Genomic DNA, 55,325 nt, shown 5'->3' with positions numbered 1-55,325 from the left:
CTTTGATCTTCGAAGCGCACCTGATAGCCGACCAGCGAACCGAGCGGTGTGCCGAGTTCTTCGGCGACCCGGCTGGCGACACTGCGCGCAGCGATTCGGCGTGGCTGGGTGTGGCCGATCAAGCCATGCTGGCCGCGACCGATTTCCAGGCATATTTTCGGCAACTGGGTGGTTTTACCCGAACCGGTTTCGCCGGCAATGATCAGCACCTGATGCTTCTCCAGCGCTGCCTTGATTTCGTCGCGCTTGGCGGCAATCGGCAGGCTGTCGTCGTAACGAATCACCGGCAGGCTGGCACGGCGCGCCAGCACCTGATCACAGGACGCCTGCATGCGCGCCACCCACTGGGCCAGTTTGGCCTCGTCGGGTTTCTTGCGCAGCTCAAGCAACTGCCGCCGCAGCCGGTGTCGGTCGGCGAGCATGGCGTGATCGAGGTTTTTCAGCAGTTTGTCGATGGAGGGCGATTCGTCGGTCATCGGGTACGCAATTCGGTCGTCTGTTTATGCAGGGGGCCGATTGTCGCAGATTTGCCCTCGATTGACCTGCTTCCCCTGTAGGAGCTGCCGAAGGCTGCGATCTTTTGATGTTGTTTTTTTAAAAGCAAAATCAAAAGATCGCAGCCTTCGGCAGCTCCTACAGTGGGAATTACTCGTTATCGAGGCCCTTGCGGCGGTAAGGGAATACGTCGATGACTTTCCCGGCGCGAATCGCCTCCTGCAAACCCTTCCAGTAATCGGCGTTGTACAACTCGCCATGCAGTTGATCGAACAGTTTGCGCTGCCCGGCATCGGCAAACAGAAACGGCGGAAACTCTTCCGGGAACACATCCAGCGGCCCGATCGAGTACCACGGTTCGGAAGCCATTTCGTCCTCGGGGGTGCGCGGCGCGGGGATGTGGCGGAAGTTGGCTTCGGTCAGGAAGCAGATCTCGTCGTAGTCGTAGAACACCACGCGCCCGTGACGGGTGACGCCGAAGTTCTTCAACAGCATGTCGCCGGGAAAGATGTTGGCCGCTGCCAGTTGCTTGATCGCCAGCCCGTAATCCTCCAGCGCCTCGCGCACTTGCGCTTCATTGGCGTTTTCCAGGTAGAGGTTGAGCGGGGTCATCCGGCGTTCGGTCCAGCAGTGGCGGATCAGCACCGTATCACCTTCGACCGAAACCGTAGACGGCGCGACTTCCAGCAGTTCTTCCAGGCACGCCGGATCGAACTTGCTCAGCGGAAAACGGAAGTCGGCGAACTCCTGGGTATCGGCCATGCGCCCGACCCGGTCGACACTTTTCACCAGACGATATTTTTCGATCACCGTCGCCCGGTCGACGTTTTTCGACGGTGAGAAACGGTCCTTGATGATCTTGAATACGGTGTTGAAGCCCGGCAGGGTAAACACGCTCATGACCATGCCGCGCACGCCGGGAGCCATGATGAACTGGTCGTCGGTGTTGGCCAGATGATTGATCAGCGCGCGGTAGAACTCGGATTTGCCGTGCTTGTAGAAACCGATCGAGGTGTACAGCTCGGCGATGTGTTTGCCCGGCAGGATGCGCCGCAGGAAACCGATGAACTCCGCCGGCACCGGCACATCGACCATGAAATACGAACGGGTGAAGGAGAAGATGATCGACACATCGGCTTCGTCGGTGATCAACGCGTCGATCTGAATCCCGCGGCCCTCGCGGTGCAGCAATGGAATCACCAGCGGCCACTGCTCGTCGCGGGTATAGATGCGCCCGACCAGATAGGCGCCTTTGTTGCGGTACAGCACCGAGGAAAACAGCTCGACGCTCAGCTCCGGATCCTTACACACCCAGTCCGGCAGGTTCTCGCGCAGTTGCGACTCGAGGCGCTGCAGGTCGCCGGGCAAATCGGCGTAATCCTCGCTGAAGCGGTAGTCGGCAAAGATGCTCGCGAGCATCGATGACAACTGCCCTTGCGGCTTGTAGGTGCGGGTCTGCGCGGCCCGGGCGCGGCGCAGGCTCGGCCGGGTGGTGTGGATGAACATGCAGCCGTCGCTGATCAGGTCGTGACTGAACAGCCCGCAGAAGATCGAGTTGTACCAGGTCTCGGACAGTTCATCGTCGAAGCGCAGGTCGATGACACTGATGTAAGCACTTTTCACCAGCGGCCAACTGCCGACATTCATCAGCGTCTCGTCGTCGAAATGCTCGCGCAGGCGGGCGATGGTTTCGCCGACCTTTTCCTCGTAGAGATTGATCCGTGCCGCCGACGCGGTCTGCGTTTCCTGCCAGCGCGCCTGCTCGAAGCGTTCCCGCGCGCCGTCGGTGATCCGCCGGAAATGCTCGCGGTAATCGTCGAAGCCATCGAGGATCATGCGGGCGATGTCGGTGGCTGGCCATTGCTGCGGCATAGATGAGACCTCGGCGTGCAAGTGGAAATCTGTGCCTGAGCTTAGCCACGGAACCGGGTGCAGGTGAAGTGCAATTTCTGCCAAAACCGGAACGCCAGCGTACGTCGATGGCATTTTTCGCCGGGCAGACCTCTGCAGCGAATTAAATGCCCGATTAGCGGTTGCCATCGTCAGGACGCTCGGCAACACTCTCGTCCCGATCAAGGAAGGAGTGCCATCGTGAGCGCTGTCGATATTTTCCGCATGCTGTCGCTGGCAGCCATCTGGGGCGCGAGCTTCCTGTTCATGCGCATTATTGCGCCGGTGATCGGCACTATTCCGACCGCGTTCTTTCGGGTGTCGATTGCTGCCGTCGGTCTGCTGGTGATTCTCGGGCTGATGCGCATCAGCTGGGATTTCAAGGGCAAGCTGAAAACCGTGATGCTGCTGGGAGTGATCAACTCGGGGATTCCGGCCACGCTGTACTCGGTCGCAGCGCAAGTGTTGCCGGCGGGTTACTCGGCGATCTTCAACGCCACCACACCGCTGATGGGCGTATTGATTGGCGGGCTGTTTTTCAGTGAAAAACTCACTGTCGCGAAACTGACCGGGGTATTTCTCGGCTTGTTCGGTGTCGGTGTGCTGACGCGTGCAGGACCGGTGGCCTTTGATCTGCAGTTGCTGATGGGCGCCCTTGCCTGCCTGCTTGCCACCACTTGCTATGGGTTCGCCGGATTTCTCACGCGACGCTGGCTGGATCACAGCGGCGGGCTCGACAGCCGACTTTCGGCCGTGGGCAGCATGCTCGGCGCCTCGCTGTTTCTCTTGCCGCTGTTCGGCTACAGCGTGATCACTGCGCCTCCGGCAAGCTGGGGTGGATGGAATGTCTGGCTGTCGCTGCTGGGCCTGGGGCTGGGTTGCACCGCGTTCGCCTACATCATCTATTTCCGCCTGCTCAGCTCCATCGGCCCGGTCAAATCGATGACCGTGACCTTCATGATTCCGGCGTTCGGCGTGTTGTGGGGCGCGTTGTTGCTGGATGAGCCGTTGTCGATGGCGCACCTGTATGGCGGGGTGCTGATTGCGCTGGCGTTGTGGCTGGTGTTGAAGCCGGCTGTAGCAACAGCTCGCTGATGTTGCGGCGCTGATAAGTCAGTCTTCGCGAGCAAGCCCGCTCCCACAGGGGAATGCATTCCAATTGTGGGAGCGGGCTTGCTCGCGAAGGCGGCCGAACAGCCGCCATCGGTTTACGGATCAGCCGGTTTTACGGAACACAAACACCAGACCCACAATGATCAACAGCATCCCCAGCACGCTCAACGCCGCCAGGCGATTGCCGAAAATCAGATAGTCCATCACCGCCGTCACCGCCGGCACCAGATAGAACAGACTGGTGACATTCACCAGATTGCCCCGTGCGATCAGGCGATAAAGCAACAACGTTGCCAGCACGGAAACCACCAGCCCCATCCACAGCACCGGCACGATGAAACCGGCGCTGTGTTCAAAGTGAAACGGCTGGAACGGCACAAAGATCCCGCAGAGCAACAGGCCCGCCAGATACTGCACCGGCAACGTTCCGAGGGGATTGTCGGTGATGCGTTTCTGCATGATCGACCCCAGCGTCATACTCGCCAGCGCCAGCAAGCCAAACAACATCCCCGCCCACGACATCCCGGCCAAACCAATGCCTTGGTAAACCACCATGATCAACCCGGCCAACCCCAACGCCAGACCAAACATCCGGCTCGCCGAACGCTGCCGCTCCATCAATACCACCGTGAGAATCGGCTGCACGCCCATGATCGTCGCCATTACCCCCGGTGTGACTTTGGTGTTCAGCGCCAGCAGATAGAAAATCTGATACGCCCCCAACAACACCACGCCCGTAGCAATCGCAAACAGCATCGGCCGACCGCCCTTGGGCAGCTTCAACTTGAGCAGCGGCGTCAACAGCAACAGCCCGCACAGCGCGATCACAAATCGAATCAGCAGAAAGGCAAACGGCGATGCATGGGCCAGCCCCCATTTGGAGAAGATCGCCCCGCTGCTCCACAGCAGAACGAACAGGCTCGTGGACGTCGCCGCGAGCGCGGATTTTTTCGATAGGACAAACATGAATACCACCTGTAGTCAGGCAAATAGCCAATTCAGCCGAGGCTGAAATTCAGTAGGTTTTTCTGGCGGGCGCAGGGGTCAGCAGAGAATGCCGATCAGCCCGAAACGCCAACGCCCGGCGGTGATACGACGGCGCACACCGGCGTGCTACTGACAGGTGGAGGGTAATGACTGATCTGCCCGGGCTGCTGATTCCCGCACGGCACGACGCCAGCGTTGACCGCTGAATCGACTACCGCGTTGATGAGGGATGCAGGCATTGGGGCTGATCTTTTTTGAAGGGTTTGAAGAGTGAATCAGCTGATTCACGAGCGCCGACTATAACCAGCGGGGGACATGGATTGCAATGATTTGGACAAAGGGCCAGTAGCGACGGATGCATGAGAGCTGAATAGGCTGTTGAGCAACGGCTACACCTATCGATGGGGAGACATGGAATGCTCGAAATCATATGCCAAGGGAACGGAGTTATCTGCACTATCAGTTGTATCGGTCGCTGGCCAGGAAGCAGGCAAGCATCGCCACTGCTCTGTTGCAGCTACCAGCGGGACAGGACTTGTCGAAAGTACGCTTTGAACCTATCGATGCCAAAGCACTAGATGCGTTTGAGCGTTGGGATGATCCGCATTTTTGCTGGCGAGAGATTGCCGAATGGAAGTCACGAGAACCCTTGTCCCTGGATATCGCGATATGGTTTGAAGAAAAACTATGCGGACTGTGTTTCGCCAATCCGAACAAAAGCCGCCAGCGGATTCGAGTCGTACGATTGGAGGGGCGACCCGGTGTGCCTCACCCGCTTAAAAAGCGTATTGCGCTTTTGTCGATGATGGCCATCGATGAGTTTGCGCAAATAATCGGCAGTAAGTGCATCGAAGTTCAGGAACCGATACCTGAAGCAATTCCTGTTTATACAAAACTCGGCTTCAAATTTGATTTGGAAGGCCGCCTTGTCCTCGCAGTGGAGAGTAAAGTATCGTGAAAACTGTTCAAGTAATGATCAACGAGGGCGGGAGCATGCGTAAATCCGTGAAAAAATCCCCTACTAAGAAAAGATCAAGCAAAACGGACGAAAAGCTTATCTCCTCCGAGCTATCAGCCAATCAGCAGCGCTTTCTTCAGCTACTGATTACAGGCATCGAAGACGAACCCAACGTTCTCGCTGGGCGGCGCTGAATCGCAGGCAATAAAAAACCGCTCACAAGGAGCGGTTTTTTATTACAACATCCAGCCTTAACCAAACAGCCAATACCCCAACAACGTCAACACCGCCACCGCCAGCACGGGACGCATCACGCGGTAGGCTTTCGGATGACGGCGTTTCCATTGTTTGACCACGCCGCTGAACTTGTCGCTGAAGTTCTTGCTCCAGGCGTAGGCCTGGTTGATCCCGCCGACGCGTTCATCATCAAGGTTCTGCGGTGCGGTGGCGCGTCCCAGCCAGGCGCTGATGGCGCGGTTGATGCGGGTCATCACACGGTTGCTCAGCGGACGCTCGACGTCGCAGAACAGGATCACGCGGGTTTGGTCGGTTTCGTTCTTGACCCAGTGCACGTAGGTCTCGTCGAACATCACGTCTTCGCCGTCGCGCCAGGCGTAGACCTGACCATCAACAAAGATCCGGCAATCGTCGGAGTTCGGCGTCGACAGACCCAAGTGATAACGCAGCGAGCCGGCAAACGGATCACGGTGCGGGTTCAGGTGGCTGCCACCTGGCAACAGGGCGAACATCGCGCCTTTGACGTTAGGGATCGCATTGACCAGCGCCACGGTTTTCGGGCACAGGGTTTCGGCCGACGGCAGCGGTTTGTCGTACCACTTGAGGTAGAAACGCTTCCAGCCCTTCTTGAAGAACGAGCCGAAACCGGCGTCATTGTTCTTCTCGGCGGCGCGGATGTAGCCCTCGTCGAACAGGTGCATGGCTTCGTCGCGAATGGTTTCCCAGTTATCGCGCAGCACATCAAGCTCCGGAAACTTGCTGCGATCCAGATACGGCTTGGACGGAACGCCGGAAAACAGGTACATCAGCGCGTTGTACGGGGCGAACAGCGCCGAGTGGTTGACGAACTGACGCAGAACCGGCAGGCGCGCCTTGCCGCGCAAATGCACATAGAGGATGCTGCCCGCAAACAACAGCAACACCGACACCTTGGCGGCTAACGAAAAGTTCATCAACGACTCCTTGAATAAAGACAACGCTGCGCAATGCCCTTTACCCGGCATGGCAGCCGGCCATGATAAACACTACCGGCCTCGGGAAAAACCCGCTGAACCCAAGATTCAGTGTTAAGAATTGCGCAACAAAGCATTTATTAGCATAACGATGCTGAACGCCGGCTGATCTGAGTCAAATTCGACTACTGCTGATTCTCCTGGTCGGTGAACAGATCACTGAACAACATGCTCGACAGATAGCGCTCGCCGGAGTCCGGCAGAATCACCACGATGGTCTTGCCCTGCATTTCCGGCTTCTCGGCCAGACGCACTGCCACAGCCATTGCCGCGCCGCAGGAGATACCGCACAAGATCCCTTCTTCCTGCATCAGACGCAGCGCCATGGCCTTGGATTCGTCGTCAGTGACCTGCTCCACCCGGTCGACCATCGACAAATCGAGGTTCTTCGGCACGAAACCGGCGCCAATCCCCTGAATCTTGTGCGGGCTCGGCTTGATCTCTTCACCCGCCAACGCCTGGCTGATGACCGGTGAAGACACCGGCTCCACCGCCACCGACAGAATCGGTTTGCCCTGGGTATTCTTGATATACCGCGAAACGCCAGTGATGGTTCCGCCGGTTCCGACGCCGGCCACCAGCACATCGACTGCGCCATCGGTGTCATTCCAGATTTCCGGGCCGGTGGTTTTTTCGTGAATCGCCGGGTTGGCCGGGTTGTCGAACTGCGACGGCATGAAGTATTTGTCGGTGTCGCTGGCAACGATCTCGGCGGCTTTCTCGATTGCGCCTTTCATGCCCTTGGCCGGTTCGGTCAGGACCAGCTCTGCGCCCAGTGCTTTCAAGACCTTGCGACGCTCGATGCTCATCGAAGCCGGCATGGTCAGCATCAACCTGTAACCACGGGCGGCGGCAACGAAGGCCAGACCGATGCCGGTATTGCCCGACGTCGGCTCGACGATAGTCATGCCCGGCTTGAGTTTGCCGCTACTTTCGGCATCCCAGATCATGTTCGCGCCGATCCGGCACTTGACCGAATAACCGGGGTTGCGCCCCTCGATCTTGGCCAGAATGGTCACGCCACGCGGCGCGATGCGGTTGATCTGCACCAGCGGCGTGTTGCCGATGGAGTGGGCGTTGTCAGCAAAAATACGGCTCATGGCTGGGTCCTTATGCAGCGTTGAATTCAGCGTTTCAAGGTATGCCTGTTGCCTGGCGCAGTCCAGTCGGGTCGAACGTCTGCGCCGCGCCACAGTCAATCGCTTACATCGTTCGGGAATTGTTGTCATGAAGCGTCGCTACAGTTGGCCACTAGGGATCTTCACCGTCGTCGTTGTGCTGTTGATCGCCCTGCACATCGCCCTGCCCTACATGGTGCGCGATTACCTGAACGGCAAACTGGCGGATATGGGCGATTACCGCGGCCAGGTCACCGACGTCGATCTGGCGCTGTGGCGTGGCGCCTACCGGATCAATGGCCTGAAAATCGTCAAGGTCGACGGCAAGGTACCGGTGCCGTTCGTCAACGCGCCCGTGATCGATCTGGCGGTCAGCTGGCATTCGCTGTGGTACGACCATGCGGTGGTGGCACAGGTGCAGTTCTTCAATCCCGAGGTCAACTTCGTCGATGGTGGTGCCAACAAGCAGAACTCTCAAACCGGTCAAGGCACCGACTGGCGCGAACAACTGGGCAAATTGCTACCGATCACCCTCGACGAGGTGCAGATTCACGAGGGCAAAATCACTTTTCGCAATTTCAACTCCAAGCCACCGGTCAACATGAATGCCACCAACGTCGAAGCGAGCATCTACAACCTGACCAACGTGGTCGACAAACAGGGCAAACGCGACGCCCGCTTCGAAGGCAAAGCGCTTCTGCTCGGACATGCTCCCTTGGAAACCACTGCCACCTTCGACCCGCTGAGCAACTTCGAGGACTTCCAGTTCCGCCTGCGCGCCCGCGATATCGAGCTCAAGCGCATGAACGACTTCGCCTCGGCCTACGGCAAGTTCGATTTCAACGCCGGCCACGGCGACGTGGTCATCGAATCCCAGGCGAAAAAAGCCCAGGTCAGCGGCTACATCAAACCGCTGTTGCGCGACGTCGAAGTGTTCAACTGGCAGCAGGACGTGGAGAACAAGGACAAGAGCATCTTCCGCTCAGTCTGGGAGGCCATCGTCGGCGGCACGGAAACCGTGCTGAAGAACCAGGCCAAAAACCAGTTCGCCACCAAGGTCGAGCTCAGCGGCAACGTGCATCAGCAAAATATCAGCGCATTCGAAGCTTTTTTGCAGATTCTGCGCAATGGCTTCATTCAGGCCTTCAATGCGCGGTATGAGCGTCCTAAGCCGGATGCGGGCTAGCTCTTGAAAATCCGAGCTGCTTCGCAGCTATCGGGGATGAATCCCCTCACCACAGGGGCGCTGTCTGGCGTCAGGCCGAAACCGAGTCAACATGTGACGCCCCATTCAGAGACTGAATAAGCCGTCTGCGTTCACAGTCGACCGGGCTGCGCGTTATAGTCGGGGCATCCGATTTTTCGCCCCCGCCCTGCCCGTGCAGGTCGGCGTTACCGTTCGAGGATTAGCAGATGAAGTTCGAAGGCACCCAGGCCTACGTCGCCACCGATGACCTGAAGCTGGCGGTCAACGCCGCCATCACCCTGGAGCGGCCGCTGCTGGTCAAGGGCGAACCGGGCACCGGCAAGACCATGCTCGCCGAGCAACTGGCCGAATCGTTCGGCGCCAAGCTGATCACCTGGCACATCAAGTCCACCACCAAGGCCCACCAGGGCCTGTACGAGTACGATGCGGTCAGCCGTCTGCGCGACTCGCAACTGGGCAACGAAAAAGTCCACGATGTGCGCAACTACCTGAAGAAGGGCAAGCTGTGGGAGGCTTTCGAGTCCGAAGAGCGGGTGATTCTGCTGATCGACGAAATCGACAAGGCCGACATCGAGTTCCCTAACGACCTGCTGCAAGAACTCGACAAGATGGAGTTCTACGTTTACGAGATCGACGAGACCATCAAGGCCAAGAAGCGCCCGATCATCATCATTACCTCCAACAACGAGAAAGAGCTGCCGGACGCCTTCCTGCGCCGCTGCTTCTTCCACTACATCGCCTTCCCGGATCGCAGCACCCTGCAGAAAATCGTCGATGTGCACTACCCGGACATCAAGAAGGATCTGGTCAGCGAAGCGCTGGACGTGTTCTTCGACGTGCGCAAGGTGCCGGGCCTGAAGAAGAAGCCGTCGACCTCGGAACTGGTCGACTGGCTGAAGCTGCTGATGGCCGACAACATCGGCGAAGCGGTGCTGCGCGAGCGCGATCCGACCAAGGCCATTCCGCCATTGGCCGGAGCGCTGGTGAAGAACGAACAGGATGTGCAGTTGCTTGAGCGCCTGGCGTTCATGAGCCGTCGCGGTTCTCGCTAAGAGGCTGATGCCATGTTGCTCAACCTGTTCAATGAAATGCGTGCAGCCAAGGTGCCGGTGTCGGTGCGCGAGTTGCTCGACCTGATCAACGCGCTGAAACAGCGCGTCACCTTCGCCGACATGGACGAGTTCTACTACTTGTCGCGGGCGATTCTGGTGAAGGACGAACGGCATTTCGACAAGTTTGACCGTGCGTTCGGCGCCTACTTCAATGGCCTGGAAAAGCTCGACGATCATCTGCAGGCGCTGATTCCCGAAGACTGGTTGCGCAAGGAATTCGAGCGCTCGCTGACCGACGAGGAACGGGCGCAGATCCAGTCCCTCGGTGGCCTGGACAAGCTGATCGAAGAATTCAAGAAACGTCTGGAAGAACAGAAGGAGCGCCACGCCGGCGGCAACAAATGGATCGGCACTGGCGGCACCAGCCCGTTCGGCTCCGGCGGCTTCAACCCGGAAGGCATTCGGGTCGGCGATGCCGGCAAGCGTCAGGGCAAAGCGGTCAAGGTCTGGGATCAGCGCGAGTACAAGAACCTCGACGATTCGGTGGAGCTGGGTACGCGCAACATCAAGGTCGCCCTGCGTCGTCTGCGCAAATTCGCCCGTCAGGGTGCGGCTGAAGAGCTGGACATCGACGGCACCATCGACCACACCGCCAAGGACGCCGGCCTGCTGAATATCCAGATGCGCCCGGAGCGGCGCAACACGGTGAAGCTGCTGTTGCTGTTCGACATCGGCGGCTCGATGGACGCGCACGTGAAGATCTGCGAGGAACTGTTCTCGGCCTGCAAGACCGAGTTCAAGCATCTGGAGTACTTCTACTTCCACAACTTCATTTATGAGTCGGTGTGGAAGAACAACATGCGCCGCACGTCCGAGCGTTTCTCGACCCAGGATCTGCTGCACAAATACGGCGCCGACTACAAAGTGATCTTCATCGGTGACGCCGCCATGGCGCCCTACGAAATCACCCAGGCCGGCGGCAGTGTCGAGCACTGGAACGAAGAGCCGGGCTACCTGTGGATGCAGCGGTTCATGGAGAAGTACAAGAAGCTCATCTGGATCAATCCTTATCCGAAGGACACGTGGGGATACACGTCGTCGACCAATATCGTGCGCGATTTGATCGAGGATCAGATGTATCCGTTGACCCTGCGTGGGCTGGAAGAAGGGATGCGGTTTTTGTCCAAATAAAAAGCCAAAGATCGCAGCCTTCGGCAGCTCCTACAGAAAATTTCGCATTTCCATGTAGGAGCTGCGGCACGCTGCGATCTTTTGATCTTCAACCAAAACGCCGCAAATACTCGACATGCTCGCGGTGCGCCACTTCCTGCACCACCGGCCTCAACCGCACCTGCGCCCCCGGCAGACACTGCGCCAGTCGCGCCAGCGCCAACGGCGTCAACGCTCCCAACCTTGGATAGCCACCAATCGTCTGCCGATCATTGAGCAGCACGATCGGCTGTCCATCCGGCGGAACCTGCACCGCGCCCAGCGGAATACCCTCGGAAATCATCGGCCGGCCCTGATACTGCAAGGCCTTGCCCAACAGTCGAATGCCCATGCGGTCGGCGCGACTGTCGAGCGTCCACGGACTGTTGAACACATCGAACAGACTCTGCCCGCTGAACTGGCCGATCTGTGCGCCGAGCACCAGATCCAGCGGCGTATTCAGGCGCAGATCCGGACGATGCGCCTGCGGCACTTCACGCACCTGCAGAACCGCACCGCGATAACTCAACGTCGCGCCCTTGGCCAACGGCGACCCCATGCCATCAAGCCCACCCAGTTCCTCGCGCACCACCGTGGCACTGCTGCCCAGCACCTGCGGCGCGTCGAATCCACCGGGCGCCGCCAGATAAGCCCGGACGCCGAGCAGCGGTTGGGTGAACTTCAATGTCTGGCCTTTGCCCAGTTTGAAACTGCGCCACGGCGCCAACGCCTGCCCGTCGATCTGCGCGCCAAGATCCGCCCCGGCCAGTGCCAGCAGGCAATCCTCCTGCGCCACCACGGCAAACCCGCCGAGAGTGATTTCGATCACCGGCAGATCCAGCGCATTGCCGAGTAACCAATTGCCCCAACTCATTGAACTCCAATCCGCGGCACCACCCTGGGTCACGCCCAAATGGCGCACGCCAAAGCGCCCGGCGTCCTGCAACAGGCACAGCGGCGTGCTCGCTTCAATCGTCAGTCGGCTCATGCCAGCGCCTCCAGTGGCGTGTCATCGCCGCCCAGGTTGATGAACTCGGCGTGGCTCACCGCTTCGAAACGCACGGTGTCGCCGGGTTGCATCAGGCTGTAGCCGTCGCGATGGCGGTCGAACAGTTTCGCCGGGGTACGGCCGATCAGGTTCCAGCCACCGGGGGAGACCACCGGATAAGCAGCGGTCTGCCGTTCGGCGATACCGACGCTGCCGGCCGCGACTTTCTTGCGTGGGGTGTCCAGGCGTGGCGCCGCGAGGATTTCCTCCACCAGACCCATGAAGGCGAATCCCGGGGCGAAGCCGAGGGCAAACACCTGATATTCACGCGCGCTGTGACGGCGGATCACCTCCTCCACCGCCAACCCGCTGCGCTGCGCCAGCAGGCTCAGTTCGGGGCCGACACTCAGGTCGTACCAGACCGGCAGTACATGGCACTGGCCGCTGGTGCGCGCATTCGGCGACAGGTCGATCAAGGCTTCAGCGATCAGTTCACGGGCCTGGCCCGGATTCAACAAAGTCAGGTCGTAATGCACCATCAGCGTGGTGTAAGACGGCACCAGATCGATCAACTGCGCGCCAAACACCGCGCGCAGACGCTCACTGGCGGCGAGCATCCACGGCATGTTGGTTTCGGCAATTTCATCGAACAGGCGCAGCATCAGGCAGTCCAGGGCCACCACTTCAATCCGTGGGTTCATGGCGCGCTCTGCTGGTTCAAGGCCTCGCGAATGCGCTGCACGGCGGCCACCGAACTGGCGTTATCGCCATGCACGCACAAGGTGTTGGCCTGCAGGTGCAGCGCGCTGCCGTCGCTGGCGACGAGGTCGCCGCCACGGGCGATGGTCAGCGCCTGTTCGATGATTTTTTCTGCTTCGTGATGCACCGCACCCGGCAGTTGCCGCGAGACCAGCCGACCTGCACTGTCGTAGGCGCGGTCGGCGAAGGCTTCGAACCACAGGGTCACGCCGTATTCGTCACCGAGCTGCTGCGCCGCCGAATTGTCACGGGTGGCCATCAGCATCAACGGCAAGCTGCGATCGTAGGCGGCAACGGCCTCAATCACCGCCCGCAATTGCGCCGGGTTGGCCATCATGTCGTTGTACATCGCGCCGTGAGGTTTGACGTAACTGACCCGCCCGCCCTGCGCGCGGCAAATGCCGTCAAGCGCGCCGATCTGGTAATGCAGGATGTCTTGCAGCTCTTGCGCGGAACAGGCCATGGAACGCCGGCCGAAACCGACCAGATCCTGATAGGCCGGGTGCGCGCCGATCTGCACGCCGTGGCTCAGGGCCAGGCTGACGGTCTTGCGCATGATGCTCGGGTCACCAGCATGGAAGCCGCAAGCAACGTTGGCGCAGTCGATGAAGGGCATGACCTCGGCGTCCAGACCCATGGTCCAGCTGCCGAAACTCTCGCCGATGTCACAGTTCAATAGCAGGCGGCTCACGGTGAACACTCCTGTAGCTTCTGGTCTTTTTATCTGTAGGACGCTTGCCCGGCAGGTTATCAGTTACTGCGCATCCAGTTGCTTGCCACGGGTCTCCGGCAGGCTCAATGCGGCGAGAATCACCACGCCGTAGGACACCGCAGCGAACGCCCCGATACCCACGCTCAACGGGACTTTCTGACTCAGCAAACCAATCAGCAGCGGAAACAAAGCCGCCAGCGCCCGACCGATGTTGTAGCAGAAGCCCTGCCCCGAACCGCGAATCCGCGTTGGAAAAAGCTCGGTGAGAAACGCGCCCATGCCGCTGAAAATCCCCGAAGCGAAGAAGCCCAGCGGAAAACCCAGCCACAGCATCACGCCGTTGCTCACCGGCATCTGCGTGTACAGCAGAACGATGGTGAACGAGCCGACCGCGAACAGGATGAAATTCTTTTTCCGTCCCAGCAGATCAGTCAGATAAGCGCTGATCACATAGCCGACGTAGGAGCCGACAATCACCATCGCCAGATACCCGCCAGTGCCGAGCACGCTCAAGCCGCGTTCGTTCTTGAGGAAGGTCGGCAGCCACGAGGTGATCGCGTAGTAACCGCCGAGCGCGCCGGTAGTCAGTAGTGACGCACGGAACGTGGTGAACAGCATGCCGGGGGCGAAGATCTCGTAGAACTTCGCCGGATTCTGCGGAGTTTGCGCCGCCTTGGCTTCGCGATAGATCTCCGGGTCTTTCACCAGCCGCCGCACGAAGATCACGAAAATGGCCGGGACGATGCCGAGAATGAACAGCGCACGCCACGCGTCTTCTGGCGGCATGATCGAGAACAGCAGCGCATACAGAATCGCCGTCAGCCCCCACCCCAGCGCCCAGCCGGATTGCACCATGCCCACCGCTTTGCCGCGATCCTTGGCGCGGATCACTTCACCGATCAACACCGCGCCGGCAGTCCACTCGCCGCCGAAACCGAAGCCCATCAGGGTACGGGCGATCAGCAGCTGTTCGTAGTTCTGCGCGAAACCACAAAGAAACGTGAAGAAAGCGAACCACAGCACCGTCAGTTGCAGAGTGCGCACGCGGCCGATGCGGTCGGAGAGAATCCCCGCGACCCAGCCGCCAATGGCCGAGGCGATCAGGGTGCTGGTGTGAATCAGCCCGGCCTGCCCGGTGGTGATGCCCCACATGGCGATCAGGGTCGGCACCACGAAACTGAGCATTTGCGTGTCCATGCCGTCCAGGCCATAGCCGATCTTGCAGCTCCAGAAGGTACGACGCTCTTGCTGATTGATGTTGCGATACCAGTCGAACGGTCCCGGGCGGGCCGTGCTCTTGGGGAGGTCGAGGGTGTCGGGCGCACTCATGGCAAGTCTCCGCAGGCTTTTATTGGTCTTGTTCGTAGTCCCGACGACGCCTATCGTGGGAACCGGATGCGCCGATTTTTGGGCGCCCCGCCCTGCTGCGTCCAACGAATAAAAACCCGCCTTAGGCATAAGAAAAATTTGTCACCCGAGCCTTGCCCATGAACCTGAAGTTTCTCGAGACCTTTGTCTGGGTCGCCCGGCTGAAGAGTTTTCGCCTGACCGCCGACAAGCTGTTCACCACCCAGGCGTCGATTTCCAGCCGCATCGCGGTGCTCGAAGGCGAGCTGGGGGTGAAGCTGTTTCTGCGCGATTCACGCGGCGTCAGCCTGACGCCCGAAGGCCTGAAGGTGCTGGATTACGCCGAGCAGATGCTCGATACGATGTCGGCGCTGAAGCAATCGATCGAGACCCGTTCAAGCAAGGTCGGCCGGGTGCGCATCGGCGTGATGGACACGGTGATCCACACTTGGCTCAGCCCGTTGGTGGCACAGATGACCGATCTGTATCCACGGGTGGAAATCGAGCTGGTGGCGGATACCTCGCTGAACCTCTGCGATCAGCTGCAAAAAGGCTTTCTCGACATCGTTCTGCAAACCGATCTGATACGTCACGAAAGCGTGCGTAGCCTGGAGCTGGCCAGCCATCCGCTGGGCTGGATCGTTGCGAGCAATTCGATCTACAACCGCGACTACGCCGACCTCGGCGAACTGGCGCAGGAACGGCTCATCACCTATTCAAAAAACTCCCGACCACATCAGGATTTGCTCGCTTTGATGCAGGCCAACGGCGTGCTGGCGCCGCGCCTGAACTGTGTGAATTCGGTGTCGGCGATTACCCGGCTGTTGCGTGATGGTTTTGGCATTGGCGTGCTGCCGCCGGTGCTGGTGGCCGAGGAACTGGCGCGGGGGGAACTGACCTTGCTCGACATCGACCAGCGACCGCCGAATCTGCAGGTGGTGGTGTCGTGGCGAGTTGGCGTGGAGTGGGTCGAGGAGATGGTGACGTTGTGTCAGCAGGTGCTGGCGGGGTATGCGCGCAAGGTCGGTGAGAACTACATTGTCTTGAGTGCCTGACACCCTGTGGCGAGGGAGCTTGCTCCCGCTGGACTGCGAAGCAGGCCCAAAACCAGACATCCCAATCATTCAGGACAATTGAGTTCATAGCTTTACGACTGCTGCGCAGCCGGGCGGGAGCAAGCTCCCTCGCCACAGGAGTTTTGCCAGACTTACAAGCCGCGCACGTCGCGGTCTTCAATCGGCCGGCTCTGGCGCAAGCGCCGGCCGCCCAAGACCACCCAGTCAATCAGACGAATCAGGCACTCGATGCCGAACGACAGCAGCAACGCGCCGCTCATGCCCCAGATCATCGCTTCCGGGGTCAGCAGGATCTGGTAGCTGTAGCCGTTCCAGGTTTCCTTGCGAATGTCCGGGTCGGCGGCCAGCACCACTTGCAGGAAGCGGATGTACCACGGGCCCTGCATCGCCTGGAACTGTTTATCCAGCGCAATCTGGCGGTTGAGCAAGGTGCTCAGGCTGTCGGCATCGCTGCGAAATACCGGGTCATCACTGGCGCGGTAATGCGCGACCAGCGCCTGCAAGTCGCCCTTGAAAAACTGCTCGGCGGTGCCCTGAAAACCGCGCAGACCGGTCTGCGCTTCGATCAGATGGGCTTCGACGCGTTTGGCGTAATCGTTGATGAATCCCGGCACCTGGACACCGATCAACAGGCCCGCCGCAAACAACACCAGCCGTAGATAACTGAGCAACATCGAGGAGAGATCCTTTATTCGGTCGTGCCCTGGCTGACGCATTCGCCGCGTCGCCACAGGCTCCATTGGCCCGGTTGGTAACGGGTCCAGGTTTCGTTTTCGGTCAAAGGCTCGGTGGCGATCACCGTGACCACATCGTTAGGCGTGGTTTCCGCCTGGAAATCGACGATCACATCGACATCCTTGAGCCGCGCCGGGCCGAACGGTGCGCGCCGGGTGATCTGTGCCAGTTTGGTCGAGCAATAGCAGAACAGCCAGTCGCCGTCGCTGAGCAGGCAGTTGAACACGCCTTTGCTGCGGTATTCAGCGCACGCGGCGACCAGATCCGGCAGCAGCACTTCTATATCGACCGGTTCCGGAAATGCTGCACGCACGCGGTTGAGCAAATCGCAGAACGCTGCTTCGCTGTCGGTGTCGCCCACTGGGCGGTAGAAACTTTTGATCGGGGTGAAATCGGCGAGTTGGCCGTTGTGCGCGAAACACCAGTTGCGCCCCCACAGTTCGCGCACGAACGGGTGGGTGTTGGACAGGCAGACCTTGCCGACGTTGGCCTGGCGGATGTGGCCGATCACCACTTCGCTCTTGATCGGATAGCGCTGCACCAGGTTGGCGACTTCCGACTCGCTGCTCGCGGCCGGGTCCTGGAACAGGCGCAGACCGCGCCCTTCATAGAAGGCGATGCCCCAGCCGTCGCGGTGCGGGCCAGTACGCCCGCCGCGCTGCATCAGGCCGGTGAAGCTGAACACGATATCGGTCGGCACGTTGGCACTCATGCCCAGTAATTCACACATGTGCGGACTCTCGGTTTTACAGACGCGGCTCGACGCGCATGCGCTGCGGATTGTTCGGCACCGGCGGGCGACCATAGCGGTCATCACCGGCAGCGCCGAACGGCTGATCGTCGTCGCGATCATCGGCACGCGCCGCAGCCTTGGCGGCTTCGGCCTGCTCGCGGCGGACGCGCGAGGCACGTTCGATCGGGAAGCGGATCAGCACGAAGATCAGGTAAATGCCGAACGCAATCATGCCGTACATGAACAGATCGGAGACCGCTCGCCAGGCGTTGTTGCCGACCTTGAAGGCCAGATCCAGCGCAGTGATGGCGATCGACGGCGCGACCTTGGCTTTCACCGGGTCAATGATGGTCGGGCTGAACAGCAACACCGCCATCAGCACCCGCAGCGGCTCGCGCAACCAGCGCCACATCCAGCGGGTCAGGCGCATCCCTACCAACAGGCAGCCCACAGCGGCAAAGGCGTAGAGGCCCCAGGCGATCAGATAGTCGTTCTCGGTCATGGTGTCCATGGCAAGGCAGGCAAAGAGGCGCTTATAGTAACGACTTTTCGCCCGCCAGGCTTGTCCCAATGCCAGACGGCCAACAGCAAACCCTGTGGGAGCGAGCTTGCTCGCGAAAGCGGTGTGTCAGCCAAATAAGTCTTTACTGACAGAACGCCTTCGCGAGCAAGCCCGCTCCCACAGGGGAGTGCGATGGTTTCAAGAGCTGCGAAAACCCTTATTCCGTAAATGTCCGAGAGCCTTCCATGCCCGAATCCGCCCACGTCATCAGTGCCCCGATCGCCCGCAAGGCAGCCGGTGCCGACCCGTATGCCTGGTTGCAGGAACGCGACACCGACGCGGTGCTCGACTACCTCAAGGCTGAAAACGCCTATCAGGAAGCACAGACCGCCGATCAGGCCGGCCTGCGCGAAAGCCTGTTCGAAGAGATCAAGGGCCGGATCCTCGAAACCGACCTGTCCCTGCCCTCGCCATGGGGCCCGTACCTGTATTACACGCGCACCACGGCGGGTGACGAATACGCCCGCCATTACCGTTGCCCGCGTCCGGCCGACGACAGCCTGACCCTCGACGAAAGCCGTGAGCAACTGCTGCTCGACCCGAACGCGCTGGCCAATGGCGGCTTCTTCTCGCTCGGCGCGTTCAGCATCAGCCCGGATCACCAGCGTCTGGCCTACAGCGTCGACGCCTCGGGCGACGAGATCTACACGCTGTTCGTCAAGGAACTGGCCAATGACAAGGTCAGCGAACTGGAATTCCAGGACTGCGACGGCAGCATGACCTGGGCCAACGACAGCCTGACCCTGTTCTTCGGCGTGCTCGACGACACCCATCGCCCGCACAAACTGTTGCGCTATCGCCTCGATGGCACCGCCGCCGAAGAGGTGTTCCACGAGCCGGACGGGCGTTTCTTCCTGCATTGCTATCGCTCCAGTTCCGAGCAGCAATTGCTGCTGACTCTGGGCAGCAAGACCACCAGCGAAGTCTGGGCACTGGACGCGCATCAGCCGCACCTGCCCTTCACTTGCATGGCGCCAAGGGTCGAGGATCACGAATACGATGTCGACCACGGCGCGCTGGATGGCGTGTGGACCTGGTTCATCCGCACCAACCGTGACGGCATCAACTTCGCCCTGTATCAGGCGCCGGACACCGGTGTGGTGCCGAGCGAGGCCGACTGGCAGAACCTGATCCCGCACAGCGACACGGTAATGCTCGACGGCGTGACGCTGAACACCGCGGCCATGACCCTGAGCCTGCGCGAAGGCGGTTTGCCGATCATCGAAGTTCACCCGCAAGGCCAGACGCCGTATCGCGTGCAATTGCCGGACGCGGCCTACAGCCTCTATGTGCAGAACAGCCTGGAGTTCGAGAGCGACCGAATCCGTTTGCGTTACGAGGCGCTGAATCGTCCGGCGCAGGTGCGCCAGTTGCTGCTGGCCAGCGGCGAGCAAACCGTGCTGAAGGAAACCCCGGTGCTCGGCCCGTTCGACGCCGACGCCTACGTCAGCCAACGGCTGTGGGCCACCGCGCCGGACGGCACACAGGTGCCGATCAGTCTGGTGATGAAACGCGAGATGGTCGGCAAACCGGTGCCGCTGTATCTGTATGGTTATGGCGCTTACGGCTCCAGCCTCGACCCGTGGTTCTCCCATGCCCGCCTGAGCCTGCTGGATCGCGGCATGGCCTTTGCCATCGCCCACGTGCGTGGCGGCGGTGAGCTGGGCGAAGCCTGGTATCGCGCCGGCAAGCAGGAACACAAGCACAACACCTTCAGCGACTTCATTGCCTGCGCCGAATTTCTGATCCTCAACGGCATCACCACCGCCGAGAAACTGGCGATCAGCGGCGGCAGTGCTGGCGGCTTGTTGATTGGTGCGGTGCTCAATCAGCGTCCGGATCTGTTCGGTGTGGCGATTGCCGAGGTGCCGTTCGTCGACGTGCTCAACACCATGCTCGACCCGGACTTGCCGCTGACCGTCACCGAATACGACGAGTGGGGCAACCCGGAAGAGCCGGAGGTCTACGAGCGGATCAAGGCGTACGCGCCGTACGAAAACGTCACTGCGCAGAATTATCCGGCAACCCTGGTCATCGCCGGCTATAACGACAGCCGCGTGCAGTACTGGGAAGCGGCCAAGTGGGTGGCGAAACTGCGTGCGACCAAGACCGACGACAACTTGCTGCTACTCAAGACCGAACTCGGCGCCGGGCATGGTGGAATGAGCGGGCGTTATCAGGGATTACGTGACGTAGCGCTCGAATATGCATTTGTGTTCAAGGTTCTGGGCCTGGCCTGAGGAACTCCGTCGGTCACTCGGGTCTTAACTCCAGACCTAAGGGGCCGATACACCACAGTTCCCTGTAGGAGTGAGCCTGCTCGCGATAGCGGTGTATCAGTCACCGGTGATGTGAATGACAGACCGCTATCGCGAGCAGGCTCACTCCTACAAGGGGCCGTGTAGTGCCTGAAAACCGTGAAAACAATAAAGACCGCAATGACATGTCAGAACCCACCCTGCTGAACAACGAAATTCGCGACTGGCTGATGGACTGTGGCCTGTTCGATCAATTGCAACTGGCGGACTTTGCCGCGGCCTCTGGCTACTTCAGCATCAGCACCGTGGCTGAGGGCGAAGCGATCTTCCGTGAAGGCGATGCCGGCAGTTTCATGTGCATCCTTCACACCGGCCAGGTCGCGGTGCAGAAGACTGGCCCCGACGGCCAGGTCATCACCATGGCCATCCTGCGCAGCGGTCGGGCGTTCGGGGAAATGGCCGTGCTCGATGGCGAACGCCGTTCGGCGACCTGCATCGCGGCGAGCAACTGTCAACTGCTCAACCTGGGCAAGGACTCGCTGGAAAAGATGCTCAACGACGCGCCAAAGATCGCCGCCAAGATCATCCGCGCCCTCGCCGTGTCCCTCTCCAAACGCCTGCGCATGGCCGACGGCCAACTGGCGGCGCAACAGGTTTAACCGCCCGGTGATTTGGCCTTGGTGCCGCTCGGTTCGATGCCCGGTACCGGTTGATCCTTGCTCGGCGGGCTGGGCATTTCGATCGGCACCAGCGGCGGGCTGCCACTGCCGGCACCGGCCTTCGGTGCGCTGATCGGGGTGATTTGCGGATACGGCGTCGGCGTGGCGGTTCCCGGCGAGCCGGGTTGCGGCGTCGGGCTGACCGGAATGGTCTGCTGCGCCTGCACTGCAGTAATCGAGAGCGCGGCCAGGGCAATGACCGTTAGAATGGTGCGCTTCATCAAGGGCTCCGTTTGGCCTCTAGTCTGCGCTCAGGCTACTCCCAACGGGCCGGCTTGCCTTCCCCTTTGTAGAGATTTCCATGAAACGTTTCGTTCTGCTCGACACCACGCCGATCCCTGACAACGGCGGTGCCCTGTGCCTGTTCGAGTATGGCGAGGATTTCGTCATCAAGATCCAGGGCGGCGACGGCGGGCAATTGATGAACACGCGCATGCACGGCTCGGAGGATGCGTTGGCCGAGATCCCTTGCCGCAAGGTCGCCGGCCGACCGAATTCGCGAGTCTTGATTGGCGGTCTGGGCATGGGGTTCACCCTCGCCTCGGCGCTCAAACATCTGGGCAAGGGTGCCGAAGTGGTGGTCGCCGAACTGGTGCCCGGCGTGGTCGAATGGAACCGCGGGCCGCTCGGTGAAAAGTCCGGGCGACCCTTGCTCGATCCACGCACGGTGATCCGTCAGGACGACGTGGCCAAGGTCCTGCAAAGCGAGCCAAATGGTTTCGATGCGATCATGCTCGACGTCGACAACGGCCCTGAAGGTTTGACGCAGAAGGCCAACAGCTGGCTGTACTCGGCCGCCGGTCTGAACGCCTGCGCCAAGGCCCTGCGGCCCAAGGGCGTGCTGGCGGTATGGTCGGCCAGCGCTGACCGGCAGTTTTCCGACAAATTGAAGAAGGCCGGGTTCAAGGCCGAAGAAGTCCAGGTCTTCGCCCACGGCAACAAGGGCACCCGCCACACGATCTGGATTGCCGAGAAGCTCAAGGGCTGAGCTAAACTCTGCACATAACCGTCATTAGTCTTTTTACAAAGGTGAACCCATGAGTTCGTCCACCCCGACCAACACGTCGAAGCTAGATCGCATCCTTGCCGACAACCAGCGCGACAAGGAAATGGGCTACCGTGACAAGGCCCTGAAAATGTACCCGCACGTCTGCGGCCGCTGCGCCCGTGAGTTCTCCGGCAAGCGCCTGAGCGAACTGACCGTGCACCACCGCGACCACAACCACGACAACAACCCGCAGGACGGCTCGAACTGGGAGCTGTTGTGCCTGTACTGCCACGACAACGAACACTCGCGCTACACCGACCAGCAATACTTCGGCGACGGCTCGCTGAGCACACCGAAAATCGCCAAGGCAACGCATAACCCGTTTGCCGCCCTCGCCGGGCTGATGAAAAAAGAAGATTAAAGTTCTTCATTGGCCCGACTGGCCCCTTCGCGAGCAAGCTCGCTCCCACACTGGATCGGTGTCATACACAAAACCACTGTGGGAGCGAGCTTGCTCGCGAAGGCGGTCGATCAGACACCGGTAATCCGTGATCTGACCACAACTGCCCAATCCCCGTATAATCGCCCTCTTTTTCCCGAAGGCACCCCGCTCGTGGCAGACAAACGTTACAGCTGCATTGGTTTGTACAACCCCAAGTCACCGGAGAATGTCGGTTCGGTGATGCGCGCCGCAGGCTGTTACGGCGTGGCGTCGGTGTTCTACACCGGCAAGCGTTATGAACGCGCCGCCGATTTCGTCACCGACACCAAGCGCGTGCACTACGACATCCCGCTGATCGGCATCGACGACCTGAAAAAGATCCTCCCGCTCAACTGCGTCCCGGTCGCCGTGGAACTGGTCGAGGGCGCCCGCCCGCTGCCGGAATACACCCATCCGGATCGCGCGCTGTACATCTTCGGCCCGGAAGACGGTTCGCTGGATAAAGAGATCCGCGACTGGTGCGAAGACGTCGTGTACATCCCGACCACCGGTTGCATGAATCTGGCGGCGACGGTCAACGTCGTACTCTATGACCGCATGGCCAAGGGCCTGAATACCCGCTCCGGGCCGAAATTCCGCTGAAACGTCGCACATCCGATGGAACGAGCCGGCCGCTGCGGCAGTCAGCTTATCTATCTATTGCACATTGCCTGGGAGACAGATCATGAGCGAACTCAAACGCGTCCAACGTATCGATTCCACCCCGTTCCAGAGCCCGACCGAACAGAACGTCCAGGGCTGGGAGCGCATCGGCTCGCTGGCCGGTGGCGTGATCATGGTCGGCAAGGGCCTGCGCCGTGGCGGCGTGTTCGGTCTGATTCAGGTGGCGATTGGCGGCGTGGCGATGGCCCGTGGCATCACCGGGCACAGCTCGGTGAAAAGCCTGCTGGAGAAAAGCCGTCAGGACATGAACAACGTGCGGGCGAAGATCGAGCGCGCCGGGGAAGAGCTGAGCCAGCTCAAGGCCAATGCCGAGGCGGCGACCAGCACGGCGACGGTGACTGGCAATGATTCGGTGAAGTCGCCGAAGGCCGGGGTTTAAAAGCAAAAGATCGCAGCCTGCGGCAGCTCCTACATGTGGATTACATTTCCCCTGTAGGAGCTGCCGCAGGCTGCGATCTTTTGATCTTTACTGCAACAATGCGCTATCGAGGACTTTGGAAGACTCGCCCAGAACACTCTCGGCCAGTTGCACAAACTCCTTGGTACTCACCGTCCCCAGATGCATCGCCCCGCGCAACACATCATCCAGCGAACGTTTGTTACGCGTCTTCAGACGAATCTCGCGATCCAGTTCCTGCAGCATCAGCACCGCTTTTGCAAGCTGCGCCTGGTTGATCTTCTCGCCGCGCAGGGTCGTGACTTTCTGACTGTCCTTGATCAACTTCGCCTGCAACGCCTGATAGCGCTCATCGCTCATGCCTCCGGCACGCCGCACCAATTCGATCGCGTAGTACTCGGCAAAGCCTTCGCTGATCCAGTCACTGCGCTGCTCGTCGTTGATCCGCCCGAACACCTGTGCCAGCTCACGCACCAGCGCACTGCTGCCGCTCTCGCTGACCAGCGGCAAACGCGTATTCAGGTAAATTGACTCATGCGCACCGAGGCTGCCGCGCCACATCGGGTCGTTGGCGCCGACGATCAGCAGTTTCTTCGGATGCCGGGGATAGACCGCTTGCACCTGCGGCCAGACGAACGTCAGCAAGGTCAGCACATCCATGCGACGCATGCCCTGCCCTTGCGGTGAGGCCACGGTGACTTCCGTTTCACCCAGGCGCGTGCGACGGCTGCCAAGGTGACCGGCGAGCATCCAGCCGGTCGGGCGGTCGAACAGGCGTGAAGGGTTGTCGATGCGGAATTTATTCTTGCCGATGCGCGGCCAGGCGGTTTCAACGCTTTGCCAGCCATTGGGCAGTTCAAATTGCAGACGCGACACCAGCTCGACGCCATCCTGCTGATCGAGCTTGGCCGGCGGCACCAGATCATCACCGCGCAGCAGCGCCCAGGTCGGGGTCATGCGCGTGTCGAAGGTGCCGCCCTTGCGGCCGTGGCTGATACTGACGCGATAAGTCAGGCTGGGCTTGTCGCCGGTCGGGCGCCAGAGACCCCGGGTCTGTTTGCCCGGGATCAGTTGCCATTGGCCGTCGGCCTTGAAGTCGCTGTAGTGGCTGCCGTCGCCGAGGTCGAAGTCAAGACTGCGCACCGCTTCGCCTTTGGCCAGGGTCAGGCGAACTTCGGCCTGATCGCTTTGCGGCAACAGGCGTACGTGGTAATCCAGATCGACTTTCTTTGCTGCCCACACTGGTGCGCTTAGCGCCAGCAGGCCGATCAGCGATGCCCGCAGCAATCCCCCAGCCATACACACTCCTTGTTGAATCCTGGAACCCTTGGTGCTTAACCAGCGCGGAAAATCAGATGATCTTCCCAGTCGTCCTCCGGCACGCTGCCTTCGGCGAGCATGCGCCCGGACTGGGAAATCCGTTCGTGGTGCACGGCGTCACGATCGCCGCACACCAGGTGGTGCCACAACGGCAGATCCTTGCCTTCGCTGACCAGACGATAACCGCAGGTCGGCGGCAACCATTTGAACTCTTCGGCCTGGCCCGGGGTGAGCTGGATGCAGTCCGGGACAAACTTGATGCGATTCGGGTAATCGCTGCACTGGCAGGTTTTCAGGTCCAGCAGTTTGCAGGCGATACGCGTGTAATAGACGCTGTTGTCTTCTTCATCTTCGAGTTTCTGCAGGCAGCACAGACCGCAGCCGTCGCACAGCGATTCCCATTCCTCGTGATCCAGTTGCTCGAGGGTTTTGCGTTTCCAGAACGGTTCGACTTTGGCGGCCATGGCTCAAGCATCAACATCAGGTGGTGAAAAGGCCGCCAGTCTAGTGCCCAAGGCCTTGCGGGCCAAGCGCTAGCGACTGTCGGTAAATCCCGCTTGTCAGCCGAATCGCCGCCCAGTAGGGTTTTGCCACGAATTCATGACTCAAACACAGCAAGGAATCTTTCGATGAGTGCCAACCCTCGCGTCGCCGATTACGCCATTCACCCGCAGTTCACCGACCGCTGGTCGCCCCGCGCCTTCACCGGCGAAACGATCCCGGAAGAAACCCTGCTGAGCTTTTTCGAAGCCGCACGCTGGGCGCCGTCGGCCTACAACTCGCAACCGTGGCGCTTCCTCTATGCGCGTCGCGACACGCCGAACTGGGAGCGTTTCCTGGGTCTGCTCAATGAATTCAACCGCAGTTGGGCGCAACACGCTTCGGCACTGGTGATCGTGATTTCGAAAACCACCTTCACCGCACCCGGTGCCAGCGAAGAGTCCCCGGCGCTGTGGCACACCTTCGACACCGGTTCGGCCTGGGGCCACCTGGCGCTGCAAGCAAGCATCAGCGGCTGGCACACCCACGGCATGGCCGGTTTCGATCAGGAGCTGACCCGCAAGGAGCTGAATATTACTGAAGGTTATGCGCTGCATGCGGCGGTCGCTATCGGCAAGCTGGGTGACAAGGCGACCCTGGCCGAATACCTGCAGGCTCGTGAAATGCCGAGCCCGCGTCGCCCGCTGAGCGAGCTGGCTGCAGAAGGCAACTTCACCCTCTAAGCCACCATGCAAAAACCACTGTAGGAGTGAGCCTGCTCGCGATGGCGTAGTGTCAGACAACATCAATGTCGACTGACACCCCCTCATCGCGAGCAGGCTCACTCCTACAGGTATTGCGGTGGATTTAATATCCGCGACTGAAATCCACTTCCCCGCGCAATGCTTCTCCCGCCTGATACGCCTTCAGGTTTTCGACGAACAACTGCACCATCAACGCCGGCGACGTCGGTGCCGAGCTGTGTCCGGTCAGCAGCAGGCCCCAGGCAGTCCAGAACGGATGGCGTTGCGGCAACGGCTCCTGACGGCAAACGTCGATCACCGCACCAGCCAGATGCCCTTCCTTCAAGGCTTCCACCAGATCCGCGTCGACCACCGCCACGCCGCGTCCGACGTTGATGAACAACCCGGTCGGCTTGAATTGCTTGAACAGCGCCGCGTCATAAATGTCGTGGGTTTGCGCGGTATTCGGCAGCAGGTTGACCACGTAATCGACCGCGCCCACCAGCCGTGGCAGATCCGCCATCGAGCCGACTTCGATGAACGGCGCCTGCTCGCGCGCGCTGCTGGCGATGCCGTACAGCTCGACACCGAACGGCAACAGAAACTGCGCCACGCTCTGGCCGATATCGCCGGTGCCGACGATCAACACCTTGCGCCCGACCAGACTCTGGCCGGTGCGGTTGTCCCACTTGCGCTCGACCTGGCTGACCAGCCGCGCCAGCACTTCCCGCTCGTGCCCGAGCATATAGGTCAGCACGTATTCGGCCATCACCTGACCGAAGATCCCCACCGCGCGGGTCAGGCGGTAATCGCGGCGCAAGCCGTCGGCGAGCAGCGGCGTGATGCCGGCCCAGGTCGATTGCAGCCATTGCGGCTGATGGCCCTGACGCAACAGCGTCGCCAGCAGATCCGGCTGCCCCAGCCACACCGGGCAATCGGCCGCCTGACGGGCCAGTTCGGCGGAGTCGCCACTGGTCAGTACTTCAAGTTCCGGGGCCGCCTGACGCAGCAGCCGGGCGTACACCGCGTGGTCGTGTTCAGCAATCAGAACGCGCATTTTCAAACCTTTCGCAAACCGTGCAGGCAACCGTCGAAGGAGTCGCGCTCCTTCGTGGCGGTCGTCGCCGTAAAAACAGTTCCAGGGTGGCAAGAGGCCCAGAACAGGGCCTCGCAGATCAGACCGGGTCGTTGCGTCGCAGCAATTCTTCGGGCAGGTGTTCGATGTACTCGTCCTCGGCCGGTGGCATCTGCAGGTGATAGCCCTGCTTGTCGAGGTTTTCCAGGACCACGGTGATGTCCTCGCTGGCCAGCTTGCGCTCAGGCGACAGCACCAGATCGAAGGAATGTTTCGGCTTGCCGAACGCCAGCATCAGGGGTTCCGGCACACGCTCCAGAGCATCGCTCTTGAGCACATAAAGGTACATTCCGCTTCGCTTGGAGCTTTGGTAAATGGAGCAAATACGTTTCAAGGCTGTTCTCCGGCGGTGGCCAGGCTGTCGAGCAGCTTCTGGCCCATGAGTTCGCGGCGCCAGCCACGCAGCGACTCAGGCAATTGATATGGGCCCTCGGGGAAGCCGCTTTTGACCAGCGCTTCGAGGGTTTTCTTGCGCAGCATCAGTTCCGGGGCGATGCCCAGGCGTTCGGCTTCGACCTGGCCGAGGGCGCGCAGTTGCTTGATCAGCGCCGCCGCTTCGACCGGCAATGGTTCCGGCACCGCCGGCGGCCACTGATCAGGCCCCACACTGCCAGAGCGCTTGATCAGATCAAGCAGAAATTGGCCGTCCTGACGCACGGTACGCGGGTGCATGTCTTCGATCTTGCCCAGCGCGGCGAGGTTGTCCGGTTGCGTGCGGGCCAGCGGCCACAGCGAGTGCTCACGGACAATGCGGTTGCGCGGCAGATCACGGGCACGCGCTTCTTTTTCGCGCCAGGCGCACAGTTCACGCAGCACCGCCAGTTGCGCACGGGACAGTTTCCACGCCAGTTTGGCTTCGCGATAGACCTCGTACGGATCGGTCTCGCGGCGCAGGTTGGCGACCAGTTCGGCGCCGTCCTCCAGCACCCAGGCGAACTTGTCGTCGGACAGCTTCGGCCGCAGCTGTACGAAAACTTCCGCCAGATGCACCGCGTCTTCAGCGGCGTAGCTGATTTGTGTGTCGGAAAGTGGACGCTGCAACCAGTCGGAACGGGTTTCGCCCTTCGGCAACTCGATACCGAGTACTTCCTGCACCAGCCGCGAATAGCCCATCGAGAACCCGAGGTTCAGGTAGGCCGCCGCCAGTTGCGTGTCGAACAACGGCGCCGGCAGGCTGCCGGTCAGGCGCAGCAGCACTTCGAGGTCTTCGCTGCAGGCGTGCAGGACTTTCAACACCGCCGGGTTTTCCAGCAACGCCGCCAGCGGTTGCCAGGCGTCGATGGTCAGCGGATCGATCAGATAGGCGCGTTTGCCGTCGCCGACCTGCAGCAAACCGGCAATCGGGTAGAAGGTGTCGACCCGCATGAATTCGGTGTCGAGGGCAACGAACGGCAGTTGCTGCCACTCGGCGCAAAACTGCGCGAGGCTTTCGTTGTCGCGAATCCAGTGAATATCGATAGCCACACGGCTCTCCCTTGAAGAATGGCGCGCAGTATATATCGCCGCCGGCGTTTTACGCGCCTGCGCTGGGCCAGAGCTGTAACGAAATGTCCTACCAGAGAGAAAGAATAGTCTTACGGCGTGCTCAGCACGAGGGATCCGAACCTCCCCGTGCAGGAGCTGCCGAAGGCTGCGATCTTTTGATCTTGTTTTTAAAAACCAACGTCAAAAGATCGCAGCCTTCGGCAGCTCCTACACAGGGGAGTGTTATTTAGTTTTTAAATAGTACTGGGGAAATCTGATTTGCCGATAAGTGCTGCGCGCCGCCTAATCGACAGCCTCCGCAATCCAGAGTCTGCCGATGGAACACGTCCGCGCCACCACCCGCCCCGCTGTCTGGCTGATGCTGGGCATCATCCTCGTCGCGCTCAATCTGCGCCCGTCCATGGCCGCCGTCGGGCCATTGTTGTCGGCGATTCGTGGCGATATCCCGCTGAGTTTCAGCGCGGCCTCGCTGCTGACCATGCTGCCGGTGATGGCGATGGGGCTGGCGATGTTTTTCGGCATAGGCATCAGCCGACGCCTGGGCGAGCAGCGCACGGTGATTCTGTCGTTGCTGATTATCGGGCTGGCGACGCTATCGCGGCTGTGGCTCGGTTCGGCACCGCAATTGATTGGCAGCGCGGTGCTGGCCGGGATGGGTATCGCCTTGATTCAGGCGTTGATGCCGGCACTGATCAAGTCCCGTTTCCCTGACAATGTGGCGCTGTGCATGGGCCTGTATGTCACGTCGATCATGGGCGGCGCCGCGCTGGCCGCCTCATTCTCGCCGCTGGTAATGGGGCAGACCGGCAGTTGGCGCACCGGGCTGGCGATCTGGGCAGGACTGGCCGTGCTCGCGTTGCTGGTCTGGTGGACACAGTCGACCCCATCATCCATCCACAACACGCCTGTAGGAAAAGAGTCCTTCACGCGTAATTCCCGTGCCTGGTTGCTCGCCCTCTTCTTCGGCCTCGGCACGGCGTCCTACACCTGCGTGCTCGCCTGGCTGGCGCCGTACTACGTGGAACAGGGCTGGAGCGAACAGCACGCCGGTCTGCTGCTGGGCTTTCTGACCGCCATGGAGGTGATATCCGGGCTGGTGACGCCGGCCATCGCCAATCGCAGCCGTGATCGCCGTACCGTCCTCGCAGCGTTGCTGCTGTTGATCATCGGCGGCTTCTGCGGACTGATCCTCAGCCCGCAATACCTCAGCCTGATATGGCCATGCCTGCTGGGGCTGGGGATTGGCGGACTCTTCCCGATGAGCCTGATCGTCTCGCTCGATCACCACGACAACCCGCAGCGCGCCGGCAGCCTGACCGCGTTCGTGCAAGGCATCGGCTACCTGATCGCCGGGCTTTCACCGCTGCTGGCCGGAATGATCCGCGACCGTCTCGGCAGCTTCGAATGGGCCTGGTGGTCGCTGACTGCGGTAATGGTGGTGATGTTGCTGATAGTGCTGCGCTTTGACCCTCGGCACTACGCCCGACACATCCGTTGAAGCTGAATGCCGTTACCGGGCTAGAGGCCTGTTGCCATCTTTTGCCGGTTTATTTAACGGCGTCGTGTTCCTAAAACTTTCTGTCCCACAACTGACACTGAAACGTCCTACAGGGCTTTGTCCTGGCACCATCGTTCCGCTACGATCATGCGCACACGTTTGCGCGGATTCAGCGCAAGGAGCACAGCGGGACGGAACGGATGCTGAACAGTAACTTGCTTCGAAAGCTCGACATGCAGGATCTCATGGTGTTTATCGCCGTGTATGAGCAAAGCAGCGTCACGGATGTCTCGGAGACGCTGTGCGTCAGCCAGTCCACTGTCAGCTATTGCCTGAAAAAATTGCGCACCAGTTTCGAAGACGAGTTGTTCATCAACACCCGCACGGGCATGCGTCCCACCTACAAGGCCGGCACCATGTACGGCCATGTGCAGAAGATCCTCGAAAGCATCAACCTGTGCCACGCCGGCGCCCCGGCCTTCGATCCGACCCGGCAAGCGGTGACCTTCAATATCTGCGCCCCGGAATACTTTGAGCAACTGGTGTTGCCGCGCCTGTTGAAGCGTTTCGACTTCGACGATTTGCCGGTGGTGGTCAACATGCACAAGTTCGAGACCGACGTGCCCGCCGACGAACTGCGCGACGGCAGCCTCGATCTGGTGATCTGCTTCGGCCCCAACTTCCACCGCAGCCACACCGACCTGAAATCGCGAATGCTGCTGGAGGACGATCTGGTCTGTGTCTTTGACAAACGCGCCACGCCGCTGGAACCGCGCCTGAGCCTGCAGGCCTTCACCGAACGGCGCCATGTGTTCCCGACACCGTGGACTTCCACCACCAACATGGTCGATGGCTGGCTGGCGCGTCAGGCGCAGAAACGACAGATCGTCGCGCGCTCCAACAGCTACAGCGCGGCATTGAAGATGATCACCGGCACCGACTTCATCCTCACCCTGCCCCGGCGCATCCAGCGCCTGCTGACCAACGACGCGGTGTTCAATCACTGCGAGGCGCCGAACGGCCTGCCGGGGTTCACCCTCGACATGCAATGGAGCCAGAACGCCGATCAGGACAGCGCCAATGTCTGGCTGCGCGAGCAGGTGATCAAAGTGTGCAGTGAGCTGGAAGCGGCCTGAGTCCTACACGCCGATGGCGGTCTTGGTGTAGGAGTCGCGGTCGATATCGAGCAACTCCACGCAAAGCTGCACTTCGACCCCGGCCGGCCACTCGCACAAATCCTGCAACACCGCCAGCAAGCTATCCGAGAGCTGCTTCTTGATCTGCGGCGAACGACCGCTGAGCAGCGCCAGCTTCACATGGACGAAAGCGCGCTCACCCATACCGGTACCGACCTTGAAGGTCTCGACCTTCACCGCCCGGCTCTTGATATCGAACTCGGCGGCGAACTGACCGGAACCCACCAGGGCGTTGTTGAGGCGGATCAACGCCACATCAGCGTTCAACTGCGGCAAGTTGGCGGTGTATTCCATGTGCAGGTGTGGCATGGGGATGCTCCAGTCAGTCGGCAGAAAGGTCGTACATATACCACAGCACCGCCCTACTCCCGTGCGGGTTTTTGCCTGCTCGCGATGAGGGTGTGTCAGTCACATCAATGTTGTCTGACACTGCGCTTTCGCGAGCAGGCTTGCTCTCACAGGGGAGATTTGTGGTGGGATTCAGGGCGCGGTCAGCGGCCGTTCACTCATGAACGCTTCAAGCCGCGAACGCAGCCAGCGCTCGGCCGGATCGCTGTCGACGTGGCTGAGCCAGACCATCGACAGATCCAGCATCGGCGTCTTGAACGGGAACGGTTCCTTGAACAGCAGCCCGGAGGCAGCCATCGCTTCGGCGGTGTAGTCCGGCAGGCTGGCGATCAGGTCGGTACCGGCCAGCAATGCCGGCAGCGCACTGTATTGCGGCACCGACAACACCACATGCCGGGTACGGCCGATTTCCGCCAGCCACTCATCGGCATAGCCGCTGATGTTGGCCGTGTGCGACACCAGTACGTGCGGGCGTGAACAGTATTCGTCGAGGGTCAGCGGCGAATCCGAGGCATCGGCGCGCAGGATGCTTGGCTGGATATGCCGCAACAGTTTGCGCTTGGCATTGGCTGGCAAACCTCGGGTCTGGCTGATGCCGACGGTGATGTCGCCGGCGGCCAGCAGATCGGGGATGCGCCAGTAGTCGACGTGCTGCACCACGAACACCACGCTCGGTGCCTCCTGACGGAGCGCCCGCAGCAACGGTGGCAGCAGGCCGAATTCGACGTCATCGGACAGGCCGATACGGAACGTCATGTTGCTCACGGCCGGATCGAAATCGTGAGTCAGACTCAGGGCCACCGACAGCGAGTCGAGCGCTGGCGACAGGTACTTGAACAGTTCTTCGGCCCGGGCAGTCGGCTCCATGCGATGGCCGACGCGGATGAACAGCGGATCATTGAACATCGCGCGCAAGCGATTGAGTGCCGAGCTGATGGTCGGCTGGCCGAGAAACAGCTTCTCCGCCGCCCGGGTCACGTTGCGTTCGAGCATCAAGGTCTCGAACACCACCATCAGGTTGATGTCGGCCTTTCGTAGTTCATTTCGATTCATCCATTGCCCCCCGCTCCCCAGACTGCCGGCAGTGTATGAAGTCCTTGGGACTGACGTCTATCAGACGATTGGCGGTTTGTTGGACAATTTCACTGCACCGTCAGGGTTTTCAAGCCCAGCCCCATGACTCGCGCATCGTCATTGAAGCCCAGTGTTTTCGGGCTGACTGCATCGGGCAGATGCAATCGGACATTCAGATATTCCTCGGCCACCTGCGCTGCGCTGAGCGGTATTTCCAGCCGATTGCCCTGCACCTCAGTCAGACGCGTCGACAATGCCTCGACCCCATTGATGCTGACGATCACCCGCTGACTGAGGTTCGGCGGCATGGCAAAGGCCAGCGCCTCGATCACCAGCGCATGCGACCCGGGGGCAACACGCAGCAGCAGTTCCGCATCCTGTCCATCACTCCAGGTGCCCCAGGCTTCCGGGGTGGACCAGCCTTTGACCAATTGTCGAGTGCTGCGGTTGAACGTCTGTACCAGTCCCGGCTGGCTCAAGGGTATCGACGACAGCGCCCGCCCCTGATCGACCATCGCCAGGCATTGATTGCAACGTTTCCAGCCTGGGGCCAACACGACAAAGTCGTCGACGCGGGTCAACAGATCGGTGTCGCTGTGAATGCTCTTGACCGCCAGCTCCAGCGCATCGTCATCGAGGAGGTACAGCGAATCGCTGTCGTACTGGCCGCTGGCGAGCTGGCTTTGCGTCGTGCGCAGCAGCATGTCCAGCGCCTTGGGGCTCGTACGGCCCAGGTAAGCCGCATCGGTTTTCAGCCCGTGGGTGGCGGCGAAATCGGCAATCGCCTGCCACTGATCAGGCTGATTTTTCGGCATCACGGCGCGGATGCTCTTGTAGTGCGCCGCCGCACTGGCCCAGAACGGATCATGCATCGGGCTGGTCCAGGCCGAGGATTCGGGCAGCATTTTCGCCGCTCTCAAACCGGCCCAGGCGATTCGGCTATCGGCGACTTGCACCACCAACGCCAGCGCCAGCAGCCCCATGGCGATGCGCGGCCGATAACCGCGCACCACGAGGTAGGTGAGCAATATCACGATGGCGTAGAACACCGGCCAGAACATCCGACCCGAGGCACGAAAAATATTCGAAAGCTTCACCACAAACTTCGGTAATGGGTAACTGAAGGTCTGCAGGCCGACTCCGATATGGTTCGACAGCGCGAACAAGGTCAACCCGATCAACGCCCAGAACAGCAACGGACGACGGCTCACCAGCGCCTTCAGCGAAATGCCGCTGCGGTACCAGCCAATCAAGGCCAAGGGCACCAGCAACAGCACGCCAAGCCCCAAATAATTGAAACCTTCGTAATCGCCGCCAGCCGTGGGAATGTCAGTCAGAATGTAAGACCAACCGTCCGCATCTACCAGCGACAGCAGGTTCATTCGATAAAAGCCGAAACCGCCGCCCGCCGCCCCATCGGTAATACTGAAATACCCCGCCTGCCAGCAGCACACGCTCACCAGCGCGAACAAACTGACCAGCTCGATCAGCACCTGACGTCGACTCAACTTGCCGGCCCACAACTTGCCCAACAGATCCGCCACCCAGATCAGCGCTACCATCCCCAGCAGATAGGCATGGATCAGTGCTGTCGCGGCGAGCAAACCGCCCCACGCCAAGCGTCGTCGCAGCAGCGCCGGATGCAAGGCCAGATACAGCGCCGCAAGAATCAGGAAATGCCCGACCAGCGAAAGATGACCACCGGTACGCAGAAACATCGGCGGCGAAAACACCAGCAGCCCGGCACCGAGCAGGCGCAACACGGGATTGTCGGTGATCAGTCCGAGCAGCTTCCAGGCAAACCAGGCCTGCAGAATAAAACACGCCAGCAGCCATAAACCGAAATACTGGAACGCCTCCGGCAACCAGCCATTAAACGGTTTGAACAGCAGCGCCAGCAGCGGATTGGAATCGGAAAAAATGATCGAGCTGCCCAGTTCCATCCCATAGGACGGGTTCAGCCCGAGGGGAAAAGTCCAGGGCGAATGACGAAAGAATACCCAGCCCAGATAGTGCGTTGCCGGGTCGCCGTCCTTGAGCCAGGCAATGTTTTGCGGATCGAGGGCACGCGGGCCGATCACCAGAAAAAACGCCAGCGCTCCCAACAGGATCGGCAACAGCGCCAAGGACGAGTGCTTGTTCAAGCCCTTCATCGATACGTCCAGAAGTTATGCAACACAAAGGTGAATGCCGGGATGATCAATGCCACCGCGCCGATGCCCAGCAAATAGTGCAGTCCAGCGAGTTGCGCCGCCCACGCAACGAACATCGCCAGCAAGAATCCGCCGCAGGAAACCAGCATGAAGCGCAGCAAGGTTTTGCCATGCAAACGGGCCGAAAAACTCCAGGTGGTGTTGATCACATAGGACACCACCGTCGCCACAGCAAATGCCACCCCGTTGGCCAACGGCGGTTGCGGCGCGACGAAGTTGATGAACAGCACCGCCACCAGCGCATGCAGTGCGGTGACGAACAGACCGGTCACGGCAAAGCGCAAACCACGCTGGACCAACGCCGATCGGTCGGCTGAGGTCACGGCTTACGCGCCAGCACGAAAACGCTCAGACCGGCCAGGCGATTCATGCCCATCAGCGGCAGTTCAAGGCTGCAGAGGGTCTTGAGCACGCCGTTGACCAACGGATGATGGCGTTTGAGTTGAGACTGCGGTACTGCGGCCTGCGGGCCTTTGGGCAGCAAACGCAATGCCGCGGCGATCGGAAACACCGCACCGAAATAGTAGGCACCACGCTGCACAGTCAAACCGGCATCACGGGCCAGGGTTTCAAACTGCGGCAGGGTGTAGCGGCGCTTGTGTTCGAGGAAGTCGTCATGCCCGCTCCACAGGAACTGGAACGCCGGCACGGTCATCAGGAAGCGGCTGCCGGACGGCACTTTATCGACGTAGGCCTTTAGCAGCCCAAGGTCGTCGTCGACATGCTCCAGCACGTCCATGAGCAGCACCAGATCCGCATCGATGACGTCGATATCGCGGCGGTAATGCACCGGTTTGCCGACCGTGGTCGCATCGGAATCGGCGGGGTAGCTGATATCGACGCACCACGCCTCCTGCGCCGAGGTTTGCGTCAGCAGGTGGTGCGAGAAAAACCCCGACCCGGCGCCCACGTCGAGAATCCGCGTGATCGGTGCATCACCCAGCAGACGACGCGTCGCCGCCGCTTTGGAGCAGTAATACCAATGCTCACCGATGCTGTCGCCGAGGATGTCGGTTTCCTTGAGATCCATGTTTCAGTCCTTGGGGTCGTAGACGCGACGCACCAGAAAAACCGGCCGGCGTTTGGATTCGATGTAAGTGCGACCCAGGTACTCGCCGAGCACGCCGATGCCAATCAACTGCAGGCCACCGAGGAACGTCACGGCTACCATCAACGAGGCATAACCAGGCATGTCGACGCCGTGGATCAGCGTGCGCAACACGATAAAAATGGCAAAGGCAAAAGATACCAGCGACACCGCCGCGCCGATGTACGTCCAGATCCGCAGCGGTTCGGTACTGAAACTGGTGATGCCTTCCAGAGCAAAATTCCATAGCCGCCAGCCGTTGAACTTGCTCTGCCCCGCCACGCGCTCGGGCCGCTCGTAATCAACGTGGGTAGTGCGAAAACCGACCCAGGCGAACAGGCCTTTCATAAAGCGCCGGGACTCGGGCAAGGTCAGCAAGGCATCGACCACACAACGGTCCATCAGGCGAAAATCACCGACGTTTTCCGGCAATGGTTGTTCGGCGATCTTGTTGTGCAAACGATAGAACCAATGCGCCGAAGTCTGCTTGGCCCACGTATCGCTGCGGCGGCTGACGCGATGACCGAGCACGACTTCATAGCCCTCGCGCCATCGCTCGATCATTTGCAGAATGATTTCGGGCGGGTCCTGCAGATCGACGTCGATAGGGACGACGATCTGCCCGGTGGCGATCTGCAATCCCGCAGACAACGCCGCCTCTTTACCGAAGTTGCGACTCAGATCGACGATGCGCAGCCGCGAGTCGCGCAACTGGCGCTCCAACAGCCGCTCAAGCGTGGCATCGGAACTTCCGTCATTGACGAACACCAGCTCCAGAGCAATTGAGGCCTGATGCTGGAAGACTTCATCGAGGCGCAGAATGAACGCGTCGAGACTGTCCTCCTCGTTAAAAACCGGGACAACCAGCGATAACGTGACCCGTGTGGCCTGTGCTGTTCCATGCTCAGTCAAGGGAATGCTCTTTTTATAGTGTTTGTCGGTCGTCGAAGCATTTTCGACGCCATGAGCCGTCCCGTATTAAGCAGTAGCGTCGATAGCCTTGCAAGGTGGAAGTGGCGACATTCTGGCCAATCCAGACGTCAATGCGGGCGCTCTGGCCCGCACTCTTCAGAAACATCTGCCAACGATTGGAAACAAATGCCCGATAGCGAAAAAAACTCGCTCCGCTAGGCTTGCGACGATGCGCCACACAGGTTGTCGCAAACACCATCGCAAGGAGCGAACTGAATGTATTTCGAGATCTACAGGCAATCCCGAGGCACCCCGAGCACCGGCAAAGGCCAATGGCGCTGGAGGCTGCGGGCGGGGAACCACGAGACGATTGCCAGTGGCGAGTCGTATGTGAACAAGGCTGATTGTTTACATGTGATCGAGTTAATCAAGGGTGTGCAGGGGGAGACACCGGTGAAGGAGATCTGATCGCGCCGGTCGGCATGGCGCCATGTCCTACAGCCTCTTCCTTTTTTGCCCGAAGCACTGGCGAAGCAGTTGTGCGCCCCTACGCTCTTTAGCGTATGGGGCGATCCAGCCCTGTTAAGCCATATGACATTCAACTCAAAAAAGGAGCCGCACCATGGCTAGAGACAAAGCGAAAGACGACAAGCACTTCAACTGCACTCAAACACACGAAGCCGACTACGTCGCCAGCCTCTATCCGCACGCCAAGGACGAAGTGAAAACTTTCCTGGCTTCGGCTTGCAAGGACAACACCCTGCGCAACTCGACGCACAAGCAAGTGTATGACCTGATCAAGCAGAAGCTCGGGCACTCGCAGCCGTGAGTGACTGATGCGGGTGCTCGGTAAAGCCCGCAGAAACAAAAAAGCCCCGTAGCTCTTCAGCTACGGGGCTATTTGCTCTGTTCGGGAACGACGTACATAAGACCCTGTAGTTCCAAACCAGAATCAAGCTAGGCATGGGCCTCTCGGTCAAGAACATCCGCAACCCACTGATTAATGCTTTTTTGAGCCAATTGCGCTTTTACGGCAACAGTCGCATGAAGAGCAGGCGCCAAACGCAGACTGAGATTGCCCGAATAAGGCCTTTGCGGGGCACGACCCAGTTTTTCGCAAGTCTCCAGATAGTCAGTAACAGCCTCTTCGAACGCTGACCGAAGCTCTTTTACAGATTCGCCATGAAAACCTACAACGTCCTTGATCCCAGCGATATGACCAACAAAAAGACCATCTTCATCACTGTATTCAATTCGGGCGGCATACCCGTTGTAATTCATCACGTTCATGGAGTGACTCCTGCTTGTTCAAGAAAAGCCCGAGCATCACGAACCTGATAGGGCTTTGCTTCTTTATCCGGGTGAGGTCGGTGGAACGTAGCGACCACACCTCTTAATTCAAACCGAACTCGCGAACCATTGCCTTCCACGGTTCTGGCCCCGACCGCATTGAAAAGAGACTCGATGCGCGCCCATTCCAACGTGGAGGGTGTGGGTCGTGAAAATATAGCTGCGAGCGTACCGAGCTGTCTGTTGTTCATAGTATTACACCATGATACCGCGCAGGAAAAATTGGCAATCGCGATTCATATCGCTGATCCATGAAGCGCGCCCCCTTGAACAAGCGGACAACGCCGCCCTCCAGGCTTGAAAAGCGGCGTCTTTTTATCCGAATTCCAGTCGATATTGGGCACGCAGGTCAGGATAAGGAGTGATTTGAAATAGAGCTGTAGGTAGACTCCGAGAGTTACGTACGAACCGGCATCAATCGAGTCACATCCGATTATCGAGTTTTCAACCTCGGGTTCCGGCGACAGGATTTGCTGATTACTCAAGCGAGCAGAAACAAAAAAGCCCCGTAGCTTTTCAGCTACGGGGCTTTTTCTATGTAATGGCGGAGAGATAGGGATTCGAACCCTAGGTACCGGTGAAGGTACAACGGATTTCGAATCCGTCCCATTCGGCCACTCTGGCATCTCTCCAACGGCGCGCATCATAACAACACTTTTACCGAAAGCAAACCATCTTTCGCAAAATTTCTCGTGCTATCAGATGCTTGCGTCGATTAAAGCGGTACACCCAGACGATTGGCGACTTCTTCGTAGGCTTCGATGACGTCACCGAGGCCCTGACGGAAGCGGTCCTTGTCCATTTTCTTCTTGGTGTCCTTGTCCCACAGACGGCAGCCGTCCGGGCTGAACTCGTCGCCCAGGACGATCGAGCCGTCGCTGAACACGCCGAATTCAAGCTTGAAGTCGACCAGCAAGAGGCCTGCGTCGTCGAACAGTTTGCTCAGGACTTCGTTGACCTTGAGCGACAGTTCTTTCATGCGCGCCAGTTGCTCGGCGGTGCCCCAGCCGAATGCCACGACGTGGGATTCGTTGATGAACGGGTCGCCCTTGGCGTCGTCCTTCAGGAACAGTTCGAAGGTGTACGGGTTGAGCTTCATGCCCTCTTCGACGCCCAGACGTTTTACCAGGCTGCCGGCGGCGTAGTTACGCACGACGCACTCGACCGGGATCATGTCCAGCTTCTTCACCAGGCACTCGTTGTCGCCCAGCAGTTTGTCGAATTGGGTCGGAATGCCGGCCGCTTCGAGTTTCTGCATGATGAAGGCGTTGAACTTGTTGTTCACCATGCCTTTGCGGTCGAGCTGCTCGATGCGCTTGCCGTCGAACGCCGAGGTGTCGTTGCGAAACAGCAGGATCAAGCGGTCAGCGTCGTCGGTCTTGTAAACCGATTTGGCTTTGCCGCGGTAGAGTTCTTCACGTTTTTCCATGATGGGCTCCGCTTGCTAAGTAGATGGGCTAGGCGATATGGCGCCAGTCGAGCCCTGAATCTTGATCGGCCAGTTGCAGCCAGTCCGGGTCGCACCCGAGGGTGTCGACGAAACATTGCCGGGCCAGCTGCGGCAGGTTGTTCTTGCTGCTCAGGTGGGCGAGAACCAGATGCTGCAAGCCCTGCCACCCCAACTCGGCCACCAGGAATGCCGCCTGATGGTTGTTCAAATGTCCCAGCTCCCCGCCCACCCGTTGCTTGAGAAAGTACGGGTAATGACCACGGGCCAGCATGTCGCGGCAGTGGTTGGACTCGATCATCAACGCATCGAGATCCCGATAGCCGTCCAGCACCCGCTCGCAGTAGGAACCCAGGTCGGTCAGCAGGCCGAAGCGCCGCTGCTCGCTGTCACTGAATACGTACTGGGTCGGCTCTTGCGCATCATGGGCCACGGCAATGACCCCGATGTTCAGTGCGCCGATCTGCAGCTGCTCTCCGCCGGCGAGAAAGCCTGCGGGTTCGATCGGTTTGCGCATCCCGCGCAGTGTGCCGCGACTGAGGTAGACCGGTAGATTGTAGCGCCGAGACAGCAAACCCACGCCATGCACGTGGTCGGCATGTTCGTGGGTTACGAGTATCGCGCTCAGTTGCGCCGGGTGAACACCCAGGCGCAACAGGCGTTTTTCGGTTTCCCGCAGGGAAAAACCACAATCCACCAGCACATACGTATCAGCGCTGGCGATCAGCGTGCCGTTCCCTTGGCTACCGCTGCCGAGAACGGCAAAGCGCATGTGATCAGCCCAGGTTGTCCTGAATCACGCTCAACACTTTGCGCGCCACATCGGCCGGCGCTACGGTGTTGATGTTCTTCTCGACGGTCACCTGAACGTTCTCACCGACCTTGCTCAGGCGAACCTGATAACGCTCGGCACGGGCTTCAACTTCTTCCTTGGTCGGCGCACTGCCGAACAGGCTGCTGAAGAAACCAGGCTTGTCGTCTTTCTTCTCGGCTTTTTCGGCCAGGTTGATGTAGTACAGGCCCAGGCTGCGGTTGATGTCTTCAACGCGCCACTGACCTTGCTCCAGCGCACGACCGACGCTCGACCAGGCACGATCCAGGTCCGGACCGACGTTCAATACCGGGTTGCCGCTGCCGTCTTCGCTGAGGCTGACACGGCTCGGGGTATCGAAATCGCGCGAAGCCAGCATCGACACCGAACCACCCTTCTCGGAGATCCGGCTCATGCTCGCCAGCATGTCGTCGACCAGCGCTGCGTCCAGGCCAGTGTTGACCGAACGGTTGGTGAACTCGACGTCGGCGGTGCTGCCGGCAGGACGCTCGGCGCTGACCACGTAGATTTCACTGGTGTTGCGCTGCACGCCCGGCTCGATACGCACCCGCACGCGGGTTTCGCTGTCGGCACCGACACCGGCGGCGCTCAGGCGCTTGGCCACAGCAGCGGACAGCTCGTCGGAATGCTGCCAGGTGGTGGTGAACTCACCGGTTTGCGGGCGCTGTTCATCCAGTCGGAAACCGTTGTCCTGGAAGAACTGCACCGCCACTGGCCAGACTTCGGCCGGTGGGTGCTGGGCCACGACCCAACGCGAGTCACCGCTCTTCTGCAGCGAGTAGTCGGTCGCATCGGCAACCGCCGTCAGCGGTTGCGGACGTGGTACCACGTATTCGCCCTTCGCCGTGTCATCAGCCACGTTGCGCGGGATCGGCAACAGCGGATCCAGACGCTTGGAGGTGCTGACATTCGGTGGCAGTTGCATCGGTGCAGTCTGTTGCGCTTCCAGGTAATCGCTACCACGGTCACGGAAATAACCTTCCGGGCCCCAGACCCATCCGCAGCCACTGGTGCTGGAGATAATCAAGGCAAGTGCGGAAAGTCCGGCCATTCGCTTCATGCGTTGTACTTCCTCAATTAAACCAGGACGCTGCACTGGCGCAGGGCCGTGCGAAGCGTTTCATGACAAGGAGCGCTCAGCCAGGTCAGCGGCAGGCGGATGCCTTCGTGCATCAGGCCCATTTCAACCAAAGCCCACTTCACCGGAATCGGGTTGGCTTCGATGAACAGGTCCTTGTGCAGCGGCATCAATTTTTCGTTGATCGCCCGTGCGGTCTCGGCGTCGCCTTTCAGCGCGGCCTCGCACAGGTCAGCCATTTCGCGCGGGGCGACGTTGGCCGTTACGGAGATATTGCCTTTGCCGCCCAGCAGGATCAGCTCGACCGCGGTCGGATCATCGCCGGACAGCACGATGAAGTCCTTGCTCACGCCGTCGATGATGGCTTTGGCGCGTTTCAGGTCGCCGGTGGCTTCCTTGATGCCGATGATGTTCGGCACGCTGGACAGGCGAATTACGGTCTCGGCCTGCATGTCGCAGGAGGTGCGGCCGGGAACGTTATAGAGAATCTGTGGAATGTCGACGGCTTCGGCAATGTGCTTGAAGTGCTGGTACAGGCCTTCCTGGGTCGGCTTGTTGTAGTACGGAACTACCAGCAGGCAGGCGTCGGCGCCGGCTTCCTTGGCGTTACGGGTCAGCTCGACGGCTTCACGGGTCGAGTTGGCGCCGGTACCGGCGATCACCGGAATGCGCCCGGCTACCTGTTTGACCACGGCTTTGATGACGGCGATGTGTTCTTCTACATCAAGGGTCGCCGACTCGCCGGTAGTACCGACCGCGACAATGGCATGGGTGCCGTTCTTGAGATGGAAGTCCACGAGTTTGCTGAGGCTGTCCCAGTCAAGACGCCCTTGTGCATCCATGGGAGTGACCAGTGCCACCATACTGCCCGCAATCATGAAACCGCTCCTGCCGGAAAAAGAGAGCGGTAATGGTACTGGCGCCAAGATGCTTGCACAAGCGAAGTACTGCGCCGCCATTCCCCTTGGCCTCGGTTTTCGCTACCCTTCAGACTTTGATCGGTACAGATCAGCTTGTACGCCGGGTTCCAGCCTCCCCTTTCGGCCTCCCAGGCCCCGTTCCAGTGTCGCTGCTGCACGCTCCGCCTTTATTGGAGCGAATTGCGAGCCACGGCCCGGGGCTTTCTGAACGGGCACGCGCAGACGCATCCCGACGGCCAATGCCCATCGACCTACCGACCGCTCATCGCTTTAGGAATGCTGCATGTCCACCCCCACAGTTCGCGAACAATTCCTTGTCATCAGTGCCCTTGGCGCCAACCCCATGGAGCTGACTAACGTCCTGTGCCGCGCCAGCCATGAAAATCGCTGCGCCGTCGTCACTTCCCGCCTGACCCGCCACGGCGAGTGCAGTGCCCTGGTGCTGGAAATCTCCGGCAGCTGGGACGCTCTGGCCCGCCTCGAAGGCAGCCTGCCGACCCTGGCCAAGCGCCACGCCTTCACCGTCAACGTGGTGCGCAGTGCGGCCCTGGAAAACCGTCCGCAGGCCCTGCCGTACGTGGCTTATGTCAGCTCGGCGTATCGCCCGGACATCATCAATGAGCTGTGCCAGTTCTTCATGGATCACAACGTCGAGCTGGAAAACCTGACGTGCGACACCTATCAGGCCCCACAGACCGGCGGCACCATGCTCAACGCCACGTTCACCGTAACCCTGCCGGCCGGCACCCAGATCAGCTGGCTGCGCGACCAGTTCCTGGACTTCGCCGACGCAATGAACCTGGACGCGCTGATCGAACCTTGGCGCCCACAAAACCCAATGTAAGGAAGCTTTCATGGCCGTTGTCATCGACCAACCGGTTGCGGATTTCGAAGCACCTGCCACCAGCGGGCAGACCGTCAGCCTGTCCGCCCTGAAGGGCAAGCAAGTGGTGATCTACTTCTATCCGAAGGACAGCACCCCGGGCTGCACCACCGAAGGTCAGGGTTTTCGTGATCAGTACGCGGCGTTCCAGGCTGCCAACACGGAAATCTTCGGCATTTCCCGCGACAGCCTGAAATCCCACGAGAACTTCAAGTGCAAGCAGGAATTCCCTTTCGAACTGATCAGCGACAAGGACGAAGCCGTCTGCCAGTTGTTCGACGTGATCAAGCTGAAAAAGCTGTACGGCAAGGAGTATCTGGGCGTTGATCGCAGCACATTCCTGATCGACAAGAACGGTGTACTGCGTCAGGAATGGCGCGGCGTGAAAGTGCCGGGGCATGTGGATGCGGTGCTGGCTGCGGCTCAGGCCCTCAATAAAGCCTGATATTTCTGCGTCGTTTTCACTGACTCTTTCGCGAGCAAGCCCGCTCCCACATTTTGAATGTATTTCAAATGTGGGAGCGGGCTTGCTCGCGAAGGGGCCATAAGCCGCAACGAGTAATCCGGCTTTAAAGCAACGGAGCTACAACCGGCTCCTTGCGCGGCCAGGCATCCAGTACTGCCTTGAACAGCGTCGCCAGCGGAATCGCGAAGAACACGCCCCAGAACCCCCACAACCCGCCAAACAACAGCACCGCGCAGATGATGGCCACCGGGTGCAGGTTGACTGCCTCGGAAAACAGCAACGGCACCAGCACGTTGCCATCCAGCGTTTGAATGATCCCGTAGACCGCCATCAGATAGATGAACTGATCGCTCCAGCCCCACTGGAACAGCGCGATCAGTAACACCGGCACGGTCACCACCACCGCGCCGACATACGGCACCACCACCGACACCCCGACCAGCAACGCCAGCAGCGCCGCATAGTTGAGGCCAAGCGCGACGAAGGCGATGTAGGTCACGCCGCCACAGATCACGATCTCGATGACCTTGCCGCGAATGTAGTTGGCGATCTGCCGGTTCATTTCCTGCGCCACGCGGGTGATCAGCGCCCGCTCACGGGGCAGATAGCCGCGCACCCACTCGCCGATCATGGCCCGATCCTTGAGGAAGAAAAACACCAGGATCGGCACCAGCACCAGATAGATCATGATGTTGACCAGCAGCGGCAGGCTCGACAGCGAGAAGGTCAGCGCCCATTGGCCGAATTTGCCGATCTCGCCACGCGCCGCTTCGATGGCCTGCAGCACCTGCTCGTCAGAAACCAGATGCGGATAGCGCTCGGGCAGCAACAGCAGCAGCGACTGCCATTTGGCGAGCATCCCCGGCAGCTCGTTGAACAGCGTGATCAACTGATGCCACAGCAGCGGCAAGACCACCACGATGAACACCAGCAACACGCCCATGAACAGCGCAAACACCAGGCCCACCGCCGCCGCGCCAGGCACGCGCATGCGCTCAAGGGCGAGCACCAGCCCCTGCATCAGATACGCCAGCACCATCCCGGCCAATACCGGCGCAAGCATGCCGCCGAGGGTGAGCACCGCGGTGAAGGCGAGGAACAGCAGCACCGCCAGCACCACCGCTTCTTCGTCGGAAAAGTAGCGCTGAATCCAGTCGCGTAACACTTTGAACATCAATAATCCTTAGGTCTTTTACGCTGTTGGCTTCAGGCTTTTTTCAACCAGTAACGGTAGACGCCTGCTTCCTCTTCTTCACGCAGCAGCGTATGACCGGCCAGACGGGCAAAGGTGCGGAAGTCGCGTTGCGAACCCGCATCCGTGGCTATCACCTTGAGCACCGCGCCGCTGGACAGCTTATTGAGTTCCATCTTGGCCTTGAGCAACGGCAACGGGCAATTCAGGCCACTGGCGTCCAGTTCACAGTCATGGGCTACAGCGTCAGTCATTGCGTCACTCCGGTTCAGGTGGTTGAGGCGCCTAGAATATCTGGTCGCACGCCCGGTGTCCGGCTACAGTAAGGTCTTTGTCTTCTAAGGCTTTGTGCATGACATTTCTGCGCCCTACCCTGCTGACGCTCGCTTGCCTGCTCGCCTCACCGGGCTTTGCCGACGATCTGCCGTCACTTGGCGACGCCAGTTCTGCCATTGTCTCTCCGCAACAGGAATATCAGTTGGGCCGTGCCTGGCTGGCGATGTTGCGCAGCCAGGTTGCACAGCTCAACGATCCGCAGCTCAAGGACTACGTCGAGTCCAGCGTCTACAAACTGGTGGAAACCAGCCAAGTGACCGACCGCCGCCTGGAGTTCATCCTGATTAACAGCCCGCAGCTCAACGCCTTCGCCGCGCCGGGTGGCGTGGTCGGGGTCAACGGCGGGCTGTTCCTCAACGCGCAGACCGAAGGCGAATACGCCTCGGTACTGGCACACGAACTGGCTCACTTGTCACAGCGCCACTTCGCGCGCGGGGTAGAAGCTTCGCAGCGGATGCAAGTGCCGATGATGGCCGCGCTGCTCGCCGGGATCGTGATTGCAGCCGCCGGGGGCGGTGATGCCGGGATCGCGACCATCGCCGGTACTCAGGCCGCAGCCATTCAGTCGCAGCGTACCTTTTCGCGCCAGAACGAGCAGGAAGCCGACCGCATCGGCATCCTCAACCTGGAAAAGGCCGGATACGATCCGCGCTCGATGCCGACCATGTTCGAACGTCTGATGCGCCAATACCGCTTCGACGCCAAGCCGCCAGAATTTCTGCTGACTCACCCGGTGACCGAATCGCGTATCGCCGACACCCGTAACCGCGCAGAACAAGCGCCAGCGGGCGGCATCGAAGACAGCATGCGCTATCAGCTGATTCGCGCTCGCGTACAGTTGATCTACGAAGAAACCCCGGGGCTGGGCGCCAAACGCTTTCGCGCACAACTGGACGAGAACCCGAAAAATGACGTGGCGCGCTACGGCCTGGCAATCGCCCAGATCAAGGGCGGCCAGCTCAATGAAGCCAGGGAGAATCTCAAACAGCTCTTGGCCAAATCGCCCAACGAGATCATCTACAACCTCGCGCAGATCGACCTGGACATCACCAACAACCGCCTGCCGGATGCGCAAACGCGGGTTGACCGGATGCTCACGCAGTATCCTGGCAATTACCCGCTGAATCAGGTTCGCGTCGATCTGCTACTGAAACAGAATCGCACCGCCGACGCAGAGAAGGCTCTCGATAGCCTGCTCAAATCCCGTCCGAATGATCCGGACGTGTGGTACCAGGTGGCCGAGACCCGTGGTCTCTCTGGCAACATCATCGGTTTGCACCAGGCCCGAGCCGAGTACTTTGCGCTGGTCGGTGATTATCGGCAGGCGATCCAGCAGCTCGACTTTGCCAAGCGCAAGGCGGGCAGCAACTTCCCGTTATCCTCGCGGATCGATGCGCGCCAGCGCGAGCTGATGGAGCAGGAGCGCATGATCAAGGACATGATGGGCTGAGGTTTTCATCAGCGAGATAAAAGGTTCAGGCACAAAAAAACCGCCTCTTTCGAGGCGGTTTTCTATTTCACCGCGACCGGCTTATTCAGCCAGTTTGAAGGTGATGAAGCTGGCGCGACCTTGACGCAGAACGCGCATCGACACCGAACGATTCTTCGGCAGGGCCTTGGCAATATCGGTGAACTCCTTGGTGGAGCCGATGGCCTGGTTGTTCAGGTGAGTGATCACGTCACCCGGCTGCAGACCGATCAGGGCCGCAGGACCGTCCTGAACTTCCTTGATCACCACACCGCCCTTGAGGTCGTAGGTTTTCTTCTGCTCAGCGGTCAGTTCCGCCACCGAAACGCCGAGGCGGTTGCTGCTGCTTTCCGCGCCGGACTTCGGCAGTGCTGCCAGCTCTTTGTCTTCGTCCGGAATCGCACCGACTGTCAGTTCGACATTCTTGCGCTTGCCGTCGCGAATCACTTCAAGGTTGGCCTTGGCGCCCGCTTTCAGCGCACCGACCAAGTGTGGCAGGTCGGCAGACATGACGATCGGCTGACCGTTCATGCTCAGGATCACGTCACCCACTTGCAGGCCACCCTTGGCTGCCGGACCATCATCCTGAATCTGCGCAACCAGCGCACCGGCCGGCTTATCAAGACCGAACGACTCGGCCAGATCCTTGTTCACTTCCTGGATGACCACACCCAGCCAGCCGCGGCTGACCTTGCCACCGCTTTTCAGCTGATTGGAAACGTCCATCGCCACGTCGATCGGGATGGCGAAAGACACCCCCATGAAGCCGCCGGAACGGGTGTAGATTTGCGAGTTGATCCCGACCACTTCACCGTTCAGGTTGAACAGCGGGCCACCGGAGTTACCCGGGTTGATCGGCACGTCGGTCTGGATGAACGGCACGTAGTTTTCGTTAGGCAGGCTACGGCCGACGGCGCTGACAATGCCTTGGGTCACGGTGTGGTCAAAGCCGAACGGCGAACCGATCGCCACCACCCATTGACCGGCTTTCAAGTCCTGGGACTTGCCGAGTTTGAGCACTGGCAGATCCTTGCCATCGATTTTCAACAGGGCCACGTCAGAGCGTGGGTCAGTGCCGATCAGCTTGGCTTTCATTTCACTGCGATCAGCCAGACGCACGAGGATTTCGTCGGCATCGGCAATCACATGGTTGTTGGTCAGGATGTAGCCATCCGAGGAAATGATGAAGCCCGAACCCAGCGATTGCGCTTCGCGCTGACGATCACCGCGTGGCGAACGCTGCTGAGGCGGCATGCCGCGTTCGAAGAACTCGCGCAACATCGGCGGCAAGCCTTCAAGATCAGGCATCTGCTGGTTCACCTTGCGGTCCGGCAGCTTCTGCGTGGTACTGATGTTCACCACTGCAGGCGAGGCCTGTTCAACCAGTTGGGTGAAGTCAGGCAAGTCGGCCGCTTGGGCAGCGGGCACCGCCTGACCAAGCACGAGCACGGTGGCGAAAATGGAGAGATAAGACTTCAAGCTAAGTATCGACATACAGCTCCCGTTACGACGAGCAGGGTTAAGCGATATGGAGCAAGGAACACCGGGAACCGCAGGCCGGTATTTTTGTTCCGGGAACAACAGACAAGGCCAGAGCCGTGAGGCTCTGACCTATAAAAAACTTTCGGGGGATTTGCAAATGAAAATGCTGAGCAAACATTTCATCTACGTCTCGAAGAACAAGTGGAAATGACTGAAATCAGCTCACTGCTTGCTGGTTGCAGCGCCATCGTTACGCATCGACAAGGCAATTCTTTCAGCTGTGCCAATTGGGATTTCGCCAACCACCGTAACCATTATTTCGCCCTGAGGCGTGGTGAGACGACGGGAAACGGCGACGGTCGGACCGAGTTGCGTGCGCGTATCCGTGACTGTCGCACCGTTCAACGGTTCCAGAAACACCGAGAAACGCGCCAACCCGTCGTCATACATCAGGCTATTAACCTGAGTTTTGGTTTCCTGGTCTTTGTGCGAGGTGCTGCTGGTCAGTTCGAAGCCAGGTGGCAACCAGTCGGAACGCCAAACCTGAGCTGTCTTGACGGCAGACGCCTTGTCACTGTCAAGCGTAACTGCCTTGCACTCGGTGCCAGCTTGCAGGTCTTTGTCCGACGGAACATCTGCGGTATCAAGACTGGTGAACTGGAAACGCTCGAGTAACTGCCCCTTGTCGTTGAGCAACAACGATTTCAGTGGCAACCCGGTCTGTTTATCCAGATGCAGTTCGAAACCATAGCGATGCTGATCGCGAGGCGTCAGCGACACGATGACCGCATCACGCCCGGCCACGCGCGACTTGCCGATGACAGCAAGGTCATACCAGTTTTTCAGCTTTTGGGGATCAAGCGAACGAGCGGTCGAGTTGGGAGAATCTCCCAACCCCGCAATCAGGGTGCCGCTGACGCATTGAGTATGCCCATCAACGCGCACGACTTCCTGTGCCGATCCGTCGAGCTGAAGCAAACGCTCGCGAACCTGACCATTCTGGACGCGGTGCCAGATATTGTGGGTAGAAAAACTACCGTTACGCTCGTATACGAAAGTGCCGCGGAAGCTTTGCTGCTGCTCGGCCTGACCCAGGCGAATCAACCATTCCTGGGCCTCGTCGGCATGGGCTGGAACAACAAACCAGCCGCTGAGCAGAAGCGAAAGTAGAGGTATGGCGCGCATGATCCTCCTTAACGGTTTTCCATGCTTGCTGCACGCGCATAAGGCAGAGCGCTTTCAGTACCTTTCAATGCAGCCTGCTGAGCATGCTGACGCAGATAGCCTGGCAGACGCTGATCGTGCCAGCCTGGCTGTCCCTGCAGGACGCCATTGGCCATCGGACCAGTGGTTTCCGAGCTTTCCTTGTAGCCTGCCAGAACAGCCGGGCCTTTGACCTGCGGCGCAACCAGCGAAGGCTGATTGGACTGCTGGGCCAGCTCGACGCCAGCGATTTCGTCCTGGTTATACAGGCGCACACCAGCCAGTACTGCAACGGTCACCGAAGCCGCAACGGCCAGACGACCAAGGTTGCGCCAAGGGCCGCGGGATACTTTGGCCGGAGCCGTTTCGTCTTCCAACGCAGCAGAAACTGCCGCAGCAATGTCCAGACGCGGAAGCAGCAGATCCTTGTGCATGGCTGCCCGAGCGATCTGATAACGAGCCCAGGTCTCACGGGTTTCAACATCGTCCAGTGCATTGATCACTCGACGCAATTCCAGTTCGTCCGCTTCGTTATCCATCACTGCGGACAGCGATTCCTGCAGGGCTTCACGACTCATGGCGTTCCTCTCTTGGCTGTCGCCGCTGTCTCAGTTTTCCTGCAACAACGGCTGCAGGGCTTTATCGATGGCCTCCCGAGCGCGGAAAATCCGGGAGCGCACGGTACCCACCGGACATTGCATGACGCTCGCAATGTCCTCGTAACTCAGACCATCGAATTCACGTAAAGTTAAAGCCGTACGCAAATCCTCTGGCAGTTGCTGAATGGTTCGATGGACGGTGCCTTCGATCTCATCCCGCAGCAATGCGCGTTCCGGTGATTCGAGATCTTTCAGGCCATGATCGCCGTCGTAGAACTCTGCATCTTCAGAACTTACATCGCTATCCGGCGGCCGTCGGCCGCGTGAAACCAGATAGTTTTTTGCCGTGTTGATGGCAATGCGGTAAAGCCACGTATAGAACGCGCTATCTCCGCGAAAGTTTCCTAGCGCTCGGTAGGCCTTGATAAAGGCTTCCTGAGCCACATCCTGGGCTTCATGGGTGTCGTGCACAAAACGCACGATCAACCCGAGAATTTTGTGCTGATATTTCAGCACCAGCAGATCGAAAGCTCGCTTGTCGCCACGCTGAACACGCTCGACCAGCTGCTGATCCTCTTCCTGGGTTAGCATGAACACTCCTCGATAAGCATGGAGGAGGCTTGCATAACTAAACGACCAGACTTGCAAACATAGACTCGGGCTTTTCGCAAAAGTTCTCCCCCTCCAGGCAAGTTTCCTGCGGGCTCTGATTTGGCACGCACGAAAAACGCAGCGCGGGATAAACCGGCTGCGCGAATAATCTTGTCATCGGTTCGCCGGCAAAAACCCAATCGCAGGTTCTGCATTGAAGCCGACACTGTCCCGTGCTTCTGGCAACTGACTATTGATCTTGGGCCTCTGGCAAAAGTTCCAATTATTTATAGCCGGGCTGAAGCGACATTGAGCAACCGTGTGCTGAAAAAGCCTGTTTCATCCTCGATACAGTCGCCTTTTCCGAAAACGACGGAAAAAAACGTCCGACGAAACGTCAAGCTTTTGTCGTCACAGTAGTTTCACAATGCCATACGAGCCCGGCTATTGTGCCGCTCCACCCCTCTATATACTAGTGGGCTGTGTGGCTGTCTTGACTCGCCGATCCAGCTGTCTTGCGCCAACCCCGATCCGGGTCGCTTTGAGCGGAATCCTGAAATGAGCCAACAGTTTCAACACGATGTTCTGGTGATTGGCAGCGGCGCTGCCGGTTTGAGTCTCGCACTGACCCTGCCGGGTCATTTGCGCGTCGCGGTATTGAGCAAAGGTGATCTGGCCAACGGCTCGACTTACTGGGCCCAGGGCGGCGTCGCTGCCGTGCTGGACGATACCGATACTGTCGAATCCCACGTCGACGACACCCTGAACGCCGGCGGCGGTCTGTGCCATGAAGACGCGGTGCGCTTCACCGTCGAGCACAGCCGCGAAGCCATCCAGTGGCTGATCGACCAGGGCGTGCCGTTCACCCGCGACGAACAGTCCGGCACCGAAGACGGCGGTTTCGAATTCCACCTGACCCGCGAAGGCGGGCACAGCCATCGGCGCATCATCCATGCCGCCGACGCAACCGGCGCAGCGATTTTCACCACCCTCCTTGCTCAGGCCAAAGAGCGCAGCAACATCGAGCTGCTGGAACAACGGGTTGCCGTTGATCTGATCACCGAACGCCGCTTGGGTATGGACGGCGAGCGCTGCCTCGGCGCCTATGTGCTGAATCGCGCTACCGGCGAAGTCGACACCTACGGCGCACGCTTCGTGATCCTCGCGTCTGGCGGCGCGGCCAAGGTCTACCTCTATACCAGCAACCCCGACGGTGCCTGCGGTGACGGCATCGCCATGGCCTGGCGTTCGGGCTGCCGGGTGGCCAACCTGGAATTCAACCAGTTCCACCCCACCTGCCTGTATCACCCGCAGGCCAAGAGTTTCCTGATCACAGAAGCCCTGCGTGGCGAAGGCGCGCACCTGAAGCTGCCCAACGGCGAGCGGTTCATGCCGCGCTTCGACAAACGTGCCGAACTGGCGCCACGGGACATCGTCGCCCGGGCCATCGACCATGAAATGAAGCGGCTGGGCGTCGACTGCGTGTATCTCGACATCAGCCACAAGCCTGAAGCCTTCATCAAAAGCCACTTCCCGACTGTTTACGAGCGCTGCCTTGGCTTCGGCATTGACATCACCAGGCAGCCGATCCCGGTCGTACCGGCAGCGCACTACACCTGTGGTGGCGTGATGGTTGACCAGCACGGTCGCACCGACGTGCCGGGGCTTTACGCAATCGGCGAAACCAGCTTCACCGGCCTGCACGGCGCCAACCGCATGGCCAGTAACTCGCTGCTCGAATGCTTCGTCTATGCCCGCTCGGCGGCAGCGGACATTCTTGCGCAACTGGATGACGTCACCGCGCCAACCGCCCTGCCCGAGTGGGACGCCAGCCAGGTCACCGATTCCGACGAGGACGTGATCATCGCCCACAACTGGGATGAGCTGCGCCGCTTCATGTGGGACTACGTCGGCATCGTGCGCACCAACAAGCGCTTGCAACGGGCGCAGCACCGCGTGCGTCTGTTGCTGGACGAGATCGACGAGTTCTACAGCAACTATAAAGTCAGCCGCGACCTGATCGAGCTGCGTAATCTGGCGCAAGTCGCCGAACTGATGATCTGCTCGGCCATGGAGCGCAAGGAAAGTCGCGGTCTGCATTACACACTCGACTATCCAAACCTGCTGCCCGAGGCGCTCGACACTATTCTGGTGCCGCCCACCTACGCCGGCTGAACTTGAGCCGCACTCGCAGGCGTCGGTGCACATCCGCTGCCTGCGAGTCTCGCGGTACACAGATCGAGCGCACCCGCCGCTCGCCGCGCAAACGAAAGCGCAATACCACGATCAACGGCAACGCCAGGCTGTCCGGGCGCAGCTGCACCGCTTGCCAACCACCCGCCTGATTCCACAACTGCCAGCCATCGGCGTCGCGGCGCAGTCCGCAAAAAGCCTGCGGATGCGTCAGCAGAATCTGCCGTGGCAACACCCACGCGGCGTGCAGCACACAAGCGAAAGCCCCGAGCAAACTGGCCCAGAGTGGAATCGTCAGAAGAAACAACACACCCAGCGCGAACGCCTGGGCCAACAGATACGCCGCCAGCAACTGCCGTGAGGCATGCCAGCGGCATTCGAAGGTGTTACTTGGGCTGAACACGGTCCAGGATCATCCGGACCATGCGCTGCAGTTCCGGATCTTCGGATTCGCTGCGCTCCATGAACCAGCCGAACATGTCCTGATCCTCACAGGTCAGCAGACGGACATACAAGTCGCGATCGACCTGGTTGAGGTGCGGATAGACCTCTTGCACGAATGGCACCAGCAGCACGTCAAGTTCCAGCATGCCACGGCGGCTGTGCCAGAAGAGGCGATTCAGTTCAACTTGTTCGACCATGGAGCCCTCCTCAAATAGGCGCGCAGTATACAGCCCCGGCGCGGGTCGCACAGTCGGCTTTGGTCGGGCACCACCGATCCTTTATCAACTACCCATTTCAACAACGCGCCCTTATGATGTGCCCCAGACTTTTTTACCCTGCGATGACCCATGGCCGATTCTGCTTTTTTCTGCACCCTGTCTCATGAAGGCGTACTCGCGGTTCGCGGCGTGGATGCCGGCAAATTCCTGCAAGGCCAATTGACCTGCAACATCAATTACCTCAGCGACAGCCAGGCCAGCCTGGGCGCGCGCTGCACGCAAAAAGGCCGGATGCAGTCGAGCTTCCGCATTCTGCTCGAAGGTGACGGCGTGCTGCTGGCAATGGCCAGTGAACTGCTGGAGCCGCAACTGGCGGATCTGAAAAAGTACGCGGTGTTCTCCAAGTCCAAACTGACCGACGAAAGCGCCGCCTGGGTGCGTTTTGGCCTGGAGCACGGCGACGCCGCGTTGGCCAGCCTGGGTCTGAACCTGCCAAGCGAAACCGACAGCGTAGTGCGCAGCGCAGGCCTGATCGCGATTCGCGTCTCGCCGGATCGCGCCGAACTCTGGGTACCGGCCGATCAAGCCGATGCCATCAAGGCCAAACTGTCCGCCGCCCTGCCTGAAGGCGAGTTGAACCAATGGCTGCTGGGGCAGATTCGCGCCGGTATCGGTCAGGTCATGCCGACCACCCGCGAGCTGTTCATCCCGCAGATGCTCAACCTGCAGGCCGTCGGCGGCGTGAGTTTCAAGAAAGGTTGCTACACCGGCCAGGAAATCGTCGCGCGCATGCAGTACCTGGGCAAGCTCAAGCGTCGTCTCTATCGCGTGCAACTGGACGCGAGCGAATTGCCGGAGCCGGGGACCCCGCTGTTCGCCCCAAGCCACAGCAGCGCCATCGGCGAAGTGGTGATTGCCGCCCGCGCCGCAGAAAAGATTGAACTGCTGGCGGTGTTGCAGGCCGAAGCTGCCGAAGCGGGTGATCTGCACCTGGGCGCCCTCGAAGGGCCAGCCCTGCATTTGCTCGACCTGCCCTACGAACTGGATCGCGACCGCGAAATCCAGCGCTGATCGCAGCTTTTGTTGCAACACCCTAGAGAATCTACATGAGCGAGCTGGCGGATAAGGTCCAACAGGATTTGGTTGAGGCCATCGATAACGATGACCTGGTTCTGCCAACGTTACCGGAAGTGGCCCTGCAAATTCGCAAGGCCGCCGAAGACCCGGAGATCAGTGTCAGCGATCTGAGCAAAGTCATCGGCCGCGACACGGCGTTGTCGGCGCGCCTGATCAAAGTGGTCAACAGCCCGTTGCTGCGCGCCACCCAGGAAGTCACCGACCTGCACACCGCGATCACCCGCCTTGGGGTGAACTACAGCAGCAACCTGGCGATCGGGCTGGTGATGGAACAGAT

The 55,325-nt window shown here is 59.9% G+C and carries 62 protein-coding genes and 1 tRNA gene (2 of these 63 cut by a window edge); 24 read left to right on the top strand and 39 right to left on the bottom strand.

Annotated elements, in window-relative coordinates; translation table 11 throughout:
- Both hrpA and aceK read right to left on the bottom strand, forming a co-directional pair.
- Positions 1-476, bottom strand: partial view of an ATP-dependent RNA helicase HrpA gene (gene hrpA, locus CKW11_RS17975; protein WP_095138572.1) — the beginning only. Its footprint begins 3,436 nt before the window's first position; only the first 476 of its 3,912 coding nucleotides appear in the window; its start codon is at positions 474-476; the stop codon falls past the left edge of the window.
- A 169-nt stretch (positions 477-645) separates the two neighbouring features.
- Entirely contained in the window at positions 646-2,367 is a 1,722-nt protein-coding gene (gene aceK, locus CKW11_RS17970) for a bifunctional isocitrate dehydrogenase kinase/phosphatase (RefSeq protein ID WP_095138571.1), read from the bottom strand.
- 219 nt (positions 2,368-2,586) lie between these two features.
- Between aceK and CKW11_RS17965 the strand changes: the two genes are divergently transcribed.
- A complete protein-coding gene (locus CKW11_RS17965; protein WP_027614539.1) occupies positions 2,587-3,480 on the top strand; it encodes a DMT family transporter in 894 nt (297 codons plus the stop codon).
- A gap of 120 nt (positions 3,481-3,600) precedes the next feature.
- On the opposite strand, the gene CKW11_RS17960 is transcribed toward CKW11_RS17965, so the two are convergent.
- A complete protein-coding gene (locus tag CKW11_RS17960; protein ID WP_095138570.1) occupies positions 3,601-4,464 on the bottom strand; it encodes a DMT family transporter in 864 nt (287 codons plus the stop codon).
- A gap of 556 nt (positions 4,465-5,020) precedes the next feature.
- On the opposite strand from CKW11_RS17960, the gene CKW11_RS17955 reads away from it, so the two are divergent.
- Positions 5,021-5,443, top strand: coding sequence for a hypothetical protein (locus tag CKW11_RS17955; protein ID WP_371917880.1), 423 nt, complete (start codon positions 5,021-5,023; stop codon positions 5,441-5,443).
- A complete protein-coding gene (locus CKW11_RS28670; protein WP_143500035.1) occupies positions 5,440-5,637 on the top strand; it encodes a hypothetical protein in 198 nt (65 codons plus the stop codon). Before CKW11_RS17955 ends, CKW11_RS28670 begins: the two co-directional genes overlap by 4 nt.
- A gap of 57 nt (positions 5,638-5,694) precedes the next feature.
- On the opposite strand, the gene CKW11_RS17945 is transcribed toward CKW11_RS28670, so the two are convergent.
- Complete coding sequence (locus CKW11_RS17945; protein ID WP_095138567.1) at positions 5,695-6,633, bottom strand: aspartyl/asparaginyl beta-hydroxylase domain-containing protein; 939 nt, start codon at positions 6,631-6,633, stop codon at positions 5,695-5,697.
- 185 nt (positions 6,634-6,818) lie between these two features.
- Entirely contained in the window at positions 6,819-7,793 is a 975-nt protein-coding gene (cysK, locus tag CKW11_RS17940; RefSeq protein ID WP_095138566.1) for a cysteine synthase A, read from the bottom strand.
- 127 nt (positions 7,794-7,920) lie between these two features.
- On the opposite strand from cysK, the gene CKW11_RS17935 reads away from it, so the two are divergent.
- From CKW11_RS17935 to CKW11_RS17925, 3 genes are all read left to right on the top strand, one after another.
- Positions 7,921-8,997, top strand: a complete 1,077-nt coding sequence (locus CKW11_RS17935; RefSeq protein ID WP_095138565.1) for a DUF748 domain-containing protein — start codon at positions 7,921-7,923, stop codon at positions 8,995-8,997.
- 227 nt (positions 8,998-9,224) lie between these two features.
- A complete protein-coding gene (locus CKW11_RS17930; RefSeq protein ID WP_003222636.1) occupies positions 9,225-10,070 on the top strand; it encodes a MoxR family ATPase in 846 nt (281 codons plus the stop codon).
- Between the two features lie 12 nt (positions 10,071-10,082).
- Positions 10,083-11,261: a VWA domain-containing protein gene (locus CKW11_RS17925; RefSeq protein WP_027614532.1), complete on the top strand. Its 1,179-nt coding sequence runs from the start codon at positions 10,083-10,085 to the stop codon at positions 11,259-11,261.
- Positions 11,262-11,349: 88 nt separating this feature from the next.
- On the opposite strand, the gene CKW11_RS17920 is transcribed toward CKW11_RS17925, so the two are convergent.
- From CKW11_RS17920 to CKW11_RS17905, 4 genes are all read right to left on the bottom strand, one after another.
- On the bottom strand, positions 11,350-12,267 hold the full coding sequence (locus tag CKW11_RS17920) for a biotin-dependent carboxyltransferase family protein (RefSeq protein WP_095138564.1): 918 nt from the start codon (positions 12,265-12,267) through the stop codon (positions 11,350-11,352).
- A complete protein-coding gene (locus tag CKW11_RS17915) occupies positions 12,264-12,968 on the bottom strand; it encodes an allophanate hydrolase subunit 1 (protein WP_095138563.1) in 705 nt (234 codons plus the stop codon). Before CKW11_RS17915 ends, CKW11_RS17920 begins: the two co-directional genes overlap by 4 nt.
- The gene (locus CKW11_RS17910) at positions 12,965-13,717 is read right to left on the bottom strand and encodes a 5-oxoprolinase subunit PxpA (RefSeq protein ID WP_095138562.1); all 753 of its coding nucleotides are present in this window, start codon (positions 13,715-13,717) and stop codon (positions 12,965-12,967) included. Before CKW11_RS17910 ends, CKW11_RS17915 begins: the two co-directional genes overlap by 4 nt.
- A 63-nt stretch (positions 13,718-13,780) precedes the next feature.
- Positions 13,781-15,067, bottom strand: coding sequence for an MFS transporter (locus CKW11_RS17905; protein ID WP_095138561.1), 1,287 nt, complete (start codon positions 15,065-15,067; stop codon positions 13,781-13,783).
- 158 nt (positions 15,068-15,225) lie between these two features.
- On the opposite strand from CKW11_RS17905, the gene CKW11_RS17900 reads away from it, so the two are divergent.
- Positions 15,226-16,140, top strand: a complete 915-nt coding sequence (locus tag CKW11_RS17900) for a LysR family transcriptional regulator (RefSeq protein ID WP_095138560.1) — start codon at positions 15,226-15,228, stop codon at positions 16,138-16,140.
- 152 nt (positions 16,141-16,292) lie between these two features.
- Here CKW11_RS17900 and CKW11_RS17895 read toward each other — a convergent pair whose 3' ends face one another.
- The 3 genes from CKW11_RS17895 to CKW11_RS17885 are packed head-to-tail and all read right to left on the bottom strand — an operon-like array spanning position 16,293 to position 18,140.
- A complete protein-coding gene (locus CKW11_RS17895) occupies positions 16,293-16,835 on the bottom strand; it encodes a DUF2937 family protein (RefSeq protein ID WP_064586452.1) in 543 nt (180 codons plus the stop codon).
- 14 nt (positions 16,836-16,849) lie between these two features.
- Positions 16,850-17,626 carry a class II glutamine amidotransferase gene (locus CKW11_RS17890; RefSeq protein WP_007969599.1) on the bottom strand — a complete coding sequence of 259 codons (777 nt, stop codon included), beginning with the start codon at positions 17,624-17,626 and terminating at the stop codon, positions 16,850-16,852.
- A gap of 16 nt (positions 17,627-17,642) precedes the next feature.
- Positions 17,643-18,140, bottom strand: coding sequence for an MFS transporter (locus CKW11_RS17885; protein WP_095138559.1), 498 nt, complete (start codon positions 18,138-18,140; stop codon positions 17,643-17,645).
- A gap of 236 nt (positions 18,141-18,376) precedes the next feature.
- Here CKW11_RS17885 and CKW11_RS17880 point away from each other — a divergent pair, with 236 nt between their 5' ends.
- Complete coding sequence (locus CKW11_RS17880) at positions 18,377-20,431, top strand: S9 family peptidase (RefSeq protein ID WP_095138558.1); 2,055 nt, start codon at positions 18,377-18,379, stop codon at positions 20,429-20,431.
- Between the two features lie 203 nt (positions 20,432-20,634).
- Positions 20,635-21,108: a Crp/Fnr family transcriptional regulator gene (locus tag CKW11_RS17875; RefSeq protein ID WP_095138623.1), complete on the top strand. Its 474-nt coding sequence runs from the start codon at positions 20,635-20,637 to the stop codon at positions 21,106-21,108.
- Here the strand turns inward: CKW11_RS17875 and CKW11_RS17870 are convergent.
- A complete protein-coding gene (locus CKW11_RS17870; protein WP_095138557.1) occupies positions 21,105-21,389 on the bottom strand; it encodes a hypothetical protein in 285 nt (94 codons plus the stop codon). The two genes, CKW11_RS17875 and CKW11_RS17870, sit on opposite strands and share 4 nt — an antisense overlap.
- 80 nt (positions 21,390-21,469) lie before the next feature.
- Between CKW11_RS17870 and CKW11_RS17865 the strand changes: the two genes are divergently transcribed.
- The 4 genes from CKW11_RS17865 to CKW11_RS17850 all read left to right on the top strand — a co-directional run bounded on the left by CKW11_RS17865 (position 21,470) and on the right by CKW11_RS17850 (position 23,700).
- Positions 21,470-22,156: a spermidine synthase gene (locus tag CKW11_RS17865; protein ID WP_003222615.1), complete on the top strand. Its 687-nt coding sequence runs from the start codon at positions 21,470-21,472 to the stop codon at positions 22,154-22,156.
- Positions 22,157-22,205: 49 nt separating this feature from the next.
- A complete protein-coding gene (locus CKW11_RS17860; protein ID WP_003222612.1) occupies positions 22,206-22,577 on the top strand; it encodes a YajD family HNH nuclease in 372 nt (123 codons plus the stop codon).
- Positions 22,578-22,769: 192 nt separating this feature from the next.
- Entirely contained in the window at positions 22,770-23,240 is a 471-nt protein-coding gene (locus CKW11_RS17855) for an RNA methyltransferase (protein WP_007911337.1), read from the top strand.
- Between the two features lie 82 nt (positions 23,241-23,322).
- Entirely contained in the window at positions 23,323-23,700 is a 378-nt protein-coding gene (locus tag CKW11_RS17850) for a DUF2892 domain-containing protein (protein WP_095138556.1), read from the top strand.
- A gap of 87 nt (positions 23,701-23,787) precedes the next feature.
- On the opposite strand, the gene CKW11_RS17845 is transcribed toward CKW11_RS17850, so the two are convergent.
- On the bottom strand, positions 23,788-25,017 hold the full coding sequence (locus tag CKW11_RS17845; protein ID WP_095138555.1) for a hypothetical protein: 1,230 nt from the start codon (positions 25,015-25,017) through the stop codon (positions 23,788-23,790).
- 35 nt (positions 25,018-25,052) lie between these two features.
- Complete coding sequence (locus CKW11_RS17840; RefSeq protein ID WP_027614519.1) at positions 25,053-25,502, bottom strand: YcgN family cysteine cluster protein; 450 nt, start codon at positions 25,500-25,502, stop codon at positions 25,053-25,055.
- A gap of 165 nt (positions 25,503-25,667) precedes the next feature.
- Here CKW11_RS17840 and CKW11_RS17835 point away from each other — a divergent pair, with 165 nt between their 5' ends.
- Positions 25,668-26,261, top strand: a complete 594-nt coding sequence (locus CKW11_RS17835; RefSeq protein ID WP_095138554.1) for a nitroreductase family protein — start codon at positions 25,668-25,670, stop codon at positions 26,259-26,261.
- A gap of 124 nt (positions 26,262-26,385) precedes the next feature.
- Here CKW11_RS17835 and CKW11_RS17830 read toward each other — a convergent pair whose 3' ends face one another.
- From CKW11_RS17830 to rnd, 3 genes are all read right to left on the bottom strand, one after another.
- Positions 26,386-27,318, bottom strand: coding sequence for a D-2-hydroxyacid dehydrogenase (locus CKW11_RS17830; RefSeq protein WP_095138553.1), 933 nt, complete (start codon positions 27,316-27,318; stop codon positions 26,386-26,388).
- 118 nt (positions 27,319-27,436) lie between these two features.
- A complete protein-coding gene (locus tag CKW11_RS17825) occupies positions 27,437-27,730 on the bottom strand; it encodes a YcgL domain-containing protein (RefSeq protein WP_095138552.1) in 294 nt (97 codons plus the stop codon).
- On the bottom strand, positions 27,727-28,860 hold the full coding sequence (gene rnd, locus CKW11_RS17820; protein ID WP_027614515.1) for a ribonuclease D: 1,134 nt from the start codon (positions 28,858-28,860) through the stop codon (positions 27,727-27,729). Before rnd ends, CKW11_RS17825 begins: the two co-directional genes overlap by 4 nt.
- Before the next feature lie 337 nt (positions 28,861-29,197).
- On the opposite strand from rnd, the gene CKW11_RS17815 reads away from it, so the two are divergent.
- Complete coding sequence (locus CKW11_RS17815) at positions 29,198-30,379, top strand: cyanate transporter (RefSeq protein ID WP_095138551.1); 1,182 nt, start codon at positions 29,198-29,200, stop codon at positions 30,377-30,379.
- Between the two features lie 200 nt (positions 30,380-30,579).
- A complete protein-coding gene (locus CKW11_RS17810; RefSeq protein ID WP_027614513.1) occupies positions 30,580-31,515 on the top strand; it encodes a LysR family transcriptional regulator in 936 nt (311 codons plus the stop codon).
- A 3-nt stretch (positions 31,516-31,518) separates the two neighbouring features.
- Here CKW11_RS17810 and CKW11_RS17805 read toward each other — a convergent pair whose 3' ends face one another.
- The 6 genes from CKW11_RS17805 to CKW11_RS17780 all read right to left on the bottom strand — a co-directional run bounded on the left by CKW11_RS17805 (position 31,519) and on the right by CKW11_RS17780 (position 37,209).
- Positions 31,519-31,884, bottom strand: a complete 366-nt coding sequence (locus CKW11_RS17805) for a 5-carboxymethyl-2-hydroxymuconate Delta-isomerase (RefSeq protein WP_095138550.1) — start codon at positions 31,882-31,884, stop codon at positions 31,519-31,521.
- Positions 31,885-32,055: 171 nt separating this feature from the next.
- Positions 32,056-32,976: a LysR substrate-binding domain-containing protein gene (locus CKW11_RS17800; protein WP_027614510.1), complete on the bottom strand. Its 921-nt coding sequence runs from the start codon at positions 32,974-32,976 to the stop codon at positions 32,056-32,058.
- A gap of 89 nt (positions 32,977-33,065) precedes the next feature.
- On the bottom strand, positions 33,066-35,150 hold the full coding sequence (locus CKW11_RS17795; protein ID WP_095138549.1) for a DUF6311 domain-containing protein: 2,085 nt from the start codon (positions 35,148-35,150) through the stop codon (positions 33,066-33,068).
- A complete protein-coding gene (locus CKW11_RS17790; RefSeq protein WP_095138548.1) occupies positions 35,147-35,533 on the bottom strand; it encodes a GtrA family protein in 387 nt (128 codons plus the stop codon). The genes CKW11_RS17795 and CKW11_RS17790 overlap by 4 nt, the downstream gene beginning before the upstream one ends.
- Complete coding sequence (locus tag CKW11_RS17785; RefSeq protein WP_095138547.1) at positions 35,530-36,240, bottom strand: bifunctional 2-polyprenyl-6-hydroxyphenol methylase/3-demethylubiquinol 3-O-methyltransferase UbiG; 711 nt, start codon at positions 36,238-36,240, stop codon at positions 35,530-35,532. The genes CKW11_RS17790 and CKW11_RS17785 overlap by 4 nt, the downstream gene beginning before the upstream one ends.
- Positions 36,241-36,243: 3 nt before the next feature.
- Positions 36,244-37,209 carry a glycosyltransferase family 2 protein gene (locus CKW11_RS17780; RefSeq protein WP_095138546.1) on the bottom strand — a complete coding sequence of 322 codons (966 nt, stop codon included), beginning with the start codon at positions 37,207-37,209 and terminating at the stop codon, positions 36,244-36,246.
- 276 nt (positions 37,210-37,485) lie between these two features.
- Between CKW11_RS17780 and CKW11_RS17775 the strand changes: the two genes are divergently transcribed.
- Positions 37,486-37,677, top strand: a complete 192-nt coding sequence (locus CKW11_RS17775; RefSeq protein ID WP_007963291.1) for a DUF1508 domain-containing protein — start codon at positions 37,486-37,488, stop codon at positions 37,675-37,677.
- Between the two features lie 154 nt (positions 37,678-37,831).
- On the top strand, positions 37,832-38,038 hold the full coding sequence (locus tag CKW11_RS17770) for a hypothetical protein (protein ID WP_095138545.1): 207 nt from the start codon (positions 37,832-37,834) through the stop codon (positions 38,036-38,038).
- A 128-nt stretch (positions 38,039-38,166) separates the two neighbouring features.
- Here CKW11_RS17770 and CKW11_RS17765 read toward each other — a convergent pair whose 3' ends face one another.
- From CKW11_RS17765 to dapA, 7 genes are all read right to left on the bottom strand, one after another.
- Positions 38,167-38,499, bottom strand: coding sequence for a type II toxin-antitoxin system HicB family antitoxin (locus CKW11_RS17765; RefSeq protein WP_095138544.1), 333 nt, complete (start codon positions 38,497-38,499; stop codon positions 38,167-38,169).
- Entirely contained in the window at positions 38,496-38,750 is a 255-nt protein-coding gene (locus tag CKW11_RS17760; RefSeq protein WP_095138543.1) for a type II toxin-antitoxin system HicA family toxin, read from the bottom strand. The genes CKW11_RS17765 and CKW11_RS17760 overlap by 4 nt, the downstream gene beginning before the upstream one ends.
- 351 nt (positions 38,751-39,101) lie before the next feature.
- Positions 39,102-39,191: transfer RNA gene (locus tag CKW11_RS17755), tRNA-Ser, on the bottom strand.
- Between the two features lie 83 nt (positions 39,192-39,274).
- Positions 39,275-39,988, bottom strand: a complete 714-nt coding sequence (gene purC, locus CKW11_RS17750) for a phosphoribosylaminoimidazolesuccinocarboxamide synthase (protein ID WP_007963288.1) — start codon at positions 39,986-39,988, stop codon at positions 39,275-39,277.
- A 28-nt stretch (positions 39,989-40,016) separates the two neighbouring features.
- Positions 40,017-40,778, bottom strand: a complete 762-nt coding sequence (locus tag CKW11_RS17745) for an MBL fold metallo-hydrolase (RefSeq protein WP_095138542.1) — start codon at positions 40,776-40,778, stop codon at positions 40,017-40,019.
- 4 nt (positions 40,779-40,782) lie between these two features.
- The gene (bamC, locus tag CKW11_RS17740) at positions 40,783-41,898 is read right to left on the bottom strand and encodes an outer membrane protein assembly factor BamC (protein WP_095138541.1); all 1,116 of its coding nucleotides are present in this window, start codon (positions 41,896-41,898) and stop codon (positions 40,783-40,785) included.
- Positions 41,899-41,915: 17 nt separating this feature from the next.
- On the bottom strand, positions 41,916-42,794 hold the full coding sequence (dapA, locus tag CKW11_RS17735; RefSeq protein WP_027614465.1) for a 4-hydroxy-tetrahydrodipicolinate synthase: 879 nt from the start codon (positions 42,792-42,794) through the stop codon (positions 41,916-41,918).
- 325 nt (positions 42,795-43,119) lie between these two features.
- On the opposite strand from dapA, the gene CKW11_RS17725 reads away from it, so the two are divergent.
- Together CKW11_RS17725 and CKW11_RS17720 are read left to right on the top strand one after the other, a co-directional pair.
- Positions 43,120-43,680, top strand: coding sequence for a glycine cleavage system protein R (locus CKW11_RS17725; RefSeq protein ID WP_007963284.1), 561 nt, complete (start codon positions 43,120-43,122; stop codon positions 43,678-43,680).
- A 10-nt stretch (positions 43,681-43,690) separates the two neighbouring features.
- Complete coding sequence (locus CKW11_RS17720; protein WP_003222570.1) at positions 43,691-44,164, top strand: peroxiredoxin; 474 nt, start codon at positions 43,691-43,693, stop codon at positions 44,162-44,164.
- 124 nt (positions 44,165-44,288) lie between these two features.
- Here the strand turns inward: CKW11_RS17720 and CKW11_RS17715 are convergent, their stop codons facing one another.
- Together CKW11_RS17715 and CKW11_RS17710 are read right to left on the bottom strand one after the other, a co-directional pair.
- Complete coding sequence (locus CKW11_RS17715; RefSeq protein ID WP_027614463.1) at positions 44,289-45,359, bottom strand: AI-2E family transporter; 1,071 nt, start codon at positions 45,357-45,359, stop codon at positions 44,289-44,291.
- Between the two features lie 32 nt (positions 45,360-45,391).
- Positions 45,392-45,631 carry a sulfurtransferase TusA family protein gene (locus tag CKW11_RS17710; RefSeq protein ID WP_095138540.1) on the bottom strand — a complete coding sequence of 80 codons (240 nt, stop codon included), beginning with the start codon at positions 45,629-45,631 and terminating at the stop codon, positions 45,392-45,394.
- A gap of 98 nt (positions 45,632-45,729) precedes the next feature.
- On the opposite strand from CKW11_RS17710, the gene CKW11_RS17705 reads away from it, so the two are divergent.
- Positions 45,730-47,163: a M48 family metalloprotease gene (locus CKW11_RS17705; RefSeq protein WP_007963277.1), complete on the top strand. Its 1,434-nt coding sequence runs from the start codon at positions 45,730-45,732 to the stop codon at positions 47,161-47,163.
- Positions 47,164-47,244: 81 nt separating this feature from the next.
- Here the strand turns inward: CKW11_RS17705 and CKW11_RS17700 are convergent, their stop codons facing one another.
- The 4 genes from CKW11_RS17700 to rpoE all read right to left on the bottom strand — a co-directional run bounded on the left by CKW11_RS17700 (position 47,245) and on the right by rpoE (position 51,056).
- Complete coding sequence (locus CKW11_RS17700) at positions 47,245-48,675, bottom strand: DegQ family serine endoprotease (RefSeq protein WP_095138539.1); 1,431 nt, start codon at positions 48,673-48,675, stop codon at positions 47,245-47,247.
- Between the two features lie 210 nt (positions 48,676-48,885).
- On the bottom strand, positions 48,886-49,848 hold the full coding sequence (locus CKW11_RS17695) for a MucB/RseB C-terminal domain-containing protein (protein WP_095138538.1): 963 nt from the start codon (positions 49,846-49,848) through the stop codon (positions 48,886-48,888).
- Positions 49,849-49,856: 8 nt separating this feature from the next.
- Positions 49,857-50,444, bottom strand: coding sequence for a sigma-E factor negative regulatory protein (locus CKW11_RS17690; RefSeq protein WP_003222558.1), 588 nt, complete (start codon positions 50,442-50,444; stop codon positions 49,857-49,859).
- Positions 50,445-50,474: 30 nt separating this feature from the next.
- A complete protein-coding gene (rpoE, locus tag CKW11_RS17685) occupies positions 50,475-51,056 on the bottom strand; it encodes an RNA polymerase sigma factor RpoE (RefSeq protein WP_003172477.1) in 582 nt (193 codons plus the stop codon).
- 558 nt (positions 51,057-51,614) lie between these two features.
- On the opposite strand from rpoE, the gene nadB reads away from it, so the two are divergent.
- Positions 51,615-53,231, top strand: a complete 1,617-nt coding sequence (gene nadB / locus CKW11_RS17680; protein WP_095138537.1) for an L-aspartate oxidase — start codon at positions 51,615-51,617, stop codon at positions 53,229-53,231.
- Here nadB and CKW11_RS17675 read toward each other — a convergent pair.
- On the bottom strand, positions 53,200-53,652 hold the full coding sequence (locus tag CKW11_RS17675; RefSeq protein ID WP_095138536.1) for a protein YgfX: 453 nt from the start codon (positions 53,650-53,652) through the stop codon (positions 53,200-53,202). The two genes, nadB and CKW11_RS17675, sit on opposite strands and share 32 nt — an antisense overlap.
- Positions 53,636-53,890, bottom strand: a complete 255-nt coding sequence (locus tag CKW11_RS17670; protein WP_007963266.1) for a succinate dehydrogenase assembly factor 2 — start codon at positions 53,888-53,890, stop codon at positions 53,636-53,638. Before CKW11_RS17670 ends, CKW11_RS17675 begins: the two co-directional genes overlap by 17 nt.
- A gap of 150 nt (positions 53,891-54,040) precedes the next feature.
- Here CKW11_RS17670 and CKW11_RS17665 point away from each other — a divergent pair, with 150 nt between their 5' ends.
- Both CKW11_RS17665 and CKW11_RS17660 read left to right on the top strand, forming a co-directional pair.
- Positions 54,041-54,982, top strand: coding sequence for a folate-binding protein YgfZ (locus CKW11_RS17665; RefSeq protein ID WP_095138535.1), 942 nt, complete (start codon positions 54,041-54,043; stop codon positions 54,980-54,982).
- A gap of 35 nt (positions 54,983-55,017) precedes the next feature.
- Positions 55,018-55,325, top strand: the 5' portion of a protein-coding gene (locus CKW11_RS17660) for an HDOD domain-containing protein (protein ID WP_095138534.1). The gene runs 514 nt beyond the window's last position; the window shows 308 of its 822 coding nt (coding positions 1-308); it begins with the start codon at positions 55,018-55,020; its stop codon lies beyond the right edge, outside the window.

Source organism: Pseudomonas sp. Irchel s3a10 (assembly GCF_900187525.1).
Classification (GTDB): domain Bacteria; phylum Pseudomonadota; class Gammaproteobacteria; order Pseudomonadales; family Pseudomonadaceae; genus Aquipseudomonas; species Aquipseudomonas koreensis_G.
Note: the sequence above shows the minus strand (reverse complement) of the source record. Positions and strands in the feature narration are given on the sequence as shown.

Coding starts and splice junctions, on each gene's coding strand:
- aceK (WP_095138571.1), bottom strand. CDS start 2,367: ATGCCGCAGCAATGGCCAGCCACCGACATCGCCCGCATGATCCTCGAT.
- CKW11_RS17960 (WP_095138570.1), bottom strand. CDS start 4,464: ATGTTTGTCCTATCGAAAAAATCCGCGCTCGCGGCGACGTCCACGAGC.
- CKW11_RS17945 (WP_095138567.1), bottom strand. CDS start 6,633: ATGAACTTTTCGTTAGCCGCCAAGGTGTCGGTGTTGCTGTTGTTTGCG.
- cysK (WP_095138566.1), bottom strand. CDS start 7,793: ATGAGCCGTATTTTTGCTGACAACGCCCACTCCATCGGCAACACGCCG.
- CKW11_RS17935 (WP_095138565.1), top strand. CDS start 7,921: ATGAAGCGTCGCTACAGTTGGCCACTAGGGATCTTCACCGTCGTCGTT.
- CKW11_RS17930 (WP_003222636.1), top strand. CDS start 9,225: ATGAAGTTCGAAGGCACCCAGGCCTACGTCGCCACCGATGACCTGAAG.
- CKW11_RS17925 (WP_027614532.1), top strand. CDS start 10,083: ATGTTGCTCAACCTGTTCAATGAAATGCGTGCAGCCAAGGTGCCGGTG.
- CKW11_RS17920 (WP_095138564.1), bottom strand. CDS start 12,267: ATGAGCCGACTGACGATTGAAGCGAGCACGCCGCTGTGCCTGTTGCAG.
- CKW11_RS17915 (WP_095138563.1), bottom strand. CDS start 12,968: ATGAACCCACGGATTGAAGTGGTGGCCCTGGACTGCCTGATGCTGCGC.
- CKW11_RS17905 (WP_095138561.1), bottom strand. CDS start 15,067: ATGAGTGCGCCCGACACCCTCGACCTCCCCAAGAGCACGGCCCGCCCG.
- CKW11_RS17900 (WP_095138560.1), top strand. CDS start 15,226: ATGAACCTGAAGTTTCTCGAGACCTTTGTCTGGGTCGCCCGGCTGAAG.
- CKW11_RS17895 (WP_064586452.1), bottom strand. CDS start 16,835: ATGTTGCTCAGTTATCTACGGCTGGTGTTGTTTGCGGCGGGCCTGTTG.
- CKW11_RS17890 (WP_007969599.1), bottom strand. CDS start 17,626: ATGTGTGAATTACTGGGCATGAGTGCCAACGTGCCGACCGATATCGTG.
- CKW11_RS17885 (WP_095138559.1), bottom strand. CDS start 18,140: ATGGACACCATGACCGAGAACGACTATCTGATCGCCTGGGGCCTCTAC.
- CKW11_RS17880 (WP_095138558.1), top strand. CDS start 18,377: ATGCCCGAATCCGCCCACGTCATCAGTGCCCCGATCGCCCGCAAGGCA.
- CKW11_RS17875 (WP_095138623.1), top strand. CDS start 20,635: ATGTCAGAACCCACCCTGCTGAACAACGAAATTCGCGACTGGCTGATG.
- CKW11_RS17870 (WP_095138557.1), bottom strand. CDS start 21,389: ATGAAGCGCACCATTCTAACGGTCATTGCCCTGGCCGCGCTCTCGATT.
- CKW11_RS17865 (WP_003222615.1), top strand. CDS start 21,470: ATGAAACGTTTCGTTCTGCTCGACACCACGCCGATCCCTGACAACGGC.
- CKW11_RS17860 (WP_003222612.1), top strand. CDS start 22,206: ATGAGTTCGTCCACCCCGACCAACACGTCGAAGCTAGATCGCATCCTT.
- CKW11_RS17850 (WP_095138556.1), top strand. CDS start 23,323: ATGAGCGAACTCAAACGCGTCCAACGTATCGATTCCACCCCGTTCCAG.
- CKW11_RS17845 (WP_095138555.1), bottom strand. CDS start 25,017: ATGGCTGGGGGATTGCTGCGGGCATCGCTGATCGGCCTGCTGGCGCTA.
- CKW11_RS17840 (WP_027614519.1), bottom strand. CDS start 25,502: ATGGCCGCCAAAGTCGAACCGTTCTGGAAACGCAAAACCCTCGAGCAA.
- CKW11_RS17835 (WP_095138554.1), top strand. CDS start 25,668: ATGAGTGCCAACCCTCGCGTCGCCGATTACGCCATTCACCCGCAGTTC.
- CKW11_RS17830 (WP_095138553.1), bottom strand. CDS start 27,318: ATGCGCGTTCTGATTGCTGAACACGACCACGCGGTGTACGCCCGGCTG.
- CKW11_RS17815 (WP_095138551.1), top strand. CDS start 29,198: ATGGAACACGTCCGCGCCACCACCCGCCCCGCTGTCTGGCTGATGCTG.
- CKW11_RS17810 (WP_027614513.1), top strand. CDS start 30,580: ATGCTGAACAGTAACTTGCTTCGAAAGCTCGACATGCAGGATCTCATG.
- CKW11_RS17805 (WP_095138550.1), bottom strand. CDS start 31,884: ATGCCACACCTGCACATGGAATACACCGCCAACTTGCCGCAGTTGAAC.
- CKW11_RS17800 (WP_027614510.1), bottom strand. CDS start 32,976: ATGAATCGAAATGAACTACGAAAGGCCGACATCAACCTGATGGTGGTG.
- CKW11_RS17795 (WP_095138549.1), bottom strand. CDS start 35,150: ATGAAGGGCTTGAACAAGCACTCGTCCTTGGCGCTGTTGCCGATCCTG.
- CKW11_RS17785 (WP_095138547.1), bottom strand. CDS start 36,240: ATGGATCTCAAGGAAACCGACATCCTCGGCGACAGCATCGGTGAGCAT.
- CKW11_RS17775 (WP_007963291.1), top strand. CDS start 37,486: ATGTATTTCGAGATCTACAGGCAATCCCGAGGCACCCCGAGCACCGGC.
- CKW11_RS17770 (WP_095138545.1), top strand. CDS start 37,832: ATGGCTAGAGACAAAGCGAAAGACGACAAGCACTTCAACTGCACTCAA.
- CKW11_RS17765 (WP_095138544.1), bottom strand. CDS start 38,499: ATGAACGTGATGAATTACAACGGGTATGCCGCCCGAATTGAATACAGT.
- CKW11_RS17760 (WP_095138543.1), bottom strand. CDS start 38,750: ATGAACAACAGACAGCTCGGTACGCTCGCAGCTATATTTTCACGACCC.
- purC (WP_007963288.1), bottom strand. CDS start 39,988: ATGGAAAAACGTGAAGAACTCTACCGCGGCAAAGCCAAATCGGTTTAC.
- CKW11_RS17745 (WP_095138542.1), bottom strand. CDS start 40,778: ATGCGCTTTGCCGTTCTCGGCAGCGGTAGCCAAGGGAACGGCACGCTG.
- bamC (WP_095138541.1), bottom strand. CDS start 41,898: ATGAAGCGAATGGCCGGACTTTCCGCACTTGCCTTGATTATCTCCAGC.
- dapA (WP_027614465.1), bottom strand. CDS start 42,794: ATGATTGCGGGCAGTATGGTGGCACTGGTCACTCCCATGGATGCACAA.
- CKW11_RS17725 (WP_007963284.1), top strand. CDS start 43,120: ATGTCCACCCCCACAGTTCGCGAACAATTCCTTGTCATCAGTGCCCTT.
- CKW11_RS17720 (WP_003222570.1), top strand. CDS start 43,691: ATGGCCGTTGTCATCGACCAACCGGTTGCGGATTTCGAAGCACCTGCC.
- CKW11_RS17715 (WP_027614463.1), bottom strand. CDS start 45,359: ATGTTCAAAGTGTTACGCGACTGGATTCAGCGCTACTTTTCCGACGAA.
- CKW11_RS17710 (WP_095138540.1), bottom strand. CDS start 45,631: ATGACTGACGCTGTAGCCCATGACTGTGAACTGGACGCCAGTGGCCTG.
- CKW11_RS17705 (WP_007963277.1), top strand. CDS start 45,730: ATGACATTTCTGCGCCCTACCCTGCTGACGCTCGCTTGCCTGCTCGCC.
- CKW11_RS17700 (WP_095138539.1), bottom strand. CDS start 48,675: ATGTCGATACTTAGCTTGAAGTCTTATCTCTCCATTTTCGCCACCGTG.
- CKW11_RS17695 (WP_095138538.1), bottom strand. CDS start 49,848: ATGCGCGCCATACCTCTACTTTCGCTTCTGCTCAGCGGCTGGTTTGTT.
- CKW11_RS17690 (WP_003222558.1), bottom strand. CDS start 50,444: ATGAGTCGTGAAGCCCTGCAGGAATCGCTGTCCGCAGTGATGGATAAC.
- rpoE (WP_003172477.1), bottom strand. CDS start 51,056: ATGCTAACCCAGGAAGAGGATCAGCAGCTGGTCGAGCGTGTTCAGCGT.
- nadB (WP_095138537.1), top strand. CDS start 51,615: ATGAGCCAACAGTTTCAACACGATGTTCTGGTGATTGGCAGCGGCGCT.
- CKW11_RS17670 (WP_007963266.1), bottom strand. CDS start 53,890: ATGGTCGAACAAGTTGAACTGAATCGCCTCTTCTGGCACAGCCGCCGT.
- CKW11_RS17665 (WP_095138535.1), top strand. CDS start 54,041: ATGGCCGATTCTGCTTTTTTCTGCACCCTGTCTCATGAAGGCGTACTC.